At 58.9% G+C, this 52,295-nt stretch carries 49 protein-coding genes and 7 pseudogenes; 29 read left to right on the top strand and 27 right to left on the bottom strand.

Going from position 1 to position 52,295, the window contains the following annotated elements; genetic code table 11:
- Window positions 1-96, top strand: a 96-nt coding sequence (locus BCO18175_RS41085; RefSeq protein WP_368040727.1) for an IS3 family transposase, incomplete at its 5' end; no start/stop codon positions are given.
- Window positions 97-126: 30 nt separating this feature from the next.
- Here the strand turns inward: BCO18175_RS41085 and BCO18175_RS39655 are convergent.
- From BCO18175_RS39655 to BCO18175_RS39645, 3 genes and pseudogenes are all read right to left on the bottom strand, one after another.
- A pseudogene (locus tag BCO18175_RS39655) lies at window positions 127-812 on the bottom strand (transposase); the annotation flags it as partial.
- Between the two features lie 216 nt (window positions 813-1,028).
- Entirely contained in the window at window positions 1,029-1,577 is a 549-nt protein-coding gene (locus BCO18175_RS39650; RefSeq protein ID WP_174989170.1) for an ankyrin repeat domain-containing protein, read from the bottom strand.
- Between the two features lie 102 nt (window positions 1,578-1,679).
- A complete protein-coding gene (locus BCO18175_RS39645) occupies window positions 1,680-3,218 on the bottom strand; it encodes a catalase (RefSeq protein ID WP_174989168.1) in 1,539 nt (512 codons plus the stop codon).
- A gap of 265 nt (window positions 3,219-3,483) precedes the next feature.
- Here BCO18175_RS39645 and BCO18175_RS39640 point away from each other — a divergent pair.
- Window positions 3,484-3,681 (top strand): annotated as a pseudogene (locus BCO18175_RS39640) (IS3 family transposase); the annotation flags it as partial.
- A 37-nt stretch (window positions 3,682-3,718) separates the two neighbouring features.
- On the opposite strand, the gene BCO18175_RS39635 reads toward BCO18175_RS39640, so the two are convergent.
- Together BCO18175_RS39635 and BCO18175_RS39630 are read right to left on the bottom strand one after the other, a co-directional pair.
- Window positions 3,719-3,871: an integrase core domain-containing protein gene (locus tag BCO18175_RS39635; RefSeq protein WP_174989166.1), complete on the bottom strand. Its 153-nt coding sequence runs from the start codon at window positions 3,869-3,871 to the stop codon at window positions 3,719-3,721.
- A 22-nt stretch (window positions 3,872-3,893) separates the two neighbouring features.
- A complete protein-coding gene (locus BCO18175_RS39630; protein WP_254608247.1) occupies window positions 3,894-4,793 on the bottom strand; it encodes a reverse transcriptase domain-containing protein in 900 nt (299 codons plus the stop codon).
- A 300-nt stretch (window positions 4,794-5,093) separates the two neighbouring features.
- Between BCO18175_RS39630 and BCO18175_RS40770 the strand changes: the two genes are divergently transcribed.
- The gene (locus BCO18175_RS40770) at window positions 5,094-5,567 is read left to right on the top strand and encodes a hypothetical protein (RefSeq protein WP_254608246.1); all 474 of its coding nucleotides are present in this window, start codon (window positions 5,094-5,096) and stop codon (window positions 5,565-5,567) included.
- Window positions 5,568-5,685: 118 nt separating this feature from the next.
- Here the strand turns inward: BCO18175_RS40770 and BCO18175_RS40765 are convergent.
- Window positions 5,686-6,715, bottom strand: a pseudogene (locus tag BCO18175_RS40765) (IS3 family transposase); the annotation flags it as partial.
- A gap of 161 nt (window positions 6,716-6,876) precedes the next feature.
- On the opposite strand from BCO18175_RS40765, the pseudogene BCO18175_RS39615 reads away from it, so the two are divergent.
- Window positions 6,877-7,191 (top strand): annotated as a pseudogene (locus BCO18175_RS39615) (IS5/IS1182 family transposase); the annotation flags it as partial.
- A gap of 42 nt (window positions 7,192-7,233) precedes the next feature.
- On the opposite strand, the gene BCO18175_RS39610 reads toward BCO18175_RS39615, so the two are convergent.
- A complete protein-coding gene (locus BCO18175_RS39610) occupies window positions 7,234-8,490 on the bottom strand; it encodes a putative Na+/H+ antiporter (protein ID WP_174989158.1) in 1,257 nt (418 codons plus the stop codon).
- Window positions 8,491-8,883: 393 nt separating this feature from the next.
- On the opposite strand from BCO18175_RS39610, the gene gltS reads away from it, so the two are divergent.
- The 3 genes from gltS to BCO18175_RS39595 all read left to right on the top strand — a co-directional run bounded on the left by gltS (window position 8,884) and on the right by BCO18175_RS39595 (window position 13,983).
- Complete coding sequence (gltS, locus tag BCO18175_RS39605; RefSeq protein ID WP_174989175.1) at window positions 8,884-10,095, top strand: sodium/glutamate symporter; 1,212 nt, start codon at window positions 8,884-8,886, stop codon at window positions 10,093-10,095.
- A gap of 158 nt (window positions 10,096-10,253) precedes the next feature.
- Entirely contained in the window at window positions 10,254-10,484 is a 231-nt protein-coding gene (locus tag BCO18175_RS39600; RefSeq protein ID WP_174989156.1) for a hypothetical protein, read from the top strand.
- 187 nt (window positions 10,485-10,671) lie between these two features.
- Window positions 10,672-13,983, top strand: coding sequence for a hybrid sensor histidine kinase/response regulator (locus BCO18175_RS39595; RefSeq protein ID WP_174989154.1), 3,312 nt, complete (start codon window positions 10,672-10,674; stop codon window positions 13,981-13,983).
- A gap of 341 nt (window positions 13,984-14,324) precedes the next feature.
- On the opposite strand, the pseudogene BCO18175_RS39590 reads toward BCO18175_RS39595, so the two are convergent.
- A pseudogene (locus BCO18175_RS39590) lies at window positions 14,325-15,372 on the bottom strand (RNA-guided endonuclease InsQ/TnpB family protein).
- A gap of 253 nt (window positions 15,373-15,625) precedes the next feature.
- On the opposite strand from BCO18175_RS39590, the gene BCO18175_RS39585 reads away from it, so the two are divergent.
- Window positions 15,626-16,327, top strand: coding sequence for a response regulator transcription factor (locus BCO18175_RS39585; RefSeq protein ID WP_174989152.1), 702 nt, complete (start codon window positions 15,626-15,628; stop codon window positions 16,325-16,327).
- A gap of 225 nt (window positions 16,328-16,552) precedes the next feature.
- On the opposite strand, the gene BCO18175_RS39580 is transcribed toward BCO18175_RS39585, so the two are convergent.
- The 11 genes from BCO18175_RS39580 to BCO18175_RS39530 form a co-directional block, all read right to left on the bottom strand.
- Complete coding sequence (locus BCO18175_RS39580; protein ID WP_174989150.1) at window positions 16,553-16,744, bottom strand: hypothetical protein; 192 nt, start codon at window positions 16,742-16,744, stop codon at window positions 16,553-16,555.
- A 31-nt stretch (window positions 16,745-16,775) separates the two neighbouring features.
- A complete protein-coding gene (sctC, locus tag BCO18175_RS39575; RefSeq protein ID WP_174989174.1) occupies window positions 16,776-18,467 on the bottom strand; it encodes a type III secretion system outer membrane ring subunit SctC in 1,692 nt (563 codons plus the stop codon).
- Between the two features lie 113 nt (window positions 18,468-18,580).
- The gene (locus BCO18175_RS39570) at window positions 18,581-19,915 is read right to left on the bottom strand and encodes an AraC family transcriptional regulator (RefSeq protein ID WP_174989148.1); all 1,335 of its coding nucleotides are present in this window, start codon (window positions 19,913-19,915) and stop codon (window positions 18,581-18,583) included.
- A 207-nt stretch (window positions 19,916-20,122) separates the two neighbouring features.
- Window positions 20,123-20,935: a type III secretion system export apparatus subunit SctT gene (gene sctT / locus BCO18175_RS39565; RefSeq protein ID WP_174989146.1), complete on the bottom strand. Its 813-nt coding sequence runs from the start codon at window positions 20,933-20,935 to the stop codon at window positions 20,123-20,125.
- Window positions 20,928-21,440 carry a hypothetical protein gene (locus tag BCO18175_RS39560; protein ID WP_174989144.1) on the bottom strand — a complete coding sequence of 171 codons (513 nt, stop codon included), beginning with the start codon at window positions 21,438-21,440 and terminating at the stop codon, window positions 20,928-20,930. The genes sctT and BCO18175_RS39560 overlap by 8 nt, the downstream gene beginning before the upstream one ends.
- Window positions 21,437-22,792, bottom strand: a complete 1,356-nt coding sequence (gene sctN / locus BCO18175_RS39555) for a type III secretion system ATPase SctN (protein ID WP_174989143.1) — start codon at window positions 22,790-22,792, stop codon at window positions 21,437-21,439. The genes BCO18175_RS39560 and sctN overlap by 4 nt, the downstream gene beginning before the upstream one ends.
- Before the next feature lie 11 nt (window positions 22,793-22,803).
- Window positions 22,804-23,556: a type III secretion system stator protein SctL gene (gene sctL / locus BCO18175_RS39550; protein ID WP_174989141.1), complete on the bottom strand. Its 753-nt coding sequence runs from the start codon at window positions 23,554-23,556 to the stop codon at window positions 22,804-22,806.
- On the bottom strand, window positions 23,541-24,287 hold the full coding sequence (locus tag BCO18175_RS39545) for a type III secretion protein HrpB4 (protein WP_174989139.1): 747 nt from the start codon (window positions 24,285-24,287) through the stop codon (window positions 23,541-23,543). The genes sctL and BCO18175_RS39545 overlap by 16 nt, the downstream gene beginning before the upstream one ends.
- Window positions 24,287-25,078 (bottom strand): type III secretion system inner membrane ring lipoprotein SctJ, encoded by a 792-nt coding sequence (gene sctJ / locus BCO18175_RS39540; protein ID WP_174989137.1) that lies wholly within the window; start codon window positions 25,076-25,078, stop codon window positions 24,287-24,289. The genes BCO18175_RS39545 and sctJ overlap by 1 nt, the downstream gene beginning before the upstream one ends.
- Before the next feature lie 16 nt (window positions 25,079-25,094).
- Window positions 25,095-25,490 carry a type III secretion protein HrpB2 gene (locus tag BCO18175_RS39535; protein WP_174989135.1) on the bottom strand — a complete coding sequence of 132 codons (396 nt, stop codon included), beginning with the start codon at window positions 25,488-25,490 and terminating at the stop codon, window positions 25,095-25,097.
- Window positions 25,491-25,522: 32 nt separating this feature from the next.
- A complete protein-coding gene (locus tag BCO18175_RS39530; RefSeq protein ID WP_174989133.1) occupies window positions 25,523-26,083 on the bottom strand; it encodes an HrpB1 family type III secretion system apparatus protein in 561 nt (186 codons plus the stop codon).
- A 290-nt stretch (window positions 26,084-26,373) separates the two neighbouring features.
- Between BCO18175_RS39530 and sctU the strand changes: the two genes are divergently transcribed.
- The 15 genes and pseudogenes from sctU to BCO18175_RS39455 all read left to right on the top strand — a co-directional run bounded on the left by sctU (window position 26,374) and on the right by BCO18175_RS39455 (window position 38,207).
- Window positions 26,374-27,462 (top strand): type III secretion system export apparatus subunit SctU, encoded by a 1,089-nt coding sequence (gene sctU, locus BCO18175_RS39525; RefSeq protein WP_174989131.1) that lies wholly within the window; start codon window positions 26,374-26,376, stop codon window positions 27,460-27,462.
- Window positions 27,463-27,480: 18 nt separating this feature from the next.
- Window positions 27,481-29,529, top strand: a complete 2,049-nt coding sequence (gene sctV / locus BCO18175_RS39520) for a type III secretion system export apparatus subunit SctV (protein WP_174989129.1) — start codon at window positions 27,481-27,483, stop codon at window positions 29,527-29,529.
- A gap of 24 nt (window positions 29,530-29,553) precedes the next feature.
- The gene (gene sctP / locus BCO18175_RS39515) at window positions 29,554-30,132 is read left to right on the top strand and encodes a type III secretion system protein SctP (protein ID WP_174989127.1); all 579 of its coding nucleotides are present in this window, start codon (window positions 29,554-29,556) and stop codon (window positions 30,130-30,132) included.
- A gap of 57 nt (window positions 30,133-30,189) precedes the next feature.
- Window positions 30,190-31,350, top strand: a complete 1,161-nt coding sequence (gene sctQ / locus BCO18175_RS39510; protein ID WP_174989119.1) for a type III secretion system cytoplasmic ring protein SctQ — start codon at window positions 30,190-30,192, stop codon at window positions 31,348-31,350.
- A complete protein-coding gene (gene sctR, locus BCO18175_RS39505; protein WP_438820533.1) occupies window positions 31,271-31,984 on the top strand; it encodes a type III secretion system export apparatus subunit SctR in 714 nt (237 codons plus the stop codon). The genes sctQ and sctR overlap by 80 nt, the downstream gene beginning before the upstream one ends.
- Before the next feature lie 15 nt (window positions 31,985-31,999).
- Window positions 32,000-32,263, top strand: a complete 264-nt coding sequence (gene sctS / locus BCO18175_RS39500; RefSeq protein WP_174989116.1) for a type III secretion system export apparatus subunit SctS — start codon at window positions 32,000-32,002, stop codon at window positions 32,261-32,263.
- A gap of 179 nt (window positions 32,264-32,442) precedes the next feature.
- Window positions 32,443-33,162 carry a hypothetical protein gene (locus BCO18175_RS39495; protein ID WP_174989114.1) on the top strand — a complete coding sequence of 240 codons (720 nt, stop codon included), beginning with the start codon at window positions 32,443-32,445 and terminating at the stop codon, window positions 33,160-33,162.
- A gap of 33 nt (window positions 33,163-33,195) precedes the next feature.
- Window positions 33,196-34,245, top strand: a pseudogene (locus tag BCO18175_RS39490) (IS3 family transposase).
- Between the two features lie 62 nt (window positions 34,246-34,307).
- Window positions 34,308-34,703, top strand: a pseudogene (locus tag BCO18175_RS39485) (IS3 family transposase); the annotation flags it as partial.
- 387 nt (window positions 34,704-35,090) lie between these two features.
- Window positions 35,091-36,044: a hypothetical protein gene (locus BCO18175_RS39480; protein WP_174989112.1), complete on the top strand. Its 954-nt coding sequence runs from the start codon at window positions 35,091-35,093 to the stop codon at window positions 36,042-36,044.
- A gap of 20 nt (window positions 36,045-36,064) precedes the next feature.
- On the top strand, window positions 36,065-36,313 hold the full coding sequence (locus BCO18175_RS39475; RefSeq protein WP_174989110.1) for a type III secretion protein: 249 nt from the start codon (window positions 36,065-36,067) through the stop codon (window positions 36,311-36,313).
- Window positions 36,314-36,402: 89 nt separating this feature from the next.
- On the top strand, window positions 36,403-36,627 hold the full coding sequence (locus BCO18175_RS39470; protein WP_174989108.1) for a hypothetical protein: 225 nt from the start codon (window positions 36,403-36,405) through the stop codon (window positions 36,625-36,627).
- Window positions 36,628-36,711: 84 nt separating this feature from the next.
- Window positions 36,712-36,939 (top strand): hypothetical protein, encoded by a 228-nt coding sequence (locus tag BCO18175_RS39465; protein ID WP_174989106.1) that lies wholly within the window; start codon window positions 36,712-36,714, stop codon window positions 36,937-36,939.
- 79 nt (window positions 36,940-37,018) lie between these two features.
- The gene (locus tag BCO18175_RS39460; RefSeq protein WP_174989104.1) at window positions 37,019-37,474 is read left to right on the top strand and encodes a CesT family type III secretion system chaperone; all 456 of its coding nucleotides are present in this window, start codon (window positions 37,019-37,021) and stop codon (window positions 37,472-37,474) included.
- Window positions 37,475-37,643: 169 nt separating this feature from the next.
- A complete protein-coding gene (locus tag BCO18175_RS39455) occupies window positions 37,644-38,207 on the top strand; it encodes a GNAT family N-acetyltransferase (RefSeq protein ID WP_254608244.1) in 564 nt (187 codons plus the stop codon).
- Between the two features lie 277 nt (window positions 38,208-38,484).
- Here BCO18175_RS39455 and BCO18175_RS39450 read toward each other — a convergent pair whose 3' ends face one another.
- A complete protein-coding gene (locus BCO18175_RS39450) occupies window positions 38,485-38,916 on the bottom strand; it encodes a hypothetical protein (RefSeq protein ID WP_174989100.1) in 432 nt (143 codons plus the stop codon).
- 79 nt (window positions 38,917-38,995) lie between these two features.
- On the opposite strand from BCO18175_RS39450, the gene BCO18175_RS39445 reads away from it, so the two are divergent.
- Complete coding sequence (locus tag BCO18175_RS39445; RefSeq protein WP_174989098.1) at window positions 38,996-40,297, top strand: patatin-like phospholipase family protein; 1,302 nt, start codon at window positions 38,996-38,998, stop codon at window positions 40,295-40,297.
- Window positions 40,298-40,399: 102 nt separating this feature from the next.
- Here the strand turns inward: BCO18175_RS39445 and BCO18175_RS39440 are convergent, their stop codons facing one another.
- Complete coding sequence (locus BCO18175_RS39440) at window positions 40,400-41,191, bottom strand: response regulator transcription factor (RefSeq protein WP_174989097.1); 792 nt, start codon at window positions 41,189-41,191, stop codon at window positions 40,400-40,402.
- Window positions 41,192-42,114: 923 nt separating this feature from the next.
- On the opposite strand from BCO18175_RS39440, the gene BCO18175_RS39435 reads away from it, so the two are divergent.
- The 4 genes from BCO18175_RS39435 (at window position 42,115) to BCO18175_RS39420 (ending at window position 44,572) form a co-directional block, all read left to right on the top strand.
- Entirely contained in the window at window positions 42,115-42,429 is a 315-nt protein-coding gene (locus BCO18175_RS39435; protein WP_174989172.1) for an H-NS histone family protein, read from the top strand.
- A gap of 91 nt (window positions 42,430-42,520) precedes the next feature.
- Window positions 42,521-42,913, top strand: a complete 393-nt coding sequence (locus BCO18175_RS39430) for a DUF2471 family protein (RefSeq protein ID WP_174989095.1) — start codon at window positions 42,521-42,523, stop codon at window positions 42,911-42,913.
- A gap of 173 nt (window positions 42,914-43,086) precedes the next feature.
- Window positions 43,087-44,016 carry a tyrosine-type recombinase/integrase gene (locus tag BCO18175_RS39425; RefSeq protein WP_174989093.1) on the top strand — a complete coding sequence of 310 codons (930 nt, stop codon included), beginning with the start codon at window positions 43,087-43,089 and terminating at the stop codon, window positions 44,014-44,016.
- 70 nt (window positions 44,017-44,086) lie between these two features.
- Window positions 44,087-44,572, top strand: coding sequence for a hypothetical protein (locus tag BCO18175_RS39420; protein WP_174989091.1), 486 nt, complete (start codon window positions 44,087-44,089; stop codon window positions 44,570-44,572).
- 438 nt (window positions 44,573-45,010) lie between these two features.
- On the opposite strand, the gene BCO18175_RS39415 is transcribed toward BCO18175_RS39420, so the two are convergent.
- From BCO18175_RS39415 to BCO18175_RS39390, 6 genes are all read right to left on the bottom strand, one after another.
- Window positions 45,011-46,813: a phosphoadenosine phosphosulfate reductase domain-containing protein gene (locus BCO18175_RS39415; protein WP_174989089.1), complete on the bottom strand. Its 1,803-nt coding sequence runs from the start codon at window positions 46,811-46,813 to the stop codon at window positions 45,011-45,013.
- Between the two features lie 70 nt (window positions 46,814-46,883).
- Window positions 46,884-47,447 carry a phospholipase D family protein gene (locus BCO18175_RS39410; RefSeq protein WP_174989087.1) on the bottom strand — a complete coding sequence of 188 codons (564 nt, stop codon included), beginning with the start codon at window positions 47,445-47,447 and terminating at the stop codon, window positions 46,884-46,886.
- Between the two features lie 88 nt (window positions 47,448-47,535).
- Window positions 47,536-47,943, bottom strand: a complete 408-nt coding sequence (locus BCO18175_RS39405) for a hypothetical protein (RefSeq protein ID WP_174989085.1) — start codon at window positions 47,941-47,943, stop codon at window positions 47,536-47,538.
- 62 nt (window positions 47,944-48,005) lie between these two features.
- Window positions 48,006-48,203 (bottom strand): hypothetical protein, encoded by a 198-nt coding sequence (locus BCO18175_RS39400; RefSeq protein ID WP_174989084.1) that lies wholly within the window; start codon window positions 48,201-48,203, stop codon window positions 48,006-48,008.
- 22 nt (window positions 48,204-48,225) lie between these two features.
- A complete protein-coding gene (locus BCO18175_RS40760) occupies window positions 48,226-48,480 on the bottom strand; it encodes a hypothetical protein (RefSeq protein WP_254608243.1) in 255 nt (84 codons plus the stop codon).
- The gene (locus BCO18175_RS39390; protein WP_174989082.1) at window positions 48,477-49,193 is read right to left on the bottom strand and encodes a type IV secretion system protein; all 717 of its coding nucleotides are present in this window, start codon (window positions 49,191-49,193) and stop codon (window positions 48,477-48,479) included. Before BCO18175_RS39390 ends, BCO18175_RS40760 begins: the two co-directional genes overlap by 4 nt.
- Window positions 49,194-51,255: 2,062 nt before the next feature.
- On the opposite strand from BCO18175_RS39390, the gene BCO18175_RS39385 reads away from it, so the two are divergent.
- The gene (locus tag BCO18175_RS39385) at window positions 51,256-52,137 is read left to right on the top strand and encodes a replication initiation protein (protein WP_174989080.1); all 882 of its coding nucleotides are present in this window, start codon (window positions 51,256-51,258) and stop codon (window positions 52,135-52,137) included.
- The last annotated feature ends 158 nt before the right edge of the window (window positions 52,138-52,295 follow it).

Here is a 52,295-nt window from a genome sequence, read left to right as displayed (position 1 = left end):
GACTGGATCGAAGGCTATTACAATCGACAGCGCATGCACACGTCGATCGACTACTGCACTCCCGTCGAATACGAAACCCTACGCGCTGCTGCATGACATGCTGTACGTGAAAACGAGGCAGGGTCACTCGCGGGTGTATTCATCGATCACGCATAGCATCTTCAAGGCCCGGCCATCCACCAGTTGATCGTGCACGAAGTCATAGCTCCAAACCGAATTGGGCTGTGTGGCGCCTGGCAGGCGTATGTCGTCGCCGCAACGACGTCGGCGAGGACGTCGGCGCGGAATGTCGAGCTGAAGGGCTCGCCACATTCGCCGCACGCGCGATTCGCTCAACGCCAGCCAGGCCGACATCCGGCGATGGCCGAAGCGCGGCACCTCTTGCGCGGCCATCATCAGCCTCTCGCCCAAACTCCGATCCTTCTCCGGTTGCTTGAGCGTATAGGTCGCCACTCGGCGGCTCAGTCCCAGGTAGCGACATGCCTTGCGTTGCGAGAGCCCCCGCCGAGTCAGGACTTCCAGCGCTTCGCGCCGGCCCGTCGGGGTGATCATTTTTTTTGGCTGAACTCCTTCAGGCCGTCGATTACCAGCATCTGCTCGGCGATCAGGCGCTTGAGCCGATCGTTCTCCGATTCCAGCTCCTTGAGCCGACGGGCGTCAGCCACGTCCATCGCGCCGAACTTGTTGCGCCAACGATAGAACGTCTGTTCCGAAATGTTGTGGCGCTTGCATAGATCCTTCACCGGCTCATCCCGGCTCTCAGCCTCGCGCAAGATGCGGATGATCTGCTCGTCGGTAAATCGCTTCTTCATCGAGTCCTCCTTGTCCCTAGGATAAAAGAGAACTCACTTGCCGGATGGATACAAGAAACGTCTCAGGTCAACCTCACTATTGGGTATTTCTCTGCCCTTTCGGGAGGGGAGAATGTCGAATAGCTACTGCTGAACGCGAATTAACTTTGACCAATCCGCATTCACGCTTCCGAGGGCGGGTCGGTACGAGGCATTCGCTGCACCTGTCCACCTCGATTACCGGAGATTTCCCTGTCGCAGACTTTCCGGTGTATTCCCTGACGCATCCGACGCATGCAGATCGGCACCCCGTTCCTCAAGGGAATCCAATAACTGAATTCTCTGAAAAAGTGCCGCGTGCATGGCGGCAGTCTGGCCGGCATGATTGCGCTGGTCCAGATTGCATCGAGTCGCCATCAAGCGGCGCGCGATTGTCAATTCGCCTTTGAATATCGCACCCATCAGTGCGGTATTGCCGCGCTTGTCCTGTGCACAAGGATCTGCCCCAGCTGCAAGAAGCTGCTCGACCGCTTGTCGATGCCCATTATAAGCAGCCAGTATTAACCCAGTGTATCCCCTTTCGTCTCGCACATTCAAATCGTAGCGTGCGGCGATGAAATCACTCAAAATTTCCTGATTTCCTTGTCGAGCGGCGTCCAGAAAATACTTTCTAAGTTTTTCTCGAATCATTTCCGGACTTTCCGGCATGCCGTCCTGGACCATTTCCGCGGCAAAAGCATGCACAAACACAAAAGAAATAAAAAGAGAAATAAATATTCTTCGCATTTGTCACCTACCAGAGCGTATCTCACCACGATGGACCGTACATCAGCACGTGGTCGTGCTGATGTACGGGTTCCAGTGGGTACAGAATTTCGCGTTTTCCTGTCAGTTTCTCAGTTGCGCGGCAAGTGCTTGGACGCGCTTCAGATCACCATTAGCGACCTTCGTCAATCCAGTTCCGTAGTTGACATCTGCCTTATAGAAGTATGACAAGAGAATATGTCGGCTTTCGTCATCAGTTTTCGCGAGTTCACCTCCAAGCGTCTCGATCAGATCCGCTTTTTCCTTTTCGCTGAATGACCGAAACAGCTCACCTGCCTGCTTGAAGTTCTGTTCAGACTGGATCTTCGCCTGTTGGGTCGTGCCCTTCAGCGGCGTTGCCACGGCGCGCGCGGTTGGTTGCTCGTCCCGCTTCTGCAAACGGCTCGGTTGATAGTTCACACTGCCCGATTTCTTGCCGGCATTCATCAGGCCGTCCTGATTGACATTATTTACCACCGCGAGCGGCCGGTTTACCGGCAACTGCAACCCGTTCGCGCCGACGCGGTACATTTGCGTATCGGCGTAGGCAAACAAGCGGCCTTGCAGCAGTCGGTCTTCGGAAGGTTCGATGCCTGGTACCAGATTTGCCGGCGCCATGGCAACCTGCTCCGTTTCCTGGAAGATGTTCGCCGGATTCTTATTGAGTACCATCTGCCCGACCTTGCGCTCGGGGATATCCGGCCAGATCTTCGTTGCATCCAGCGGGTCGAAGTCGAATTTCGCCAACTGCTCAGGTTCCAGCACCTGGATATACAGATCCCACTTCGGGAAATCCCCCTTGTTGATGGATTCGATCAAATCCCGGCTCAAGAAATTGTAGTCCTTCCCTTGAATCTCCTGGACCTGATTCGGATCAAGATTCTTGATCCCTTGCAACGATTTCCAGTGAAATTTCACATAACGTGCCTCACCTTTCGCATTAACCATCTTATACGCATGGACACCGTTTCCGTCCATCATCCGGTAGCTGGCTGGCGTGCCCTGATTGGAGTAAAGCAGCGTAAGCGTGCGAGTCGACTCAGGCAAGTGCGAGAAGAAATCGAACCGGCGCGCATCGTCCGGCAGGTTCGTCGCGGGGTCGGGCTTGACCGAATGAACCATGTCTGGAAATTTGATCGCGTCCCGAATGAAGAACGTCGGAAAGTTGTTGCCGACCAGGTCCCAGTTACCGTCCGCCGTATAGAACTTGGTCGCGAAGCCACGTGGATCCCGAGCCGTCTCGGGAGAATACGCACCGTTGGCGACCGTCGAGAAACGCACGAACACCGGCGTTTTTTGACCGCGAACAAAGACTTTCGCCATCGTCAGGTCAGAGATATCGGCTAGCGCGGTAAATTCGCCGTGTGCGCCGGTGCCGCGCGCATGAACGACGCGCTCGGGAATACGTTCGCGGTCGAAACGCTGCAACTTCTGGAGCAGTTGCACGTCTTGCAGCAAGGTCGGTCCACTCGGGCCCGCGGTCTGGGAATTCTGATTGTCTCCGACAGGCGCACCGTTGTCGCGAGTGAGCGTCGATGCGACCACCGCTGGCGACAACGCACACATCGTCGTCAGCGCAATCAGCCATCGACCAGTGTTCAATTTACGGATCGACATTTTCATGTTACCTCATAGGTTATCGAACATTATTTAATAGTTCGTATCGTGTTAAACAGTGTCAAGATGGTATGCGCCACCATATGGCGACAGAATCCGTCCTTTCTGGATTCGGTAACCCGCATATCGAGACTAACGGCATAGATATACTGAAACAATAGGACGCAAGCTAGGGTGCCATAAGACATGTACAAAATCGTCGATTGCGCAAGCCTCTAGGGTGAACCGCACCGAATTGGGTGGAAGCTCGTATTCTTGGGAGAATCGAGCCATGAACAAGAAGGCAAGCAAGTTTTCCCCGGAAGTCCGAGAGCGTGCAGTGCGCCTGGTACGCGAGCAGCGTAGCGAACATCCGTCGATGTGGACGGCAGTCGAATCGATTGCACCGATGATCGGCTGCACGCCGCAGACGCTTCTGGATTGGGTCAAACGCGACGAGGTCGACAGAGATGGCCTCACTCCTTCGGACGGTTTTCTGAGATTTTTAAGTGGAACGTCCGTGGCAATCATGCTGCCGATTTGATCGCAGGCAGCGTCGCGAAGTATGCCTCGTCCGGCGTCTGATCCTTCAGGATCGAATGGGGCCGTTTCCAGTTGTACAGATCAATGTATTCGCCGATGGAGCGCCGGGCGTGGCTGACCGACTCGTACGCTTTCAAATAGTTGAGTAGCCCAACGGAATCACACCGCAAGGCCCTCCCAGAACTGTACGTGAGCCTCTCGACTCATACAGCTCCTATCGTCCAGCCGTGGCTCCGAGCGTCCAATGCGCGAACAGGGTCGGGCGCTGCGTTTTAAGACGCCGCAACCAATCCCATGCCCGCAGCGTGTGCGTGCGGAGTTTCTTGTATTTGCGCTGAGCCCAACGCACAATGAACGGATCCAGTGTACGTAAGGCCCGAGAAGTGCGGAAGGCCGGAACCGCCCGTAGTAGCGAACCCAGCCCAGAAGCACGGGCCGCGTCCATTGAGCGACTGCGACGAGTTCAAGGTCATTGCGACTGTGCAACCGCCACCGACGCATTCGCAACCGCATCGATTTGGCTGCCTTGTCGCTTACCGCAGGAGCGAAGCTAACGAACAGTGCTCCAGAGCGATTCATCGAACTCCGGGGCCGAAAGCAGTAGCCCAGGAAATCAAAGCGCTGCGCTGGATAGCTGCCGCGTCGGTTATCGTCCTTGCAGTAGACGATCTTGGTCTTCTCCGGGTGAAGCTGTAGTTTGCAAGCCGCAAGCCGGGCATCGAGCTCTGCTCGCAATTGTTCGGCCTGCGCCTCGCTCTTGCAATGGCAAATGACATCGTCGGCGTAACGCTCAAACAGGACGCCGGGATGGTTCCGCGACATCCATTGATCGAACGCGTAATGCAAGAACAGGTTAGCCAATATGGGACTGACAACTGCCCCTTGCGGCGTCCCCCGATCCCGCGATACCAAAGCGCCATCGGGCATACAAACCGGTGCGACCAGCCATCTCTCGACGTATAGAAGCACCCACCTGCAGTTCGTATGCCGACGTAGCGCGCGCATCAGAAGTTGATGGTCGATATTATCGAAGAAGCCTTTAATATCAAGATCCAGCATCCAGTCCGCGCGCCAGCAACGCTAACGCGCAACTGCAAGCGCCTGATGCGCTGAGCGGCCCGGTCGATAGCCATATGAATCGTCATGGAACACTGGTTCCAGAATCGGTTCGATATATCGCCGTACCACCACTTTTGCGATGCGATCCGACACAGTTTGCATTCCTAATGGACTTGTCTTGCCATCAGCCTTTGGAATATCCACGCGCCGCACGGGAGGCGGAACATAACTGCCCGAGGACAGCCGGTTCCAGAGTCGGTAAAGGTTATTACTCAGGTCCTCTTCAAACTCGGCAATCGATTGTCCATCGACGCCCGCCGCGCCGTGATTTGCCTTCACCCGCTTGAACGCTTCCCCACTTCGCGTTTGGAAATATCAAACGGCTTTGCCTTATTCATGCGAGTCCTCCCCTCGCGGGTTGCTCGCACGATCAAGCCAGACGACGGCGTTCCGTCGGTCCAGCCCCATTACAGAGCCTTCAACCCTACTACGAACGCCTCCGCCCCTGTGCCCCTCATCGGTACTCTCACCCTTGCGGAGGCTATCCGCTTGGATTTCTCCCTTGGCATCGGGACGACAGGTTCCTACGTTCCTTATCAAAGCCTGGATCAAGATCACGCCGCCTTCATGCCGGAAGCCAGTTGGGCAGCAAACAGGTTGGCCCCCAACCTTTGTCGCGGGATAGAAGTCAAGATCCCGGTTTCGACTTCAGTTAGTACGTTTCGACACGTCATCAGCGGTTCACTCACGTTCGTCTTCCTGACCCTCACCTGACGGAGTCCAGCTCCGCCTTTTCCATCAACGCTCACCACGCGAGCTCTTAACTCGCGCAGCTTGTGGTGATTTGAAGCCTGCTCCTGCAAGCCGACTCCGAGGGGCCCGCCCTCACTTTGATAAAGCATCGCAACGGCTCTACCGTCGAACCGTCGCGTTCGTAGCACACCACCTCTTCGTACTTGATGCTGCGCCACACGCGCTCGACGAACACGTTGTCGCGCCAGGCGCCCTTGCCGTCCATCGACAGACGGATGTTGCGGCTGAGCACCGCCTCTATGAACGCTCCCGCCGTGAACTGGCTACCCTGATCGGTGTTCACGATATCCGACAGCCCGTAACGGGCGAACGCTTCTTCCAGCGCTTCGACGGCGTGTACGGCTTCCAGCGTGATTGCGAGCCGGTGCGAGAGCACCTTGCGGCTTGCCCAGTCCACCACCGCCGTCAGATAGACGAAGCCGCGTGCCATCGGAATATACGTCGTGTCGAGCGCCCACACCTGGTTGGCCCGTTCAATCTCCAACCCGCGCAGCAGATACGGCCAGACCCTGTGCCGTGTGTTGCGGCGGCTCGTGTTCGGCCTGCAGTACAGCGCCTCGACACCATGCGCTTCATCAGCGTGCGCACGCGACGGCGACCCACCTCATGACCTTCCCGGCGCAACAGGCGCGCCAGCATCCGCGCCCCGGCGAACGGAAACTCCATGTGCAGCTCGTCGATTCATCGCATCAGCAACTCATCGGCCAGGCTGACCGGCTGCGCCCGGTAATACGCGCTCGATCTCGCGATGCCAACCAGCCGCGTCTGCCGGTAAACCGGTAGCGCATGCGTACGGTCGATCATCGCTTTGCGCTCAGCAGTCCGGCCTTGCCGAGCGCTCCTGACAAAAAATCGTTCTCCAGCGTCAACTGTCCGATTTTCGCGTGCAGCGTTTTCACGTCCACCGGCGGCTCGCTCGACGGCACACCTGTCGTACCAAACACGTCTGCCGCACGCTCCTGCAACTGTCGCTTCCATTCCGTGATCTGATTCGGATGCACTTCGAACTGCTGCGCCAGTTCGGCCAGCGTGCGCTCGCCCTTGACAGCCGCCAGAGCCACTTTCGCTTTGAACGCCCCTGAGTGCGTCCGCCGGGTTCTCTTCGTCATTTCCTCGGTTCCTTTACCAGCATTATCGCTGGCTCAGGCCTCGGCCAAACCACTTATCCGACTGTCCGAATTCGCGCGGCCACCTCTGAGAGCTAGGACGGGCCGGCATAGGAGCTGTGCAGGCATCACAAGCGCTCGGAACGGTCGAGCAACGTGGATTCAAGTATCCCGGGCGCAAGCGGGTACCGGATCGTACCGCGCTAATTAGAGATTCTGTTTGTGCTAAAGACTGGTATTCGCACGACCTTCCTGCGGAGATGGGAGGCGGGTCGGGCCTGAGTTGGTGGCGGGCGGCGGCGCGACTGGCAGCAGGCTGGCGTGTGAGACGCATTACGCGCGCTCCTGCTGGCGAAACTGCGGGCAGCCAACCAGATCGAATTCTCCCGTGTGGTGGTCGATTCTTCTTCGATTCGTGCGGTTGGGACGGGCGAAAAACTGGCCCGAACCCCACCGATCGAGTGCGCCCCGGTTCTAAATAATCAAACTTCTGAAGTACGTGGAATCGAGGCAGGAACACTTCAGAGCAGCAACAACGCGGCAGTCGCGACGCAGGTTGGTACGACGGCCGCAGCGAGAAGCCCGAGAACGCTTACCGATTCGTCCTGGAAACCGCTCCGAACGATTGCGAGACCAGCCGGGTTCGGCGCATTGGCGATCACGGTGAGTCCGCCGCCGGCCACCGCGCCGGCGACGAGCATATACTTCGCTTCATCGGGCATGTCCGCGATCAACGAGCCGAGATAGGTGATGGCCGCGTTGTCCATGATGGCGGTCAGGCCCAGCGCGCCCACATACAATGCGTAGGTATCCATCGAGCTGACGACCGGTTGCAACCACCACTGCTGCAATCCGCCGAGCACCACGAGCCCGCCGAGGAAGAACGCGACGAGCAAGCTCTCGCGCAGCATTAACGGTGACTGGTAACGCTCGTACGCGGCCGTGAAGCCGAGGAAGAACAGCAGCAAGCCGATGAACACGACCTGATGGTGAGCACCGAGCACGACACCAATCAGGAAGCCGAGATGGATCAGCGTCACGCCTGCCGGAACCCGCACCCCCTCCATGTCCGCAGCGGCGGTCGGAGTCTTCACCAGCGCGCCGCGCATCAACGCCGTCAGCACCGTCGCATTGACGAGTACCGCCACAACGGCTTTCCAGCCGAACTGCGTTGCCATAAACGTACTGTCCCAGCCCCACGCGGACGCGACCATCAGCACGGGAGGCGCCGCATAGGCTGTCAGCGTACCGCCGATCGACACGTTCACGAACAAAACGCCGAGTGCGAGGTACTTCCAGCGCTCCGCGATTGCTGTCCCGAACAGCCTGTCGCGCAAGATCAGCGCGGCGAGCGTCATCGCGGCCGGCTCAGTGATGAACGACCCGAGCAGCGGAATCATCGTCAGCGAAAGCCAAGCCACGGCCACGGTCCTATCGACAGGAATCACGCGGGCAATCCGCAGCACCAGGCTCGTGACCGCGTCAAGGATCGGCTTGCTCGCAGCAATCACCATGATCGTGAACACGAACAGCGGCTCGGTGAATTCACGCGACTCCGCATAGTCGAGCGCGAGTTTCGGGCCGGCGAGCACAGTCATCGTGATCAGCAGCACGAGCGCCCAGAAACCGAATACGACCTCGACCTCGCCGAGGAAGTGGAACAACCCCGCGTGGCGCGGGTGGCGATGCGCGAGCACTTCGAAGCGCTTCGCAAGGAACGTATGCAGCAGCGCGAGACCGAAGATGACCGCGCCAGCAATTTCAACGGTATGGGGCATGGCGGATTCCCATGAGTGAACCGGCGCGCCGGTGCGGCGCAGCGGTATGGTTAAGGAAACAAGCCCATGGGGCCGACCGTTGCACCGCAACGACAGGTTATTTCCAGCAGCCGTCTAGGGAGTCGTGTCGGCATGCGCCCACCTCCTTCGGAAGACTGGTGGAAATGGAAAGAAAGTGTCTTGGATAATCCGCGGACGATTGTAGACAGGAAAGCTTCTTCCGACAGTCATCCGTGTACGAAAGCATGTCGTTCCAGTACGAAAGCATTGCTTTTAATTTCGCAGCGCAGCATGAAAGGACCGGGAAAGCATTTATGAAGAATTGCATACCTCCACTTCATGGCGGTATCGTTCATGGATAATATCGCATCACTGAATGATTCGGATACGCACATGCAAATCGATACCTTCGGTACACTCGTCGCAGCGTCTCTGGTTCTGCTGCTGGGTCAATGGTTGGTGAAGCGCATTGGCCTGCTCCGTACTTTCACGATCCCCGAGCCGGTCGCGGGCGGGCTGATCGTCGCGTTGGCGCTCACCGCGCTGCGTGGTGTCGGTGGCGTCGAAGTGCGTTTCGACACAGCGATGCAAACACCGCTGATGCTCGCATTCTTCGCGTCGATCGGTCTCAACGCAAAATTGTCGAGCCTCAAGTCGGGTGGCCCAATGCTGGTGCGCTTCCTGCTGGTCGTGTTGGGCCTGCTGATCCTGCAGGACGCAATCGGCGTCGGGATCGCAAAGGCGATCGGCCTCGACCCACTGCTCGGGCTGCTAGCCGGGTCGGTCACATTGTCGGGCGGGCACGGCACCGGCGCCGCGTGGAGCAAGGTATTCAGCGAGCGCCATGGCTTGCAGTCGGCGACCGAGGTCGCGATCGCCTGTGCGACCTTCGGGCTTGTGCTGGGCGGTCTGCTTGGCGGCCCGATCGCGAAGCTGCTGGCGCGCAACTTGGCGACGCCCGGCACCACACCATCGGATGTGCCGCAAGCTGGCGCCAGCGACACGGGCGGCTTCGAGCATCCGAAGGAGCAGCAGTCGATGACACCGTCCGCGTTCATCAACACGCTCGCGCTGTTCGCGATCGCGTTGTCGGGCGGCACGGCAATCGAATCACTGATCCACGGCACCGCATTCGAACTGCCGACCTTTGTGTGCGTACTATTCGTCGGCGTGTTGTTGAGCAATGGTCTCGCGCTATCCGGCGGACGTGTCTCCGAACATGCCGTCGCGCTGCTCGGCAACGTCAGCCTATCGCTGTTCCTCGCGATGGCGCTGATGACGCTGCGACTCTGGGAGCTCGCGTCGCTCGCGCTGCCGATGCTCGCGCTGCTTTGCGCGCAAGTCGTATTGATGGTGGTCTATGCGATCTTCGTCACGTTTCGCTTGATGGGCCGAAACTACGACGCCGCTGTGCTCGCATCCGGCCATTGCGGCTTCGGGCTCGGCGCGACACCCACCGCGATCGCGAACATGCAGGCGGTCACCGCGCGCTTCGGGCCATCGCACATGGCGTTCCTCGTAGTGCCAATGGTTAGCGCATTCTTCATCGATATTGCGAATGCGATAGTGATCAAACTGTTTCTAGCGTTGCCGATCTATGGCTGATGGTGTACTTCGCATCGAATTCGTGGCAGTCTGGCAAATTATTTAGATGGGACCGATTCCATTGGAGCGAGTCGGCATTAGATTTTGACCTGTCAAATAGATTGAAACAAAGGGCTGTGGCAACCTTGCCATCTCGTTATCTTGAATAAAGGAGAATCATGGCAGCCCATTTTCAACCGGACGCACTTCATCTGATGCTTGAGTTTTCGAATATGACGGAGTCGAGCCAGCAGCAATTCATTTCAACGATGAACCGGTATCTATTTGCGTCACCGTCGCAACGCAAGGCAATGAAGGGCGAATGGAATGTCTATGCCGCCGTCCAACGTCCGCATCAGGCTACCAAGCGCCGACCGACCCAGCCCGACCCCATACCGGGCACCGCCTGATTGCCGACATCCCGATCAGGCATCTGGCTTTCCACTTCGGTTGACGCTCCATCGGCCATCTCCCCGAGCTAATTGATTGCGTTTCGAAGCCCCTGCTCCTACGCCATCGCCTCCGACTCATCACGTTGCGTTATCCGAACGACTTTCATCCTCTCGGTCCGTATATGTATGGCCACCAATTCCGTCAATGAAACCCGCCCCACCACCAGACACCTATCTGCAACGCTTTGCGCGTTATCAGCGTGCGTTGATCCATGGCGGTGGCGCCATCGTCACGCTCGCGATCCTAGCCGCACTTGCGTTCAGTACGGTCTCGATCGTCGATCGCTATATCGCGCGTGAGAGGCATGCGCTGGCGTTAGAACTCCGCGGTGTCGCGGACGAAACCGCCCGATTCGAAGCGTCCCTGCGCAATCTCGCGGTCAACGGCGAGCTGATGTGGCGGCATGGCTCGATCTCCGCCGATGCGGCCGTCGATCGGTTCTTCGAGCATCGGCGTATCCTTTCGCTACCGAGTCATCCCCGAATCCTGGTGATCGGCACCGATGACGGCGACCTCGACCACCGCAAGGTCGCGCGGACAATTGAACTGGCAACCCAACTGGCTCCGCTGTTCGACGCCATTTCCCACCGCGGTGCGATGTCATCGACGACTTATGCCGTTTCCGAAGACAGATCGCTAGCCGTGCTTTCATTCCACCGCCCGCCCCCGCCCGCCGATCTGGCGCGCGTCATCGGCGATCGGCAAGCATTGTTTCGCCGACTGAGCGATCAGTTTTCGACAGACGACGTCAAACCCTCCGCCATCGTGCAAACGGCATCGGGCCAGCGTCCGGTGCTGTGGCTCACGCCAATATCGGATCTTTTGACCGGGACACGAGTCATTCGCATCGCCACCGTGATCATGGATCATCAAGGCTCGCCGAGCTTCGATATCGTCTCCGAACGCCCGGCCGAGATCGTCGCGGCTTCACTGCCACACGCCCGATTCACCGGGGCTTTCGTGGTGGCGACGCAGGATGGACAGGTCATCGCGTCGGCGGCGTCGGACTCGACGGCGCGCTCCGCTCTCGAGCGCCGAATTCCAGCGCTATCCGCCGCCGCCTTGTCCAGTAAGGCCCAAGAATACTGGCCAGACGGCATGCTCGTATTTCGTGAGCGTTATGGGACGACGAACTGGGCTCTACTCTATGCGGTGCCTTGGCAGACCTTGCTCGGCGAGCTGGGCGCGCCCCTGGCGACCGGCTTGGGCATCATCGCGACGATCTGGATCCTGCTCGTGGTATTCGACTACAAGGTGTTTCGGCCGATGCTAGCCCATTCCTTGCGCGTGTCCGAAAACGAGCACCTATGTCGCACCCTCGTCGACATGCATACCGCCACGTCATTGCTGCGGAGCCCGAAGATGACCAAGCTCGAGTCGCCCGTCACCGCCGACGCACGCGGAATCGCAAGCGCCTTGCTGCATCGATACGCTCACGCGACCCGCGTATCGCCGTGCACCGGCGCGTCAGATCGACCGGGTACGATCTCCGACATCCTCGCGCTCGACCGTCTCGATGCAGCACCGATGCAAGTCGCGTTACGCCCCGCACCGGGTCGATTTCGGGGCCGCGACGTACTGGTCGCTGCGCTCACGAACATCACCGCGGAGCATGAACTGAAGGTCAGGAAGGCCGACGCGCTACGCGCCGCGGAGACGGCCAATGCCGCCAAATCCGCGCTCCTCGTGACGACCAGTCACGAGATCCGCACCCCGCTGCACGGGATGCTTGGCCACCTGGAACTGCTGGCCCGTTCGGACCTGGACACCGCTCAACGGAATCGCGTAACGACCATCCAGGAGGCGGGCCATCAACTCACTCGTATCGTCAGCGACGTTCTGGATTGGTCGAAGATCGAATCAGGCGAGATGCAGTATGAAAAGATCGCATTCGATATCGTCACGCTCGTCGAACAAGCGTCGATGCTATTCCTTCCGGGCGCCCGCGCAAAATCGCTCGAGCTCGTGCATGCATTCGGCACGATCGAGCCACGGTACTGGACAGGCGATCCGACACGCATCGGTCAGATCGTGCATAACCTGCTGTCGAACGCGATCAAATTCACTGAGCGTGGCAGGATCACCCTGACGCTCGACATTTTCCCGGGAAATCGCCCAACGGATCCGTCGACTCTCGCGCTGGACGTCGACGACACCGGAATCGGCATCGATCCGGATCACCGGACCGCGATCTTCGACGCATTCAGGCAGGCCGACGCAACCGTCACGCGACGCTTCGGCGGCACGGGTCTCGGTCTCTCGCTGTGCAAGCACTTCGTCGAAGACATGGGCGGGACGATCTCGACCGACAGCGCGCCGGGTCGCGGCAGTCGTTTCCAGGTGCGGATTCCCGTCACGGCCGCCACGCAACCTGTGGCCAACGCGCGCACCGGCGCACTGGTCGGCATGACCGCGATACTGGCCGTATCCTGTCCGGAATGGGCCGATCATGTAACGCGTCTACTGTTGCAATGGGGGCTGTCGATCTCCGCCAGCGGTCACCCGGCGGAGATCAGCACAGCGGCGGCCCGCGCGTCCGACTTGGTGATCCTGTGGGGTAACAGAAGCGACTGGCACGCCATCGACGAGGATCGCCTGCTCGAAGTCGCGCCGCGCGTCGTTATCGCTTCGCCGGACGGCCCGGGCCACCCGGCCAAGACTGGGCACGTGACGTCAGTTTCCTGTCACACAATCGACGGCTTTTATGCAGCGCTCGGCGGCTCCGGCGACACGATTCCCAAGCCGCGGCTTACCGATCGCCATGACGTCCCCAACGCACTCGGTCTCTCGATCCTGGTCGTCGACGACAATCCTGCGAACCGGTGCCTGATCACCGAACAACTGCACACGCTTGGCTGCGATGTCGACGCGGTCGAGAACGGCGAGCAAGTGCTGGCCCGCCTCGCGAAGCAACACTTCGATATGCTTATTACAGATCTCAACATGCCCGGCATGAGCGGCAGCGAACTCGCGCTTGAAACGCGGCGACGTGGCGAGACCTTGCCGATCCTGTCGATTTCCGGCAATCTGTCACCCGATATGCTGGCGAACGCTCGGGCGAGCGGCATCGAGCAAACCTTGGTTAAACCCGTGACGTTGAACATGTTGTTCGATGCGCTGCAATTTCATACCCGTTCTGATCGGCTCCCCCGCTCTTTGCCGGAGGGCGGCGCAAACGATATCTTCGTGCCAGTCGACATGCACGTAATCTTCGCCACGTCTGTGCTCGACGACCTCTCGCTCGTACGGCGTGCGTGTCTGGCAGCCGACTTCGACGGGTTGCGAGACAAGCTTCATTCGCTCAAGGGATGTCTCGGCGCATTCGGATTCGAGACGCAGGCAGTCCAGGCCCGCAACTTCGAATATCGGCTCGACGATGCGCCATCGCGCGATTTGCTTGCCGAGTTGTTGGAATGGGCCGGTACGATCGAACATCTGGCTGTGAAGCACGAATAGCATTTCCTGCGTTTCGACTCACCCACTCTCGAGCAAATCACTCTGCAGTGCGTCCGTGGCGAAGGAGTTCGCCAGATTGCGCGGCACGCCTGCCCAAACATGCCAATCTGACGACCAACGCTGCATTGCGTACCTGTGTCCAGGATCGGATCTGCGAACAGAAGCCGCGTTGCAGCGAGCTTGAATCCGGGTAGCTCTACTTCGCACTCCGGGAGTGGGGCATATGATGCCGTACTCTGTCCTGTTCGCCGCAGATAGGATGAATTCGATCTTCAACACTCATCTGTCATATTGCCCGACCCGGTTCGCGCGACTAGTCTCAATTTAACGTCGTCACCTCTCTAAAGGGAGGTGATTCCTACAACTAGCGATGCACGTCCGCATCGGAAATTGTTCGACGCAGCGTTGGCATCTCGACCATGCACGACACCACATCCATTGCCAGCCCGCTCTCTTATTCGCAGTCCTGTGACCGCTCTCGGCCGCGTCGTGCTTTCTTTCGACCCGCACGCCGAACAGGACTGGGTAGACCAGCTTTCGCCAACTTCCTCGGACGTGGTCCCATGCGTCGTCGCTTTGTAACAGATTCTGTTTCGAACAGACGATACGGATACCTAATAGATTCTCTGAGCCATCCTGGTTTTGGCGAGTTTCGCGGCCGACACATTGCCGGCCGCAATGTAATCGAAGCGTCACACCAGATCGAGTGCGAGCTTATGCTGGAAATCGGCGCAAGCATTCGCCACCTTGGCGTGCAACTTCGCGATATGCCGCTTGTGCTTTCGCGTTCGCTGGGCCTTCGCAGGCGTTTCAGCCGCGCACCGACCGAACCGGGCGCTGCGCAGCTTCTCGCTGGTCGAAAGTGTCGCGAAGTCTCTCAGGCCAAGATCGATACCGGAACGGATCGGGCGGGCCTGAACATTGGGGATCTCGATCACGATGTTCAGAAACCAGTCGCCGCGCCCATCCTGCGCAGGGCTGGTTCCGTCCTTGATCATGCCTTCGGGAAGCAGCCGGCTGAAAAAGACGTGGAAGATATTGTCGACGAAGCGAAATGCATCGGCATCGCGCTTCAGGTCACGGCCCTTCAATGGCACCCGGCCCAGCGATATTCTGCCGCGATAGCGCAGGCAAGCGCGTCGGTACAGGCTGCGCGATTTCGCGTATTGCTCGCACGTTGCGTTGACCGTGCCGGAGTCGATGGCAAGTTCCTTGCTGCTGCCAGTTGTCAGAACGTTCGGGTCAAATCCCGCCGGCCACTTCTTGCACCACTCTATCGCGTGCCTCTGCGTGTCGTTGCAGAAGTTCCTGACGGAGTCGACCGCTCGGCTCTGCTTGTTCAGCAGAGCCACCTGACCATTTCACTCGGTAGCGATAGACAAGGATCATGCCGATCATTCTAACGTTCGAATGCCGCTGTCAAACAACGGCGCTCCTTCCCTCTCCGTCCTGAAGGACGGGGTTTCTCTGAACATCTGATGAAATTGACATGGAAACGGCATCGATATGGATCGGTCCCGTGGTGAAGTCGTTCGGCCTGACGCGTCGCACTCGGATACGCGTGCGACGCCACCGACCATCGGAGACGGAATATGCATTCTTTGACGCTCTACATTTCCCTTGTTACACACCATACATCGCCATGAAAGTCCTCAATGTTGTCCTTGCCGATGATCATCCTGCCGTCATGGTCGGACTTCGCGTGCACGTCGGAAACTTTCCCGGTATTCGGATCGTCGGTGAGGTACGAAACTCCACCGAACTGGTCGACCTGCTCGACGACCGTCCTTGCGACGTAATCGTGACCGACTATGCAATGCCCGGCGGACGCTTTGGCGATGGCCTCGCACTGCTGGAATTCCTGCGTCGCCGCTACCCTTCTATCGCCGTGATCGTCTACACAGCGATTGAAACGCCCGCGTTGCTGGAGGCGATGCAACAGCGCGGCACGCGTGCCGTCCTCAGCAAGATCGAGCCACCGGAGAAAATCGCGGCCGCGCTTCGAAGCATGGCCGAGGGCTTCCTGCCTGCCGATACTCCCCCACGGGCGCCTGTCGCACGCCCCAAGAGCCCCCGCAAGCGCGCCGCCTCGGGCATCCCGAAGTTGACCCGACTCGAGGCCGAGATTGTGCGACTGTACGTCGCCGGCCTCACCATCGATGAGATTGCAAAGCAGCGCAATCGCACCAAGCAGACTATCAGCGCGCAAAAACAGAGCGCTAAGCGGAAACTGAACATTACGCGCGATTTCGACCTGATCCGCTACATGACGGAAAACGGCTTTTCAACACTCAGCGAAACGGCCGCGACCGCTGTTCGGACGAGCCGCGGCAAGTCGGCTTGACCCAGTATCGAGCGCTTGAATGGCGATAGATCGTCACTCAAACGAGGCCGCCGGAAAACGCTTCGAGGCACGCAACTGCGCGCGAACTCTCTTCTTGTTCAGCGTAATCTTGTCCACGTCAGCTTGTCTTCCTGTACAGAAATCCGGATCGCCAAGCTGACGGACTACGTTTCCGATGCACTGTCGAAGTTCGGCATCGAGCTCCCATAGCGGGCTTATGCTGCATCAGCTGCCAATGCGATCGGGAATCGAATCCACAACGTAACTGTTACCCAGCATCGCATTCACTAATCCATCGGTGCCTATCTCACGCTCGCCCAGAAGAGTCTTTACCTCATTCAATATCCACTCAACTTCCGATGCATTGATTCTCCCCAACGCCGGGTGAAATATGTTCAGTATCTTTTCCGATTTCATCGACGATACGCTCGATGTCACGATAAAAAATTCAGTATTCGATGATGCGCGGTGTCAGCAGGAACACGCGATCCATCTTACGGCTCGAATTCTCTTTCTGTCGGAACAATGCACCGAGAACGGGCACCTTCGAAAGTCCCGGAACGCCGGATGTAGCATCTGAACGACCTTCGATGCGATAGCCGGCGATCAACAGGCTCTCGTCCTTGCCGATCACTGCCTGCGTCCGGATCGAACTGTTGTTGACCACCGGAATACTGTCGACAGTTCGGCCGGTGATCTGGCCATCATCGATGTTGACGACGAGCTTGATGTGCTGCCTGCCGTTTTCCCTCACCACCATCGGCAAGACCCGCAGCGAAATCCCGGTCGACACACTATATAGCTGACCCGACGTATGGCCCGACACGCGGACAAAAAAACGCGTACGGTTGTCCATAACCGCTTCGACGTTGTCTAGCGTCGCGACCTTCGGGCTCGCGTCGAGCCGGGCCTTGTTGTCCAGTTGCAGCAGATTGATGCGCCCCATGAAATAGCGGCCGTTATCCCCGACCACGGCGGTCAGCGTGTTGCTCGCAGACGAGCCGGACGGCGCGAATCCACCGCTCTGCAGGCTCGCGTGTCTGCTGCGCGCGCCCCAGTTGACGCCTATCTGTCGCAAGGCCATTTCATCGATCTCGAGCACGTGCGCCTCGATCTCGATCAACTCGCGCCGTACATCCAGCTGACTGACAAGCGATGCGTACTGGTCGATACGTTCCGGCATGTCGCGAACGAGTACCGAATTCGTTCCCGGGTCTGCCTGGATGACCGGCAGCCGCTCAACCGTCGGCGTCAATGCCGGTTGAGCAGCTGCCATCGACTGCTGGCTCCCCTGCACACCCGGGCGCCACGCGTTCCCGACCGGCAGCCCCAGCAGCGCGAGCTGGGCACCTGCGCCGACAGTGCCCCCGGAAGGCAGAGGAGGAAGATTGACTGCCGGATGGTTCTGCCCACCATCCGGCAGCGGTACGAAACTGATTTCCGGCGGCGATCGCCCATCGATATCCGACATTGCCGTCTGGCGCTGAACACCGTCGTATTGCCCGCCGCCGCCCGGATAGCCGGCGCTCACCGTCTGACCGTAAAGGCTCGCCAGCACTGAAGCCACGCCCGCGACGGTGACGGTTTTCCCGTCGATTTCCACCTGGCGATCCGCTGCCCATGCGTTCTTCAGCGCGAACATCCTCACGACCGCACTGCCCTTGCGTTCCGAACCTGCGTCGACCCGCTGCGCAATGTCCGTGATCATCTTCACATACTGCGACGGCCCGCTGACGAGCAGCGTTCGGGAGGCGTCGTCGGAGCTGACCAGAAAGCGCGAATCGGTCACGTTCATGCGACCCAGTGTCGCCCGCAGATTGGCGGGGGACGTATGGTAGAGTTGGATCACGTTGCGCGCCACATCGCTCGCAGGAGTGATGGTCAACACTGAACCGTCGTAAAACCAGATGAAGCCGAACGTCGACGCGAGCGTATCGAGGAAGCGTTGCGGCGCCATCTCGAAGGTACCGCTCACGACACCTTGTACATCGTTTGAAATGGCGGCGCTGACACCCATGCTGGCCGTGAAGTCGCGCAACACGTCCTTCAGCTCTTTCTTCTGCACGGCGATGTGAATCTTCGACTCTCGCCAGCGCACCTGGGCGGCGTGCGACGAAAACGGCGCCAATGCGACCGCCATCGCGAATGCCAGCACGAGCAGCCACACGACTCGCCAGATGCCGGCCTTCGCCTTGTTCACGACATGTTGCTTGTTGCGTTCCACATGCAAATCCTCACCGAGTATCCGTCGTCTCAGGCATCGTCCAGCGCGGACAACCGTGCTTTCTCAGGCCGGGGGACAGCCGCATCGCTGCGCGTGTTTCGATTCATCAGGCCGGCCTTGCGATGTTCCGTTCGACAGCGACGAATCAGCTCGATCGGCGACATGCCCAGACAACTCTTGAAGGTACTCTGCAGTGCGCGCTCGCTGACCCCGATCTCGGCTGCCATGGTCCGCACCGAAAGATTGCGACTATTGATGTTTTCGAGCAGGAAAAGATAAGCCCTCAGATACTTGGGCGGCAATCGTGCACCAACATCGTCGCGCTGCGGCATATGAATCGCAGTTCGATTCACAAACCGTGCCAGCATGTGCGATTCCACGCGCAGACAATGCATCGCCGTCACCGCGTAGTCGGAATACAGCGGCAGCCACTCGTGCGTTCGACCTTGCAACTGCCGAATCTTCGCCAAGCAATAGAGGTAGTCCAGGTCTCGACAACCCGCCCCGATGGCACGGGCCGCATCCTGCAGCGGATCGAGCACCCCTTCCGCCACCTGGGGCAAGCCGGCGATCAGCGCGGAAAGCGCGGTCTCGAGCCTCACCGTGCGCTCGTAACCCACCATGTTGTTGCGCTGCGCCCAGCGCAAATGCATCCCCAGATCGCCCGTGGCACTCCGATCGCCACGAGCAAGGGCACGCAATTGCGTCAGGAAAATCATGCGTTGACGCAACAAGGGTACACGCAAGCTGCCCGCCAGCATGACCAGCTTCGCATGATCGAATGCATCGTTCTGCCAGCGATATCCGCCAAGCGACGTGCTGTCCGCCTGCAAACCAGACTGCCAAAATGCGTGGTCGCCGATCTGTGTCGCGAGTCGAAGCTCGTTCTGAATTCCGATATCGGTGCGCAGCGTGACGACCAAATCGTGCCAGATTTCGTGCATCGGACCAATCCCCGCGACTTCCGTGGTGAGCACGTCGAGCGCATGGCCAGTATCGGCTGCGCGCCCCAGATGGTGGAGCGCGCAGACGATTCCTAGTCGAGCGAATGCGCGCTCCGGCGGTGTCGCATATGGCTCGTCAATGACGCGTGCAAAGCACGACACTGCCGCGTCGAAACGATACCTGAACAAGGATTGCCAACCAGAGTTGCAACACGACGCGACACGCAGCACGTGACGTGTATTGCGCATCAGTTTTTGCGCGAGCCGATATCGCTCCTCCGCTTCCGCCACCACTCCCATGACAAGATCCATGTCCGCATGCATCTGCAGGCTGTCACTGTCCGACAATACGGCACCGGCCTCTCGTCCATTGACCAGTCCGACAGCCGAATGCAGATCGCCGTCGGCGATTCGATCCACCCAGTCTTTCGTAGTCGGCTTGAAACGAAGTGCCGATGCGAGCGAGAAATAAAACATAGAAAACATAGGCCCCTCATTCTGACTGGTCAGTATCCTGCGGCAAGCTTCAGCCACGAAGCTCACCGTCAATCTATCAACATTGACACTGCCAATATTCAAACTTATTCACAGCAATTCGCATTCTGACCAGTCAGATTCCGTTCGCTATCAATCCGCCCGCAACGCAATCTCGCGAAGTCGCTCCGACAACCCCGCAAGCGTCAGTGGCCCGTGCACCTGGTCGATGAACAGGCCGGCAAACAATGCCAGGATCATGATGGCCAGCAGCGCTTTCGCTGGTTGGCTCAGATTCATCAGATCAAGCTTTGGCGCCGACTTCGCCGCGAATGCAAAGCCGAAATCGACCAGCAGGAGCATGAAGGCCATCGGCGCGGCAAGCTTGGCGATTGTCTGCATCAGCGTATCAGTCTGCTTCAGCAGGAAGCCGGAAAGAATTCCCGGCGAAGACGGCCAACCCGACGAAATCGGCCACCATCCATAAGACTCGTACAGAATGCCGAGCAGGACGACTCCGCCGCCCAGGGCCCAGAATGCCGTATTCGCAATCTGGCCGAACACCGTGGAGATCGGTGTCGATTGTTCGGAACGGACAGGATTGATGATCTGAATGTTGTTGTACCCCGTGAGGGCGTCGATATAGACTCCGGCGCTTTGCACCGCCCAAAACACCGTCGAAGCAGCGAAAGCAAGCAGAAAGCCGATTGCGGCTTCACGAACGATCGTCTGAACAATCAATGCCCCGTGCAGCGCCTCCATGAATTCGACGGGTTGCCCGTAGGCAATGTACGCGCTGAACAACAGAACGAGGCCGTTTCGCACCGTACCTTGCAGCGCGCCATCGCCTGCCGGCGGAAAGATAATCATTATTATCGCCAGCCGCAGCGAACAAACGCCGAGCAGGGACAGGTACTCCAGAATGCCCCGCCCGTTCAACGGCAACGCACTGAGCAGCTCATTCATCGGTTTGGACGGCTGCCACGCGACGAATCGATGCGATCTCCTCAGCCTCTTCGTCGTCGCGTCTCTCGCGATGCACGGACACCTCGCTCCGGATCACCTCGGTGCGTTCCGCGACTATCCTGTCACGAAACTGATTCATCGCCGCCTCCCGCCGCACCTGCATAATTTCAATGTCCTTCGCCATCGATTCCTCGATCAGGCGATCCAGCTTTTCCGCCAGTCCCGTGCGTTTTTGAATGAAAGCGTCGATACACCGATCGGTCTGCATCAACACCTCAATCGAGAAAGGCTGACCATTCGTGGTCAACGCGCCGACTCGCGATCGCTCGCGAACGATAGCCTCGTCGACTTCGTGTACGCGCGCGCGCTGCGCACCGCACGCTTGCTCGATCGCCGCCTTTTCCTCTGTCAGCGCAACGAGCTGCCGTCGCAGCCGGTCGTCGTGCCGGGCCAGCCGCTGCCGGACACACTCGAGCGCGGCGATGCGCCGATTTGCGTCGTTCACGCGCCGGGCTCCGCCAGCTGCAAGAGCGCGTCGCGCGACTCGCCGAAACTTTCAAGCCCGTCGACGTTCTGCGAAAAAAACCCCCGGATGGCGTCGATCTTCGCGATCGCCTCGTCGGCGAGCGGATTCGTGCCACTCCGATACTCGCCGATCTGCAACAACGCTTCGACTTCTGCGTATTGCGCCAGCAACCGGCGCACGCGTCCTGCGGCTTCGACATGTTCCGGCGACACGATCTGGACCATAACGCGTGACAAGCTCGCGAGGATGTCGATGGCAGGATACTGGTTCTTCGCGGCGATCGCACGCGAGAGAACCAAGTGTCCGTCGACGATGCCGCGGACTTCCTCACTGATCGGATCGCTGCCGGACTCATCCTCTTCCAGCACCGTGTAAAGCGCTGTAATCGAGCCACGCTCGCCCATTCCGGCGCGCTCGAGCAAGCGCGGTAGTTCCGCGAAAACCGACGGCGGGAACCCGCGCCGCACCGGCGATTCGCCGGCCGCAAGCCCGACTTCCCGAAGCGCACGCGCGAAGCGCGTGAGCGAGTCCATCATGAGCAGCACCCGCCGCCCTTCATCACGGAAAGACTCGGCGATCGCGGTCGCGACATAGGCTGCTTTCGCACGTTCGATCGCCGAGCGGTCCGACGTCGCGCACACGACGACCGAGCGCGCCATGCCTTCCCTTCCGAGTATCGACTCGATGAACTCCCGCACCTCCCGACCGCGTTCGCCGATGAGCGCGATCACGTTCACGTCGCATTGCGCACCGCGCGCGAACATGCCGAGCAACGTGCTCTTCCCCACCCCGGCCGGCGCGAAAATCCCCATGCGCTGCCCCTCAGCGAGCGTGATCATCGTGTCGACTGCGCGAACACCGGTTTCGAGCGGCGCGACGATCATGCGCCGCTGCATCGGCGCGGGCGGCTCGGCGAAGACGGATTTCAGCGTGCCCGCCAGAACAGGCTTGCCTCCGTCCATAGGTTGACCGAAACTGTTCACCACTCTTCCGAGCAACGTCTGCCCCACCGGTACCGACAGCGGACGCCCCAGCGCAACCACCCGCGTTGTCCGAGATACGCAATCCACCCTGGAAAAGGGCGAGAGAAGTGCAACGTTTCGCGTAAAGCCGATCACCTCCGCATGCTGAAGCAGCACCCCGTTCGGCGTACGCAATTCGCACAACTCTCCGAGGGATACATCCACGCCCCCCACCTTGATGAGCGTACCGATGACTTCCAGCACCTTCCCTGTCCTGACGATATCCGGGTTCGCGAGGAACTCGTCCGCCAATACGGTCGCGAAGCACTCGTGGTCGGACACGAGTTCCGGCAACAGCGCGTCGGACATGCATGCTTTCCTCAAAGCACGCCTCCATCACTACCCGTTCCGCTGGCGTCTACGTGCGGCCGGTTCAGTGCTCGCTCGGCCGCCATCCGCATCGCTTGCAACTGGGTACCGGCACCCACGTCGACGACAACTGAATCCGATTCGCACTGGCAACTGCCACGCGCGAGCCGCTGGTCTTTCACAATCTGCAGCGGAAGCGAGCGACCCGCCTTGCGCCAGCGCGCCGCGAGCGCTCCGAAGATTTTCCTTGCTTCGGCGTAGTCCTCCGGATGCACGGCAATGCGCAAGTAGGCCGCGCCATCGATGATTTGCTCGACCTTGCCCAGCGCACGGGCAAACAGTGCCCGGCTACCCTCCGCACGGACAATCTGCTCGACCGCGAGCATTACGATCTCCGCTAGGCGCTCGCGCATGCCGAGATGTACACGGCGGCGCAAGTCGCCCACCTCCGCAAGACGCCCCATCCATTCGGACAATGCGCGCTGCCGCCCTTCGCGATATCCGTGCTCCGCCGCTTCGTCATATCGCCTGTGTGCTTCGGTGACGATTGCCGCCGCGTCCGCCTCGGCCACCGCCAGGATCTCGGCCGCTTCGCGCCGGGCCTGTTCGAGCAGGTCCAATCGCCTTTTTTGAACCTCCACACAGGCCTCGTCCAGGTCCAGAAGCGCGCCAAGCGTGTCGCGCCTGATCACGTCTGAGTCCAACCCAATCCCCGGCTCGATATCGCCGTATGCCTCGCCTGCGCGCCTCAGCCAAATACCCATCCCCACTCCCGCACCCATTCAGGTAATTCCGCCATCACCCGCGCCGAACCCTGCGCGTCAAGCGCCCGGTCGACCCGTCGAGGCCACTCCGGCAATTCGATATCCCGCGAGAACAGGAGCCGCAGCAATGCGAACGGCGGCCGATCCACGCACAGGTCACGTAAAAGCAACGCCAATCCCTCGCACGACAACGCATGCGCGTCGAGCGAGTGTAAGGGTGGGACATGTAGCGTTCGTGCCAGCAACGCGATGTCCGGTGCACCGGAATGCTCGCGAACAAGCGATTCGATCGGCATGCCCGCCCATTCCGACAACGCCACCCTCGACTTTCTGTCGATGAGGCGACGAACTTCCATTCGTCGAAAAATCAACGCTCTCATTCGCAGCACGCGTGCACCGACCTCGACAGGCATCGCATCGAGCGATGACCACTGCGGCCCCACGAGCGCGCTCAACTTAGGAGGTTCGAAGTCGAGCGCATCCAGCAATGCGTGCGAAACTGCCGCGATACGCCGCTCGTCCAGCATCGATGCAGCGGCCCGGAGTGATGACAATCCCAAGACATCGACATCACCGATGGCCGTACTCATCCAGGACGAATCAGCCCAAACCGCCGCAGTCCGCACATTGCGCTGATAGACTGCCAACGCACTCAAATAGCGTTCGATTGAAGCATCGATAACTTGTCTCCCCGACCCGGGATTTTGTTCTTGGCACGACGAGATAAGCATCAGCCCGATGAGCCAGACGAGCCGCGCAAGCGGCCAAGTTGCGACCTGACCCAGTCAAGCAGGCGAGCCCCCTTTCCGGATCCAATCAACATGTACAACGCGCCGCCCGCCAACCCGAACGCCGCCAGCCCAACGGCAAACCACTGCAACGGCAAACGATCCGGTGCCACTGGTCGCCGCGCGCCGGGTTCCGCTACCACAGCAGTCACGCTGATGCGCTCGTAAGCCAGACCTTCGACGCTGTTGACCACCAGCGTCTTGATCTGCGGCACGATCTTGCCTACGCTGGAATCGGCACGATACTTGATGAAGACCGACGCAGACGACGGCTTGATCTCCTGAGCCAGTGGATCGTTGTTGGGCAACACGATCTGTACGCGCGCAACCACTACGCCATCGATCGCGGAGATCGTGGATGACAGTTCTTGCGACAAGCCGTACAGGAATCGCACCCGCTCTTCCGTGGGAGTCGAGACGAGACCGTCTTTCCGGAACAGGGACCCGAGATCGTCATGCTTTTCCCGTGGCAGCCCGCGGTCGCGCAGGATTTCGATCGCCCCGGCGAACTGGCTGCCCTGGATCGTGACCATCCAGCTCTTGCCATTACCACTACGCTGCTTTGACGCATCAAGTCCTTCTTCGAACAGCGCCGCGACTATTTCGTTGGCATCCTGCTCGCTCAGACTTTCATACAAGTTCTTGCTGCATGCGGCCAGCACAGCACACGTCAGCGCCGCACCGATCAATCGGGCCGCGCGCGACCCGGCCCTTCGAGTATCTTTCGATGCCATCGCCAGCCTGACTACGTTACTGATTCTTCATCAGCGTTTCGATTGCGGACTTCGACGCGCTCACCACGCCCATTTTTGCAGCCATATCAAGCTGCATGCCTGCGAGTTCGACCGACATCAGCATAGATTGGGCATGAATCTCCCGCATCTCGAGCGTCTTCGACGCAGCAAGAGTTTCCATCATGCTGCGGCTTACGTTGACGAACTGGGTATTCTGCTCACGAATCAGTTTTGCCGCCGCTGCACTCGCGTCGAACGGCACCGCAACCGGCGCAACCATATCCGGCTGCTCCATCAATGCCCGAAAACTCTCCGCCAAATACCCTTCACCCGCCGACAATCCGAGGTCACCGCCGCCCCGTTCGTCGAGATACCCCGATGCGACGCGATTGAAGCTCACCGAATCGATCATTGCAACATCCCCTCATCGAAATCGCGATTCGCCTAGATACGCAAATAGCCAGCCGAATCCGGCGCGCTGCCGGCCCGCGCCTCGCTCGCGCCGGAAGCGGCTTTTTGCTCCGCGACCAACGCAGCATATGACTCTGGAATCCTAAATTCTCCACCACCTTGATATACCTGAATCGCGCCCAGCAGGTCCTCGCGTGCCTTCATCACCTTCACCAGCGCCTCGGCATGTGGGTTTGCCCCAAACTCCAGAGCCTCCGCCGCTACACGATGCCAACTCGCATCTCCGTGCGCCGACAGGCAAACGGCCAAAAGCGTCCGCGCATAGGCGAACTCCGGCGCACGCTCGCAGACGGAACGAAGCACGCGCATCCCGTCCTCCCAGTTCCCCCGGAACATATGCAGCAACCCGGTCAACGTCTCAATCTCCACGACATTGGGCCGCAGCACCGTGAGCGCCGCGACGACTTTCTCAACATCATCCAAGTCGACCCCGACGTTCGGGAAATCGCGGAACAATGCTGTCGAGACAGTTTCAATCAGTCCACCGACAATCTCGTTGCTGCAGTTCAGGTATTCGGGTTGATCCACAACCATTGCAAGCCGCTCCTTATTAATGAAATCGCTCCAATTTCTTCCGCCGCGATTCCCGCGCTCCATTTATTTCGGAATATTAGCCAATTACTTTTCATGCGCCAGAATTCCGGAGCGCACGATATCCCGCAAACACGAATCAGATCCGATTCCGAACTGATCAACCCGCACGACCCGCCCAGCGCCTCGCGCTCACGCTTCGCCATTCACCGAGATACATCGCACCGAGCGCCATCGGGCCATGCGCCATGCCCGTACGATGCAGTCGATTCTCATCCATCCAGCGTCGAGCCATGAGTGGCGAAAAAACCGAACTCCCGACACCCAAGCGCCTGCGTGACGCACGCAAGGACGGCCAGACCTCGAAAAGCGTCGATGTCAGTGACGCGCTGGCCATGTCGTGTGTCGCAGCACTGCTGTGGTTCGCGGGGCATCGGTTCGGGGACATGGTTCGCGGCATTGTCGCCGTTGCGCTCGATTTTTCCCAGAGCGACGCAGAACCGGACGCACTCACTGATTCGCTTTACAAAATTGGCATGCATGCACTTTCCGTCGTTGTGCCCTGCATCTTGGCAAGTGCGCTAGCCGCCACCGTCACTTCGTTTGCCCAGGTCGGCGTGGTCATTGCGATGAAGCCCGTCATGCCGAAGCTCGACAACGTCAATCCGGCGGCGGGTCTCAAGCGGGTTTTTTCGCTTCGGACCGTGATCGAATTGATCAAGGCCATCGTCAAGGCGCTCCTCGTCGGTGGAGTTATGTGGTACACACTGTCCGGCCTCTTCCCGCTCATCGTCGGTTCGCTCCATCAACCGCTGACCGGGTTGTCGACAATGTTCTGGACCCTGTCGCTGAAATTAATCGTGATCGCCTGCCTTGTATTCGTTATCGTAGGCGCGGTGGACCTAAAGCTTCAGAAAATCATGTTCATTCGTCAAATGAGGATGAGCAAGGACGATATCAAGCGCGAGTACAAGCAACAGGAAGGCGATCCGTTGATCAAGGGCGAACGTCTGCGTCTAGCTCGTGAGCTCGCCACCTCGGCGCCTGAGAAGAAGCGGGCGGTCGGGCTCGCTAACGTAGTTCTCGTCAATCCAACCCATTTCGCCGTTGCGGTGCGTTATGCCCCGCACGAACATCCATTGCCGCGCGTGATCGAGAAAGGCACGGACGATGCCGCTGCGTTGATCCGCCGCTACGCGGAAGAAACGGGTACACCCGTCGTCGGCAATCCGCCGGTCGCTCGCGCGCTCTACAAGATCGATCTTGGTGGGCCGATACCGATGGAACTGCATGAAACCGTCGCCGCGATCCTGCGCTGGGTCGACGCCCTGGGCGCAAGAGGCGAGCGGGACGACGTACCGTCGGTCGCCTCCGCGAATTGATTCCCGGACGGAACAGCCATGTGGAAATCTCTCAAGTTACCGGCCGGCGGCGAGATCGGCATCGCGGCGCTCCTAATCGCGATCATCGCGCTGATGATCCTGCCGCTGCCGACGACATGGATCGATATCCTGCTGGCCATCAACATCGCGATCAGCGTCACATTGCTGATGGTCTCGATGTACATGCCGAACGTGATCGCACTGTCATCGTTTCCGTCGCTGCTGCTGTTCACCACACTGTTCCGGCTGTCGCTCAACATCGCATCGACCAAATCGATCCTCCTGCACGCCGATGCCGGTCACATCATCGAAAGCTTCGGCATGCTGGTGGTGGGCGGAAATCTCGTCGTCGGCCTCGTCGTATTCGTGATCATCGCCACGGTGCAGTTCATAGTCATCGCAAAGGGCTCAGAGCGTGTCGCCGAAGTCAGCGCACGCTTCACGCTCGATGCGATGCCCGGCAAGCAGATGAGTATCGACGCCGACCTCCGCGCCGGTCTGATCACGCCGGACGAAGCGCGCAGCAAGCGCGCGACGCTTGCGACCGAGAGTCAGCTTTACGGCAGCATGGACGGTGCGATGAAGTTCGTGAAAGGCGACGCGATTGCCGGGTTAGTCATCACACTCATCAATATAGTGGCCGGCGTCGCCGTGGGCATCGCCTATCACGACATGTCCGCCGGCGAGGCGGCCGACCGATTCTCGATCCTGTCGATCGGCGACGCGATGGTCTCGCAAATCCCGTCACTATTGCTATCGGTCGCCGCAGGTGTCATGACCACACGCGTTTCCGACGAGCGCGAATCGAAGCCCGTTTCGCTCGGCGCGCAAATCGGGCACCAACTGAGCGGTAACGCCCGCGCACTCGCCGTTTCGGGTGCGATGATCCTCGGCTTCGCCGCGGTTCCCGGCTTTCCGTCGCTGATGTTCATCTGCCTCGCAATCGTTCTATTCATCTTCAGCAGGCATCTCGCCAAACGGGGTGGCGTTGCACAATCCCGCACCGGCGGTTCGACGCAACGCGCCGGCCCGAGCGTCGAGATTCAGGAGATCATGCCGCGCGCGCCACAATTCACCTGCCCGGTCGGCGTACGCGTCTCCAGCGATCTCGTCTCACGCCTTTCCCCGGACGCACTTTCGGCGGCATTCGACAAGCAGCGCGCGTCGCTGGAAGAGGAGCTCGGACTGCCTTTCCCGGGGATCGTGTTCTGGACCAGCGACGCGCTGCCCGCATCCACCTGCGAATTGATGCTCTTCGACGTGCCGCACTGGGAGATCGAGCTGCCGCCCCACATGGTGATGATTGCCCCACGTGATTCAACGGACCGCGAGATCGCCGATGCCGAGATCCGTTCGCCCATCCATCCAGGAGGCCCCGATACATGCTGGCTGAAGGAAGAACGCTCATCGGCAGGAGTAACAGTCTGGCAAAGTGAACAAGTCCTCGCACACGCATGCGCGGAGCTGTTGCGACAGCACGCGGCGCTCTTCGTCGGCATTCAGGAAACGCAGCGGATACTCGCGCAGGCGAGCGTCGAGTATCCGGGACTGGTCGCCGAAGTGCACAAGGGGCTACCGGTCCAGCGTATCGCCGACGTACTGCGTCGCCTGCTCGAGGAGCAGGTCTCGATCCGGAACATGCGCAATATCCTCGAGAGTCTGGTCGTGTGGGGTCCAAGAGAGAAAGACGTCCTGATGCTGACAGAATACGTTCGCGGTGATCTCGCGCACTTCCTCGCGCATCGCGCAACGCAAGGGGGGCGGCATCTGTCGGCGATCCTGCTCGATCCCGAACTCGAACAGCATATCCGGCATGCGATCAAACAGACGCCAACCGGCAACTTTCTCGCGTTGTCGCCAGACGAGATTCACCTTCTCACCGACAGGATCCAGTCGCTGGCGAGCGAAGCATCCGATGAAAAAGTTGCCGTCGTCACGTCGATGGATATTCGTCGCTACGTGAGACGCATGATCGAAGAGCGCCTGAACTGGCTTCCGGTTTATTCATACCAAGAACTCAACAAACATGTCGAGCTGAGGTCACTCGGCCACGTAAGCGCGTTGTGATAGCCACTCAAGGATTGTCGATCAATGACCACCCCCTCTGTCTCAAACCTGCCAGTCACGACCGATGCGCGTCGCCGGCCACTCACATACCCGTCATCGCGCGACGCGACCGTAAAACGGTCGTACGACGATGCGGCTCCCTCTAGCGCCGCTGAACCATTGGCCTGGACGGTTGAACCACCAGCAGGGCCTTCGGCGTGGACGCATCCCGTTCCACCGGAACGGCAAGGGACGTCGCATAACATTCCCGATGAAATGGCGGCCGGGGCGTTCGCGACCGGGGCACGGGCCTTCGTGCCAGAACGTGATCGCTTTCGTGAATCGATGACGCCCTTCGTTCATCAGATGGCGCAATTTTGCAGCAGCGATGCGATACGGCTTGCCGGGAACTGGAACGCAAGACTGGTGCTTGACGAACGCATTCTGGCCTCGACAACGCTGAATCTATCGCTGTCGCACTTCGACCTCTCGTTGGCCTTCGAAACCCGCGATCCGGCTACGCGGCAATTCCTCACCGCTCATCTGGACGAACTCGAGCAAGCACTACGCGTATCGCTGCACGCACTGGGACGATCAAAGGACGTGTTCCTGACTATTCGTTGATCCCATGTCTAGTCAAGACGCTCACCAACGGCTCACGCTCTTCCGACACCACGATCCATGACCTGGGCACGCATGACCCCTCACTCTCCCGTCGCGCATGTGCTGTCGAATCCGGACGACGCGTCGCCTCTGGCCGCGTCGCTGCGACTTGCGGACATCGCCCACGACGACGCCCGTGCCGCGCGGTCGATTTTCGACGCCCGGTGGGACGCACTGATGGGCCGGCTGCCCGGCTTGACCGATTGGCGCGTGTCGATCGGCGACGCTAGCCACAGCTCCGAGTCGGCAACGCCATTTTCTGACCGCGGCTTGATCACGCTGGTCCGCCAGACGGAAACGCTGTCGATCGAATTCGATCTCGCCGCTCATCCTCCGCTGTCGGTCGTGGCACATCCCGTCGATTCGGCGGATGCCGACGAACGCGGGTTGCGCGATGCGCTCGCGCGCGCACTGCTCGAGCCGTTGACAGCCAACCTGGAGCGAGTCGGGTTCGCCGGCTGGCAGGTCGCGTCGATCACGCGGGAGCACGGCGATGCCCAATCGGATCGGCATGGCGCAGCATCGTTCGCGTCGCTCACGTTTCTGTTGAACGGAGAACGGCACCGAGCCAGAGTCGCGCTGAATCACGCCTTCGTCAACGAAGCGGAACAGCTGTTGCGCGCCATCTCACCCCGGCACGCTGCTCCCGTGGCATCCGTTCCAGTTCCTGGCCAATTGCGTATCGGTGCGAAATCTTTTCGAACCGCGGTCCTGCGCAGCCTAGTACCCGGCGACGTACTACTGGGCGCGATCGAACCCGCCCTTCGTGTTGCCGGCGTGCCGTTCCGCACAGTTGCAACCTGGGGTACGCCACGCCGAACGCGACTCCTCGCATCGGTGAAATTCGACGGTCGAACCGCCATCCTTCTCAAGGATCCTTTCATGGAACAAGAATCCGACCACACCTGCATTGACGTACCGGATCGTACCGATCCCGTCGACGTCGGCGCACTCGAACTGCCGGTCAACTTCGAGATCGACACGATTGCGCTTCCCATTGACCAGTTGGCGGCATTGCGCGCGGGTTACGTGATCGAACTATTGCGCTCCCCGTCCGAGATGCAGGTTCGTCTGATTGCATACGGTCAATTAATCGGCCATGGTGAGCTCGTTACCGTTGGCGAGCATCTCGGCGTCCGTATTCTCCAGATGGCCCAGCGCGATGATTCAGGCCGGTGACATTACCGGGCTGCTGGTCGCCGTCGTACTGATCAGCCTGGTGCCGTTCGTCGCGATGGTCGTAACGTCCTACGCAAAGATCGTGGTCGTGCTCGGCCTGCTGCGAAATGCACTGGGCGTTCAGCAGGTTCCGCCCAACATGGTGATTAATGGCATCGCGATACTAGTTTCCATCTACGTGATGGCACCTGTCGGCATGTCGGCACTACGGGATTTTGACGACAAACGCTCAGTGAGCACCTCTTCCGAGGTGATGATCCGGTTTCTCGAAAACGCACGCGAACCGTTTCGTGAGTTCCTCGACAAGCATGCCGCCACACGGGAGAAGCGTTTCTTCCTTCGCTCGGCGTCGGTCGTGTGGCCGAAGGAGGCTGCTGCCGCGTTGCAAGAGAATGACCTGATCGTTCTCGCGCCTGCATTCGCGCTGGCGCAGCTCACCGAGGCGTTCAAAATCGGCTTCCTACTCTACATCGCCTTCATCGTGATTGATCTCGTGATCGCCAATGTCCTACTTGCGATGGGGCTGAACCAGGTGAACCCAACCAACGTTGCAATTCCCTTCAAGCTTCTGCTTTTCGTCGTCATGGATGGGTGGTCGACCTTGATTCACGGATTGATCGTCAGCTTCCGCTGATTGCGAGGACACGTCATGGACATGAATACGCTAGTTGACTATACGACACGAGGCATGCTGCTGTGCATGTACGTTTCGCTACCGATCGTCGCCGTGGCTGCGCTGGTCGGCCTGGCCATCTCCTTTCTGCAGGCGGTGACCTCGATTCAGGACCAGACCCTATCTCACGCAGTCAAGCTCATCGCAGCGATGATAGCCGTGATGGTCACGGCGCCAACATCGGGTTCCGCCATCCTGCGCCTCGCAACGGAAATCATGCAAATGGCGGTGCCAAGTTGAAGATCCCGACCAGTCGAAGCCCACGTCCTCCGGCCCCCTCCATCACGGACAACGACGACAGTAGCCTGACTTCGGGCTGTAGCACACCATCCGCGGTGCTGTACCAGGGCCTCGTGAAATTTGGCCACGCGAGCGGACGGTGCAATGCGACGGCCACGAGTGCAGCCCGCGCCCGACAGATGAGAGTTGCGCTCGCACGCACCCGCATGGTCCCGAAAAACACTAATCATCTTGATGCCGAGTACGCGTGCAACATCACGGATGATATCGACGACCACCTGGGTGAGTTCCCGTGCACAATCGATTCCGACGATCACCGCGACGGTCAAAGGCGATCGCACCAGCTTCTCGCGCCTCTCGACATCGATTCCGAATCGACGGGTCAGCGCGAGCCAGCCTTTACGTCTCGCAAAGCAGAACATCGGCTCGAACGGAAGCGCACCGCTTTAGCCATCGCTCACCCCTCGGGACAAAGGAACGACGCGCTGCTCGAAACATCGATCAGCGAGCTTCTCGAAATACGGGATTCACTCGCAGCGAATCCGCGCCGCTCTATCAGAATAGACATATACACGTTCCTGATCGATCTGATTGCGGCGAATCGACGCTCGGATGTGCCTTCCGTAGACTCAGTATCGACACTGAACGATATGTTTCGCCGTATCGTCGCAGAGCGTGCATCATCCGCCACACACAGTGGAAACCGGGATTCGCCACATGAACGCGTTCAACATCTCAACGCGCTCGTGGGACTTTTGGTGCTGAATATCTGTCGACCAACGCCCCCAATGCAACGCGAGAATGCGCTTGCGCGCCTGCTCGCGTTGCGGCGCGCAGCATCAGTGAGAGGTGGCCGCGCAAATTCGGACAATCGGATAAGTGGATCGGCCGGGGCCTGAGCCAGCGATAATGCAGGCAAAGGAACCGAGGAAATGACGAAACGAACCCGACGCACGCACTCAGCGGCGTTCAAAGCGAAAGTGGCTCTGGCGGCAGTCAAGGGCGAGCGCACACTGGCCGAACTGGCGCAGCAGTTCGATGTGCATCCGAACCAGATCACGGAATGGAAACGGCAGTTGCAGGAGCGTGCGGCCGATGTGTTCGGTACGGCTGGGTCGCCGTCAACTGAGCCGCCCGTGGACGTAAAGACGCTGCATGCGAAGATCGGCCAGTTGACGCTGGAGAATGATTTTTTGTCCGGAGCGCTCGGCAAGGCCGGACTGCTGAGCGTAAAGCGATGATCGACCGTGCGCATGCGCTGCCGGTTTCGCGACAGACGAAACTCGTCGACATCGCGAGATCGAGCGCGTATTACCAATCTCAGTCGGTCAGCCAGGCCGATCAACTGCTGATGCGCCGCATCGACGAACTGCACATGGAGTTTCCATTTGCCGGGGCGCGGATGCTGGCGCGCCTGTTGCGTCGGGAAAGTCATGAAGTGGGTCGCCGCCGCGTGCGCACGCTGATGAAGCGCATGGGCGTGGAGGCGCTGTACTGCAGGCCAAACACGAGCCGGCGCAACGCGCAGCACAAGATCTGGCCGTACCTGCTGCGCGGCATGAAGATCCAGCGCGCCAACCAGGTGTTCGCGCTCGACACGACCTACATTCCGATGGCGCGGGGCTTCGTCTATCTGACGGCCGTGGTGGACTGGGCGAGCCGCAAGATTCTCGCGCATCGGGTTGCCATCACGCTGGAAGCCTCGCACGCCGTCGAGGCACTCCGTGCTGGGCCGTGGCGTGCGGCTGTCGATGGACGGCAAAGGGGCCTGGCGCGACAACGTGTTCGTCGAGCGGGTCTGGCGCAGCATCAAGTACGAAGAAGTCTATTTGAAAGCGTACGAGTCGGTCAGCCACGCCCGGCGCTCCATCGGCGAATACATCGATCTGTACAACCGGAAACGGCCCCATTCGAGCCAGAAGGATCAGACGCCGGACGAGGCATACTTCGCGACGCTGCCTGCGATCAAATCGGCAGCATGATTGCCTCGGACGTTCCACTTAAAAATCTCAGAATACTGTCCGAACGAGCAGACCCACCTCTCATCGTCGGCTGGTCGATGTCCGAGCGGATCAACGCGGATCTAGTCTGCCAAGCGTTGCGCAGCGCATGCTAGCAACGCAAACCGCCATCGGGATTGCTGCTGCATTCCGATCGCGAAGCCCAATATGCCAGTCGCGCGTACCGGAAATTGACCACCGCGTTCAAGATAAACGTCTCGATGAGCCGCCGTGCCAACGCCTGGGATAACGCCCCGATGGAGAGCTTCTTCAAGACGCTGAAGGTCGAAAGAATCTACCAGACTCACTACGAAACGCGTGCCCACGCCCACCTGGATATCGTCGATTGGATCGAGGGCTATTACAATCGGCAACGCCTGCATACCTCGATCGACTTCCTCACCCCCGTCGACTACGAGGCCAGCTTGATCGCCGCATGAGTCGCTGTACGTGAAAACGAGGCAGGGTCATGGCCTTCGTGTCCGCTCGGACACATCACGCCGAATTTCTCCACTTTTAAACCGGACTATTTCTTGGGTCAGGGTCGAAAATTCCCCTTTCCACGCAGCGGTGACCGATGGTCCAGGGGGAGGTGGATGTCAACTCCAGAGCACCGAGACGTGCCACGAAAGTCTTGCCACGCACGCGGCCTCTGCACAAATGCCGTCGATCTCGGGCCCGCTGTCTCTCGCCTATGGGTTCGCATTCCTCCAACAAGTGGCGCACCACGGCGAACAAAAAATCCGGCGCTTGACTACAGTGAATGCAAGACGCAGCGCGTCAGGAATCTTGCCTGATGTCCCAACTTCTCATTCGTCGCAAACACAATGAAATCACTGCGCGTAGTCACCGGATTTCATTCCGGTGCCCAACTCGACTTGCCGCCCGGCATCCACGTGATCGGCTCGGGATGCGATGACGACATTCGGATCACGGATTGGACGGACTCGACCGTCGAACTCATCGTTGCCGACAACGAATCTGTTCAAATCCGCAAGAACAAGCACATTGCAGGTAATGACCCGACCGTCGACATCAGCCATCGCACGACGCTCGACGACTTCGTCCCCGTGCAGTTCGACGATATCGTGATTTGCATCGGACCGGCGAATGTCAGTTGGCCCAGCGATCTGGAATTGCTGTCGGCCATGTTCGCCGCGCCAGCCGCAAAGAGTCAGCCATCCGAGCGACACCACTATCGACGATGGTCAGCGATCGTCGGCGTCACAACCTGTTGTGCGGTCCTGCTAGCTTCCTTGTCATTGTGGCCGGCTCATCCCGCCAAAGCATCCGCTCCCGTGGACGTCACGGCACGCATTCGCAGCGCAGTGGTACATGCAGACGTGCGAGGTCTCGCCGTCGAACGCATGGGCGACGATACTTCCATCACCGGCATGGTCGCGAGCTATGCGGAAGATGCACGTGTTCGCAAAGCGCTTGCCGATATCGACCCTTCACGCGTCAAGCGTCGATACAGTATCGCCGAGAACGACGTCCAGAATATTCAGGATGCACTGGGCATCGCCGGCGCCAAAGTGGCATATCGCGGCGACGGGACATTCGAGATTGGCGGAACCGTTGCAAGCCTTCAGGCACTCGAAGCCGCCGTGACGCGGGTCCGCGGCGATCTGACTACAAATGTAAAAGACATCGTCGTCCGTGCTACCGAGCCTCCAAAACCAGAAGTCCGTCAACCCATCTCTCAGTTGATCTCGGCGAACGGCGTGAGATATACGGAAACCCCCGATGGTGTAAAGCATATCTACGTTTCAGGCAGCTAACCACGATATCAGGAGCACATATGTACGAGAAACTCGAAGCCATCTCGGCCCAATTCAATGACTTGCCAAGCTATCTCGACCACTCATCGGGTTCGGTTCGCGATGATCTCCTGTGCAAAGCGCTCGATTCAACTGCGCACGAATGTCTGGCTGCGAACGCTCAGACGGATCTGGATCGCCAGAATCTCGCCAACCTTCATCACGGATTCATGGCAGCAAACCGAATCGTCCAGCACTTGCTGGAAACGGTGGCCATAGAGCGTACGTAACTCACACGCCTGGATCATCCGATACAGGCAGCCTGCCATGCATCACCCCAGCATGCCGGGCAACGAACTGACCTCGGTCATCAGGAAAGTTGACCGAATGGGAAGTGGTAGTAGTTTCTTTCACTGGAGGTTTTATGTCAATTGGTAGCGCCGGCAACGCAGCACAAATCGCGCAAATGCAGCAGATGCATCAGGAATCGATGATGATGCAAATGGCATCTGCACAAATGAACTCGGAACAATCGAAGACAGGAGCCTTTACTGCTTTCTGGAAAACTGCTTCGGAAAACATCAAGACTGCTGCAAGCAGGTAATAAACCACAAAATCAACCATTATCCAGAGTCAATCCGGAAATTTATATCGGATCGACATTCTCAATTTTCAGAAGGAGGTTCTCATGGGAGTCGCAGCAGCAGTGATTGGCATCGGCGGCCAATTGGCAGGTCAGGTTCTCGGCCAGGTCATGCAAATGGCACAGATGGACAAATTGCAAAAAATGCAGGAAAGTCAAAACAGGGCAACCACGGAGCAGCTCAAGGTAATGGGGGAAAGCATGGAAAGCAATTTTAATAAGACAATGCAGGCATTCAAACCATCGCCCTCAATCAAGGAAGCAATCGGGTAAAATAATTTCACATTAAAACCTATGGCCGCGGCGCACAAACGCCTGCGGTCATAGCCTTAATCGACTTTCTCATAAAATCTTGACCCGCGATCTCTTTGACGACCTCATTCGCGATCTATGCTCAACCGTCGGATTAGGCGATTCAGATCACGTCTTAAAAACGAAGGCAATCGAGGTCGAGGGATTTGACGTGCTATTCGATCACTTAGATTCTGATGCGAATGCAATTTATCTGAATTTTCACTTCGGAACCGTTACAGCCGGCCGCACATTAACTATCTTCCGATTAATGCTTGAAGCAAACCTGATCATCTACGCACAAGATCAGGCCCAGCTTGGCATCGATATTGATACTGGAGGCATCGTCCTGATCGTGCGTGTACCCATGACAACCGACCTCAATGGCACGATTCTCGCGGACCTGCTGTCCCACTATGCCGAACACGGGCGGTATTGGCGGCAGAATATCATCGAATCTACTGATGAAATGTTCAAAGGCATCATGACTGGAGATCATCTGTGGTTGAGGGTGTAACGTGTGGCTTGCAGCAATGCCGGCATACCCTTGGCTTGTCGTGATCGTTGAACCGAGAACTCGCACGAGTGATTTATCTTTCACCTATTCGACATGGTACAAGTAATCAAACGTTATGACTTTAATCCCCCCATTCAGGCCACCTAGACTGATCGAAACAGATACACTCTTGCTACGCCCTCTTGAATTCGGAGATGCGGAAGAGCTATTCGATTGCATCTTCAGCGATTTCGAGACCATGCGCGATCTTGCGTGGCGTATTCATACGCGTATCGAGGAGACGCGGTGCTTCATTAATTTTTCCAAAGCCGGCTGGGAAGCCGGGACATTCGTACATTGGGCGCTGAAATGCAAACAAACCCATCGCATCACGGCGCTCATCGAGTTACGTATCGAGGCACCGCGAATTGAGCTGGGCTATGTCATCTGCCGACGCGGAGCCACCCGGCGGCGGCGATCCGGCATTCTCGCGATCCGGAAACTCACGGCGTGGTTAATCAATCAGCCGGGTATCTATCGCGTGTTTGCCCATTGCTCTGTCGATGGTCGGAGTCACACCATGATGGAGCGGATGGGATTCCAGCTGGAAGGCGTGGTGAGAAATCACGAAGCTCGGCCGAATATCGGTGTTTTGGCGGGTGACAGCTATCTATACGCAATGACACGCGCCGCGCCGCCACCCATGACATCGAATGCCCCAGGCAATTTGCTCGGCGATTTGTTCCGATTCTGAACATCTCATTTCTAAACCCTTCGGGATCGAGAAATCATCACGCAGGACTAGTCATGCCAACTATCAGATGTTCATCGAATTCGCACGTAGCCGAAGCAAGCAGTTGCCGATCGTCACCGAGCGAAATGTCCAACAAAGCGAGTAAGGCCCCTTCCGTCAAGGCAACGGCCCATCCATTGCTGGATGGATTGGAATCCGCGCACATGAATACCCGATCGATAGTCGACACCGATCACGCGCCTGCATCGACTCGGAGCCGCCCGCCTCGCCTGTTGGCTCACGCAGTCGGCCCACGAGAGCTCACGCTTGAGCAACGTCCTAACGGACAAACGCCGATCACGATGAAGTATCCGCCGATCGAGCAACTGGTTTTGAGTGGCGGCGGCGCAAAAGGCGCCGCATATCCGGGCGCGATTCTCGCGCTGGAAGACGGCGGCATCATGCCGGCATCAAGAGCATATCGGGCTCCTCCGCCGGCGCAATCACAGCCGCCCTGCTCTCGGCAGGTGTCACGGGCAGTCAGTTCAGGGACTTGTCCAACCGGATGAATTTCCTCGACTTGATCCGTCAACGCGTCGGGCCGCCGCTGCTCCAGGCGATCCGCCACGTCAACGAAGACATGTTGACGGACATTTTCGTGACGATTGGCCGGCGTGCGCCGTTCGCCAGGAACATCGGCTTCAACCTGGTTCTTCTTTTCAATATGCAAACCGAAGCGCCGGAGCTTGAGAAGAGCCTAAAAGACGAGACGCGGGCCAGTATTTTTGCGGCACATTGCCGCTCAGACGGTGACGGCAGATCATCGCTCCCATATCGACGAGATACGAAGCAAACTGGAAGCAGGTGGCGACGTGACCTTTGACGATCTTCGTCGTTTGAACCAATGCATTCCGGCAATCAAAGACCTGCGGTGTACGGGAACCCTAATGGAAGCACAGCGGCCGCAGTTGATGGTGTTCGGTGCCGACACGACGCCTAACCTGAGCATTGCGCGCGCCGCCTGCATCTCCAGTGCATTCCCATTCGTTTTTGCCCAGCCGAAGAAGACCACTTCCTTCGGGACCGCACACTATCAGGACGGCGGCGTCATGCTCAACGTTCCCGCTCCCGATATATTCGAGCCGAAATCGGTCAGTCGGACGTTACCCAATCCGGAAAGTCTCATTCTGATGTTCACGCATGCTACGGAGAAAGGTTCGTCACCGGGCCAGGGCGTATTGGGTGCACTCAAGGACTCACTTGTCGGTGCACCGGTTGGTGCCCAGCATGCGCTGCAAACGAACACGCTCCGTAAGTTGAGAGACGAAGTTGTCAAGGTGCCACTGAAAAACGAACGGGGCGATTTCTCCGGAACCATGAGCGGCACCCTGAACTTCGGCATGTCGCTCGATGACAAGCTCGCATTGCAGCGCGACCTGAAGCACGAAGTAGAAAATCATCTTGCGGCCCGGCGAGCGAAGGAGATTTCGATCGAGTTCCCGTCGACGGAGGCGGCCCTGCTGGCACTGGACGAAACGGAGTTCAACGCGTTGCGAGCCGCACACCCCGATTTGACGGCCGCATCGCACGTATTTCGAACAGAAGTCCGCAATGCCATCGACCGACTGTCGATGATTCTACAGGCGTTGGATAACGTCACACCCGACAGCATCGCTAATTTGGTCAGCCCGCTTGATCAGCTTTGCCACCACAACACAAGCAGGCTGGATTATGTCGCACGTCAATTCGTCGATCCGGCGCGCCCGAAAGCGCTCGCTCTCATCGTCGACATACAGCGCCATGCCAGCGCGGATTCTCCAGTGCTCCAGACGTTGAACGACCTGAGCGAGGAGCAAGATGTTGCCAACGCCGCCCATAACGCGATTCGCGACATCATTTACCCGGCACGCTTCAAGCTGGGGCAATCCGCTCGCAATCATTCGGTCCTGAATCTGGTCGAGAACCGGCTGGCTTCGGCCTCGACGCGTGTCGAATACAACGCCGCACTGGAAACGCTGGCCCGGAACTATAAGGCCCGCCTGAGCCTGTGGTCGACACCATTGACTTCGACCACGATTGAGTTAGCGAAGGCCTATAGGATTCCGGTATAGCGACCTAGATTACGTCAACCCGAACCGCCGCAACCTGCAGGCTGCGGCAATGTGAGACCGCGACAGCCTGGCTTCGCCAACTAGTCCGGCGAGTTGTTCACGCTACTCTGCTCGACAGCGCGCCGTCGTTGTCGGCGTGTCGTGCGTCGCTGTCGACTCTACAATCCGGTATCCGCGCGCATACAACGTCTGCAGGCGGACACCAAAAGCACCATTCAAATCGAGCTTGCTGCGCAGCCTGTAAATATATTGCTCGAGCGAGCGCCCCGCGATGTCTTCCGATTTCCCCCATACCATCATGGAAATCTGCTTCCGACTGATATCCTCGTTCTTGTGCAGGAACAGGAACCAGACGATTTCCAGCTCCTTCTCGGTCAACGTGACACTCCGATTCCCTACCATGACCGATCTCGATTTTCTATCGACCCGGTATTGTCCCAACTCGATCGAACTTCTTTTGATCATCCTCTCTGACGCGGAACGTATACCCCGCAGTGCAATCACGGCTCTCGCATAAAGTTCGCCGGCGGTTGCGGGTGCAAGCACGACATCATTGGCGCCGGCCTCGAACGCGTTCACAATGCTTGACTTATCTCGCTGCACGTTCAATACGATCACCGGAACCTTCGCCCCCAATCGAGACATCAAGTAGGGGAGCAATAACTGGTTCGAATCTCCGTCTCCTCTTGCATCGACAAAAACGACGGAAAACTCAACACGCCTTATGGCCGTTGCCATTCTTAGCTGATCGTCGAATTTCGAACAAAAAATTCCGTCTCCGTCGAAACACTCGCAAATCGTATCAAACAAATATGAACTGCTTGTCAATACAGCGATGTTCATGGTGGCGGAAGTGAAAATGAAATGGATCGACACCCCGATGCGGTTGCGCAACTGCAAACGTCGGAGCCAGCACGCCGAGACTAATGCCAAGGATATTCAAGATCAATAGGACACACCGGCGCGAGAAATAGAAAATGTACGAATTCGACACCACTCGTGTTCGGTTGCGGCGATGTATTGACTCAGCGAAACTCGCACGGGTTAATCAGCCAAGGTGAACGCCACTGCCGGGGCTTTCATCTTCAGAGTCTGGTAGTCGCCGGCGATGGTCGACCCTGCTTCGATTCCACGTACAGCAAGAAGTTTGATAACTTTTTAATGTATGGAGGGAAGGACGCCTGGGTCACAACTCACGACAGGATAGTTAATCGTTGGACAAAAGATGGGGCTAAATTAATCGGGTCTATACAAACATCGAAGGCACGATTACCCAAAGAACGAAAGGACCGGTTGGGAAGTGACTGATTGAATTCGTTATTGCTTGGGGGACGGACCGCCAACCCCTATCGCATCTGGATCGGCCCAGGATTCCTAAAGCGGATCAAGTTCGTTTCACTAGGCCCGCGATTGAGGTCGTCACGGTCGGGCGTGTAGAGGGGCCCGCCCGGTCGTTCTCCTCTCGGATGCCGGTGCCCCGACGACGTCCAGCTCGAGAAAAGAAAAACGGACCTGACGGTCCGTTTTCCGATTAGTGCTCTAGCCACCACTCCGGCAACTCTGGAAATGTGCTTCGCGTCGATGTTTTAGCACGCTTGCGCAACTGGGTCTTCATCTCGGGGGGGGGACGACGACCTTCTACTTGCTGGAGCGCGCGAGACGCACCACGACGGACGGCGTCGTCGACGCCTTCGGCCTATGCTTCTTTAGGGTTTCGCTCATATCAACTCCTTTTCACGAAGATAGTCTAGCAGCTTTGTCCAGGCCGGGCTGTCCGCTGCGAGGGATGGCCGAAATACTCAGCCCTTGCCGATGCAATTCCAGAATCGTCATCACTTACTTACCAAACGCTGCTTGCACAACGCGCCGTCCTCGAGGCCGAAATCGAGAATGCCAAGGCCGCAGCACGCCAAACCGTGCTGGCTGAAGTGAAGCGCATGGTGGTGGAATTTGATCTTTCCGCCCGAGAGATTTTCGGCGACAGCAAAGCGCGCAAACACCAATCCACGCGAGCACGCTATCGAGATCCCGAATCCGGCGCAACATGGAGCGGTCGTGGCCGTCCGCCGGCCTGGATCGATGGCAAGGACCGCGCACCATTCGAGATCGCGCACCAGCCCTCCAATTCTTGAACTGGGTCTCGACACTGGATATATTTACAGTGCAACGCAACACGGCGGCCGGCTTCGACACAACCGGCCGCCGCATCACCTCGACGCCCCTATGGAAAGCTCAGAAACCGTTACGCCGCCCGGTCCGCAACCCGACCCAGTGCGCTTCGAGCACGCGCACGCGCACGCCACGGAAGACCTGCGCCGCATCGCCACGTCACTCGCGGATCGCCATCTGAAGGCAGGACTGACGCACGCCTGGAGCTGGCCCGTCCTGCTCGAAATCGAAGAGCAAACCTTTTCGGATCTCGCATTCCAGAGCCGGAATGAAGCGGCGGTCGTCGATGCCCTTCCGCGGATAGGCCCAGCGACCTTTGCGGGTGTCGATCTGAGCGGCCTGATCGACTGGACGTTGGCGGACTCATCACTTCCGATCGTCTATCTCAGCGTTCGGGAACGGTTGTCGGCGGTCGATCTCGCCAACCGAGCCAAAGCAGCGGCATGAGCGGTCGGTCGGCACATTGCTTGGCGGGCGGAAAACCGGCTGGAGCGCAGGTTGTGCGCGCGAGCGATAACCGAGTGACGGGACCGGGTCACCCCTCCCGTCTGCTGGCAAAGGACGCGAATCGTAGATTCGCGTTATGCTTGAAGTAGGCAATATTCAGTATATAAGATCGAATGGACGATCCGACTCTCTGGCTGTCGGCACCAACCGAGGCCTATCAGCAGTGGCAGCGCACCGAAGCCGCCGGCGCCGATCGGCGCGCGTTCTCGCCCCGGTCGATCGTCCAACACGAAGCCATGTTCGAGCGCTTCATGCGCCACCTCGCGGCCGCGCAGCGGTCGCTGGCCACCTTCGGCCCAGATCACCTCGAATCGTTCTTAGCCGACGTGGACCGCCGGTGCAAACCAGGCACCACGACGCGGCTTCGCTACCAGAAGCTCCTCGACCGGCTCGGCCGACACCTCGTCGACGTCGGCGTGCGCAAGACCAATCCCGCGGCCGCCTATACGCTGACGCAGACGTGGCCGGAGGATGAGCCCGTCCCGGTGTACTTGCCGGAAGCTGACGATCGCCGGCTGCAGGACTCGGTTGCCGCGCTCGACGGCCTCGACGAGCGTGCGGTCCGCAATCGCGCAATCGTCGCGCTGCTGCTTTCGACGGGCATCACCGCCCAGGAAATTCGACAGGCGGCGATCGGCGACCTCGACCTTTCGCCGGCGCGGCCGCACATCCTGATCCCCAAGCGAGGCCCGCGCGAGGCGCGTCGCATCAACCTTGAAGACTTCGCACGGCCGGTTCTTGAGAGATGGATGAGCCACACAGCAGCGGCCGCCAGTGCGCTGCTGTTTCCGTCGCCCCGGGCCGGCGGCCCGATGACGGACGAGATGCTCGGCCGGATCGTGCGCGACGAACTGCTCGCGGTCGACATCCGCGTGCCCGACATGAGCCCGCGCACCCTTCGCAACACCTTCGCACGCCGCCTCCTGCTCGCTGGCCGGAGCAACGATGACGTCATGGACGCGCTGGGCCTCACAAGCCAACGGACCGTGATCCGAATTCGCGCCACCCTCCAACCCGCTCCGCAAGCCAACGGCGCAACTTGACTTCTTGGCCACGTCGATAGCCTGAATAAGCCAGCACTTTCGCTGGCTTCTTTGTTATCGGAGGGTTCCTATGGACTACATAACGCGCTACACAGACCTCATTTATTTCGCGAGCGGCGATTTCGTGATCTGTCGATACAGGCTCATTGCCCGCCGTTCCGAGGCCAAACAAATCGTCGTTCAGATCGATAATCACAAGGGCTCGCAGGGCATCTTGAGAGCAGATCACCAAGCGCGTGACGCTGTCCTCAATCGAATCGCCGATCGGGAGCTGGCTGGAATCCCGTTCGCAATGCTCTGCGTCGCGCTGACCGAGAACGACACGCACCAGGTCGTGTTAGGCGAACCGGACCTCGAAGACTACATCCATCGTGGCCACCCGTTTCAGCAAACCCCTGAGCGCGCTACGCGCGGCCGCCTTATCGAGCGCATCTCGATCGACTCTCGAAACCTCGTAATCGGCCGCGCACGAATTCTGACGGCGCACTCCACACCGACGTCGCCAGACGCTGACCTCGCGGCGCTGCTGAACGGCCCCGATACCAGCACGGCATAGGGAGCCTTGTCGGTATACCACTGCGACACCTCGTGGACGCGTCGCCACTTCGATCGAACGCACACGGCGGACCCGACCAACATCGGGTTGGTGTCCGTCGATATTTATTTCGAAAGGGGGGGTGAAACATTTGGGGGCATTGCCGTATAGGTTCATTGAGAGGGCGCACTTCGTGCCCGATACCTGGCGAGGAACCACATAATGAAGTCCATACTTGACCTAATACGCGCGGCGATTGAAGCAATGGTGTTCATCAGCAGTCAATCATCGGCCCGTCCAAGCCACCGGAAAATGACCACCGCAATGGTGTTGGCCTGCGTGTATCACATTTGCTCGATCATCCACGCCTACACACTCGCGATGTAGGCCCTGAGCCGAGGGCAGCTGACGAAAAAAAAAGCCCGACACGTGCCGGGCTTCTTGCAATATTGCTTTTCGTCAAGCGGCCGGCGAAAACAGGTCCACCGGCGCCAGGTTCAGCATCGTACGGTGCTCGGAGTCCGAGATCGCATTGTCGACGAGAAATCGGTCCAGCTCCACCGGCGTCAGGTTGTGTCGCTCGGCGAGGTGCGAGAAATATTGCCCACGCTTCGCCATCTCCTGATACCGGCCGGCCATACCGGTCGGCAGCCGCACGATCCCTTCGTTCAACCAGAAACGGGCCGACTCCATCCCCGAATGAAGCTGCGCCTTCACCGACCAGCCAGCATCGAAGCTGCAGGTCACGAATGCACACGCGGCCTCGGTGTCCACCTCGAACTGGTCGCTCTCTTCGAAATAGACGATCTGCTCGCCAGACTTCGTTCGCGCATACCGGCTCGGCCGCCCCGAATGGGTATAGCGATTCCACTGCTCCGCGGCATAGTCGCGAAGCCCATCCGTGGGTACCTCCGCATCGTACGCGCCAACAAAGAACCAACCGTGGTGCGGGATGTCGATCTTCGGCAGCGGGTCAAGGACTGGGACATGGTACCGCCGCCCGAGCCGATGCACGTCGAACCAGACCGAAAGCGCTGGAAAGGCGTGCGGCGCATAGTGGTGCATCGAGAGGTAGAAGTCGATCGCCACCAGCTGCGCCGGCGTGACCATTTCGAACTGTACGTCACAAAGCGCCCGGTTCTCCGGCGTGTCAGGGATCTCGCCCGCAGCCAACGCTCCCTCATGCCGCTCGGCCCGTTCGACTTCAAGCACGTCGAGCGTGAGCAGGTACTGCAGCAGTCGGACGCGTTCCATATACGACAGGACGTCCGGCTTTACCGCCAGGTACCCGGCATCGCTCAGCTTTCGACCAACGAGCTCGCGACGACGGAGATCCCACTGCACCGCGACCAGGTAGTTCCGGAAGCGATTCAGGCCCTCCAGATGCTGGTGATCAACTTCCTTCACCATTGACTCCATCGAGCGATCGCGTTCGCCAGTCACGCAACAAAATGCGCAACCAAACCGGCTCCCGCACGGCGACCGCGCACCGCCCTCGCCGAGGATCACGCCGCACGTTCCCTCGTTTCCGGCGCGGTACAGCTCCGACAGGCGCCGTACCGACTCGCCGGACACCGGCGACGGGAAAGGTCTGTCGGCATCCTCCGCGAAGAGCGCTAGCATCGACCACACGCAGTCGGTCGACCATTCCGCGATCGGCGAGAGCGTCAGATAACCGTCCGCGTTACGAACGGGCTTCAGTGCGCTCTCACAGCGACTGGCCATCGCTACCGACCGACTGCCGCTTTCGCTGAACCGATTGCCAAGCACGGTGACCACTTCGCGACCGCCTCCGGCGGCCGCCGATCGCTCGAGCGAGACACGCATTCGGTTTTGCGGGTCGACCTTCCAATCAGCGGCGCACGCACGTATTCGCTTCCCGTTTTTCACCCCGTTCTCCGGAGTGCGGGGAAGCGTGCCACGGCCGATCGTCGCGACGACAAACTGCGACGACAGGGACGGCTTCGCGACGTGCACCGATATAGGCGCACCAGCGGCCGCATAGGCATCCCGGATCTCGTCAAGCATCGCCTGCAAGTGCCAGTGCATGCTTGGATTTTCGATCGTCGTGTCCGCACTCGTCACGAAATGCTCGCGCGACACCTCGGCGCCGGCGCGTCGCACCGCCTCCAGCATGAGAATCGCCGTACAGGTCGAGTCCTTGCCGCCGCTCAACGCATTCGAAAGTGTGTACCCCTGCCGAATCAGCCCGACGAGCGCCTCGATAGCGGATTCCATCTTCAACAGAATTTCAGAAAACATGTGCTGCTCCAGAAGGGCAGGAGCAGCCCCACACGGGAGCTGTTCCCGCGTGGGTTAAGAGAAGAAACAATTAGGGCGCGCGATACACTTCGCCGCGCGCCGACACCGCCTCCCAGTTCTTCAGGTACGCATCTGCGACGCGTGTATCGCCCCGCACCACAACAACGTTCTCGGCGTTGTACCGCGCCGCCTGCTGCGAGTAGTTATAGCTTCCGGTCTCAACCGTAGCGCCGTCGACGACGACGTACTTCGAGTGCTGAGCCGGAAAGACGCTCACGACGCGAACCGGAATACCCGCGTATGCGAGCGAGCCCAGAGCAGCGCGAGCGCGGCCACTACGGTCCTCGTCGAAGTTGCTGCGCGCGTCTACAGTGACGGCAACGTCAATGCCGCGACGCTTCGCGGTGATGAGCGCGCGCGTTACTGCGGGGGCGGTGAACGAGTAGGCCAGCACTCGAATCGACTGACGGGCAGACCCAATGGTCCGAAGCACGAGACTCTCCGCCCCGCCGTCCGGCGAAAACGCAACTTCGATCTGCGGCACGGGTTGCGCGTGCGCACGCCCGGTAAGGGCGATCAATACACAACAGCACAACCACGCCACCAGAACCGCCCAACCGACCTGCTTCTTCATGATGATCTCCATATGTAAAGGAACGGCCTCGCTCACATTCCGTGGGCGTGACCTTCAGATGCGTCATCGACGCGAACTGGCGAGTGAGCTAGCGGCTCGCCAGTGCTTTCGCCACATCACGTGCGGTTACGGTCAGGAGCCAGCGATCGCACTCCTTCCGCGGCCACTTGGTGTACTCGGCAAATCCTTCCTTCTGCGGGACAGTCGAACTGGCGACTGCGACGAGAAAGCCGAAGCGATCGACGGGACTCCGCAGAAGCGCGCTGCTGCATTGAAGCGCAGTCCGGATCGCCGAAATTCCCACGTACGCGGGCATGTCAATCACCGACAGCGAATGCAGCGCAACATCGCGCACCGACGTGTTACTCGCCCCGTCGGAAGCAATGGCAAGGGTGGCCAAACGCGCTCGAACTGACATCGCGTGGAACGAATCTCGAGCACCTTCCGGCAAGACCTCCGACGCGAGATGCGCCAGATCAATATTCAAAAGTGGCATTCAGGGGTCTCAAAAAAAAGCGGCCCCGCTCTCTTTCGAGAATGGGGCCGACGTTCAAGGGTTCAGATACAGGGCTTCGGTTGCCCTGCCGGAAAGGTGTGGACTTGGCCATCCTTGCAGATGACCGCGTCCGTTCTCACAACCTGCCGCCTTTCGACGGCGGCCTGCGCGACCACTGCGTAGCGGTAAGCAGATGCCGGCGGCTGGCCGCCGCCATGAAACGCAATCAACAGCATCACCAGATTCGTCATATCGTTCATCGAGCGCTCCTCCCTCGACGGTTCAGGATGCGACGACGGCCGTAGCCGCCACCGTTACCCAGCGCCCATTGACGAGCACGTCACGCAGGCGCGAGCCGTTCAGCTCGTAGACATGCTCCGTGCCCACCGGACTCATTGCGTCGCCGATGATGCTGCCGACATCGAAGTTCGGGATCGGCGCGATAGGGTTCGCGGCGTTCTTCGCGGCGAACACATTGGCCGACGCTGCGATCGACGCGAGCGCGACCCAGGTCAGAAAGAAGCGTGGTCGTTTCATGCGCCGGTTTTTTGCAGAGTGAAGAACGGGTAATAGAGGCCATACGGGTTCGTGCCCAGCACGTCTTCCGCCGTCGGGGGAATGATCTGGTAGCGAACCGTCAAGGCGAAGCGGATGTCTGCTGACTTGTCGCCCGGCGATTGCCGCGTCGAGGTCGTGAACTCGACGACCGCCGTCGAGTCGTCAAGCAGTGACACATTTGTGACCTTAGGCTCGCGGACCAGCTTCGGGTTGGTGGTGATCTGGTCGAATGGCTTGTCGTCGCTGATCCACGCCGCGAATTGGTTTTTCGCGTTGCCCACCATCTTGGCCTTGACCGAGTTGATGTTCTTGGCGAGCCGGGAGGTGCGGATGTCATCGGTCAGGACGGGTTCGATCGTGAACCAGTGTTCAACGTCCTCTTTGATCGCGGTGCGCTTCGCCTGATCATCCGGGTTGTAGGCGGCAAGTTGCTTGACCAGCGGGTTACCGCCGGCGTCCGATGAAACACCATAGGCCTTCACCACCGAGGGTGCCGGCTGCCGGGTGTACACCGCACCACCGGCGACGATCGCGAGGATGAAGCAGAAGGTCTTCCAGTGATTGGCTTCGACGCGCAGACGCGTCCCCTGATCGAAGATGATCTTTTCGGGATCGTCGTTCGAGTAGTGGCCGGGCGCCGGCGACAGGGCGACCTGCTTCTTGTTGCGGGGGAAGAGTCTGGAAAATCGCATCACGGAGTTCCAATTGGGACGGATCAATTGGAACAGCCGAGGTGACAACGACACGTGGGAAAAGAGCCGTCATTTCGGGGCCCTTTTCGCGACACTAGGAGATGCAGACCATCGGTGCCATTGCGCTCAACCGGTTGAGAGGGGTACGGCAAAAAGCCCTATGAAAATCGTGAGCTTTTCGGTCTTGCGTTTACAACCAGATCGCTAGAATCGGTGCGTCGTTGTTGCACGCGTTGCACGCAACGCTATGCGTGTGACGGGACAACGGTCGCTCGCAAATCATTGTTTTCGCACGATTCTTGAACCGGTCCTCGTTCGACGGATACCGATGCCCCCCTCAACCGGTTGAGCGGCATTTTTCAAAGACAGCAACAATTGACGATCACCGATCGTCGGCTCCCATGACCTCTTCAAATTCGTGTAATAGTTCGGCCGTTGAGAAAGCAGACATCCCTCGGCACCGCTGGGCCGCGGTCGAACGACATGAGGTTCTCCGCCGGGCTGGCTCTCCGCCCGTTGTGTTGGGCGAGTTTTATCGGCAGCAGTTAGATCGGCAGGTTTGGCCGAGTCAAGCAAAGCTTGCCGCAGACCTCAACGTGTCAAAGGCCATCGTCACACGGTCGATCCAAGCATCTATGCTACCGCCCGAAGTGATCGCCTCGTTCGGGGGACCATGTCATGTCTCATATCGGACTGCAGAAATCGCTACGAAATTGATCCGGGAGGTTGGCAAGGACCTTATTGCGCGAAGAGCGCTAACAGTGCCGGCCAACACGGCACTATCGAAAGTGATATCGATACTGTCTACGGGCGTAGTCCAAGCCGAGGATGGTATGGAACTTCGATTGTCGTTAGGAGCGAGCGGCAGACATCTTAGGATCGACACGCCTCATATCGACCTCGTGGTTCCCCATCTTTCCTTGCTGCAAGATCTGCCGAACGCTCTCCTTCCGTCGGTCCTTCCGCGCAGACGCTAACGGTGTTCGGCAAAAGGGGTGACAAATTCCGACCCGGAAGGAGTGGCCAGAGGATCGGTGACATTTTCCGACCCAGGGCATTCGGCAGACAGATGGCACGAAATGGGACTTCCAGCGCTAAGGTGACGGTTTCCGACCCAAGACATCTGGATGGGTGACATTTTCCGACCCGCTGAGACGCGCCTCAAAGGTGACGAATTCCGACCCAATGACTCCAAGGAGAATGGTGACAAATTCCGACCCGCCGATTAACAGCCTCAAAAGTGACGTTTTCCGACCCGCTGCGCCATTCTAAAAAGTGACACGATCCGACCTGCACGCGGAACTGATGATGACAAATTCCGACCCGTTTAGTGTTTCGAGAAGTGACATATTCCGACCTCAAGCCGAAGCCTGCTCCTCTCTCGCACGCTAGCATTCACACTAACAGTGACGTTTTCCGACCCAAGGCCTCGTTCGTTTTATGACCTTTCCCGACCCGCCGCGTCGGTTTCTCCTGCGATGAACTGCCCGGGATCATAGGACTGTCAGTGGCAACTTGCGCCAAAGGTGACGTTTTCCGACCCTACAGTTCGATCCGTCGTTGACGCAGGGGCCTTCTGGGTCAAAGGTGAGTGAGTACTTAGTATCTATTGGCCCGTGAGGTCGGAAAGCGTCACCTTTTGTGCTGGGAAACCCGTCTTTGCGACCAATCGGGAATGGATCGGAGGCCCTACAAGCGTCTTGAGGTCGGAAAATGTCACTTTTCAGCCTTGAGGTGTGCGCTGGAAGTGGGTGTGGGGGTAGATTTTGTTGTATCAAAGCAACTTTCTAACGGTGCTCTTTGTAAGAGAGTTTGTAGAACCGTTTGTAAAACCTTTTGTAAACGCTGTGCCCAGCCCCGCACAGGCTTGTCAGTTAAGGCTTTGCGAGACGTCACAGTCGAGAAACTGTGACGTTTTCCGACCTGGGGGTGACGTAATCCGACCCTAAGTAGACACAAAGCGGGCCGGCGGTGACAAATTTCGACCGTTATCCACAACGGTGACTTGCACCCTGAGCATGTCACCTTATAATTGTGACACTTCCCGCTGAAGGTCACCTTTGTGAACAAAAAGGCAAAAAACCAGCCCGAGCCCGCTCAGGTCGAGATCGTTGAGATCGAACCTCTCCAGATCGAGCCGTTGGACGAACCCCCTCTGGACGGTGATGGCCGAGTGCGGGGCACTGTCGCCATGAGCCGAGCGTTGGTCAATGCCCAACAAGGTCTTACCCTCAACGAGAAGCGAGTCATGATGGCGGCGCTGCGATGCATAGACAGCAAGAAGTCACCGTACTTGCATGGTAAGGGTAACGGCTATGTGAGTGTTCGGGTTCGAGCCGACGAGTTCGCCGCCCTTGCAGCACTTGCTCCGCGGTCTGGCGAGAAGCAGGCAACTGCTGCGTATGAGGGGCTGAAGGAAGGCTGTGCGAGTCTTCAAAAGCGCCAGTTGACGTATATGGATGGCCCGAGGAAGGTGGTACTGAATTGGGTGTGGAAGGCGGTCTACCACGAACGAGAAGGATGGGCAGAAGTTTCCTTCTCTCCGGATTTAACGCCCCATATCTTCATGTTGCAGCGGCGTTTCGTCTCGTATCAGCTTGAGTTTGCCCGGGGGCTACAGTCACTCTACTCATGGCGGCTCCTCGAACTGTTGATGCGGGAGCGGGATCGGGGCCGACTCCTGATCACATTGGAAGATTTCCGGCGCGTGCTTGAAATTCCGGCGACGTACCGCTTTGCCGACATCAAGCGTCGGGTGATTGAAACCGCTGTGAACGAGTTGAACGCAAAGGCGGATCTTGTAATTTCTTGGACGCCGGTGAAACTCGGGCGAGCTGTGAATTCGCTCGATTTCAAGTTTATCCAGAATCCGCAAAGCCGGCTGGCGCTGGACGGCGACTTGCCCTTTGAGGAATCAAGTGCAGCGGCAACTGCAGGAGGCTGACGCGCGACGGTCTCAGAGTAGTTCCGTCGCGCTGCATTGCTTGTAGTACGGCATGGGATTGACGCCACCCAAGCCGTGATGCCGAACCTGTCCGGATTTTTGTGGGCGAGGCGGTTGAACAGCGCGTTATCCGCGCGCCTGCATAAATCGGTCGCCGA

It is taken from the genome of Burkholderia lata, assembly GCF_902499335.1.
In the GTDB taxonomy this organism is placed as follows: Bacteria; Pseudomonadota; Gammaproteobacteria; order Burkholderiales; family Burkholderiaceae; genus Burkholderia; species Burkholderia lata_B.
The sequence above is the reverse complement of the archived record's forward strand: the minus strand, read 5'-3'. Positions and strand labels throughout refer to the sequence as shown.

Bases quoted from the DNA above. Each gene is read 5' to 3' on its own strand.
- BCO18175_RS39650 (WP_174989170.1), bottom strand. From the start codon at position 1,577: ATGCGAAGAATATTTATTTCTCTTTTTATTTCTTTTGTGTTTGTGCAT.
- BCO18175_RS39645 (WP_174989168.1), bottom strand. From the start codon at position 3,218: ATGAAAATGTCGATCCGTAAATTGAACACTGGTCGATGGCTGATTGCG.
- BCO18175_RS39630 (WP_254608247.1), bottom strand. From the start codon at position 4,793: ATGCTGGATCTTGATATTAAAGGCTTCTTCGATAATATCGACCATCAA.
- BCO18175_RS39610 (WP_174989158.1), bottom strand. From the start codon at position 8,490: ATGCCCCATACCGTTGAAATTGCTGGCGCGGTCATCTTCGGTCTCGCG.
- gltS (WP_174989175.1), top strand. From the start codon at position 8,884: ATGCAAATCGATACCTTCGGTACACTCGTCGCAGCGTCTCTGGTTCTG.
- BCO18175_RS39600 (WP_174989156.1), top strand. From the start codon at position 10,254: ATGGCAGCCCATTTTCAACCGGACGCACTTCATCTGATGCTTGAGTTT.
- BCO18175_RS39595 (WP_174989154.1), top strand. From the start codon at position 10,672: ATGAAACCCGCCCCACCACCAGACACCTATCTGCAACGCTTTGCGCGT.
- BCO18175_RS39585 (WP_174989152.1), top strand. From the start codon at position 15,626: ATGAAAGTCCTCAATGTTGTCCTTGCCGATGATCATCCTGCCGTCATG.
- BCO18175_RS39580 (WP_174989150.1), bottom strand. From the start codon at position 16,744: ATGAAATCGGAAAAGATACTGAACATATTTCACCCGGCGTTGGGGAGA.
- sctC (WP_174989174.1), bottom strand. From the start codon at position 18,467: ATGGCGGTCGCATTGGCGCCGTTTTCGTCGCACGCCGCCCAGGTGCGC.
- sctT (WP_174989146.1), bottom strand. From the start codon at position 20,935: ATGAATGAGCTGCTCAGTGCGTTGCCGTTGAACGGGCGGGGCATTCTG.
- sctN (WP_174989143.1), bottom strand. From the start codon at position 22,792: ATGTCCGACGCGCTGTTGCCGGAACTCGTGTCCGACCACGAGTGCTTC.
- sctL (WP_174989141.1), bottom strand. From the start codon at position 23,556: ATGGGTATTTGGCTGAGGCGCGCAGGCGAGGCATACGGCGATATCGAG.
- BCO18175_RS39545 (WP_174989139.1), bottom strand. From the start codon at position 24,287: ATGCTTATCTCGTCGTGCCAAGAACAAAATCCCGGGTCGGGGAGACAA.
- sctJ (WP_174989137.1), bottom strand. From the start codon at position 25,078: ATGGCATCGAAAGATACTCGAAGGGCCGGGTCGCGCGCGGCCCGATTG.
- BCO18175_RS39535 (WP_174989135.1), bottom strand. From the start codon at position 25,490: ATGATCGATTCGGTGAGCTTCAATCGCGTCGCATCGGGGTATCTCGAC.
- BCO18175_RS39530 (WP_174989133.1), bottom strand. From the start codon at position 26,083: ATGGTTGTGGATCAACCCGAATACCTGAACTGCAGCAACGAGATTGTC.
- sctU (WP_174989131.1), top strand. From the start codon at position 26,374: ATGAGTGGCGAAAAAACCGAACTCCCGACACCCAAGCGCCTGCGTGAC.
- sctV (WP_174989129.1), top strand. From the start codon at position 27,481: ATGTGGAAATCTCTCAAGTTACCGGCCGGCGGCGAGATCGGCATCGCG.
- sctP (WP_174989127.1), top strand. From the start codon at position 29,554: ATGACCACCCCCTCTGTCTCAAACCTGCCAGTCACGACCGATGCGCGT.
- sctQ (WP_174989119.1), top strand. From the start codon at position 30,190: ATGACCTGGGCACGCATGACCCCTCACTCTCCCGTCGCGCATGTGCTG.
- sctR (WP_438820533.1), top strand. From the start codon at position 31,271: ATGGTGAGCTCGTTACCGTTGGCGAGCATCTCGGCGTCCGTATTCTCC.
- sctS (WP_174989116.1), top strand. From the start codon at position 32,000: ATGGACATGAATACGCTAGTTGACTATACGACACGAGGCATGCTGCTG.
- BCO18175_RS39495 (WP_174989114.1), top strand. From the start codon at position 32,443: ATGAGAGTTGCGCTCGCACGCACCCGCATGGTCCCGAAAAACACTAAT.
- BCO18175_RS39480 (WP_174989112.1), top strand. From the start codon at position 35,091: ATGAAATCACTGCGCGTAGTCACCGGATTTCATTCCGGTGCCCAACTC.
- BCO18175_RS39475 (WP_174989110.1), top strand. From the start codon at position 36,065: ATGTACGAGAAACTCGAAGCCATCTCGGCCCAATTCAATGACTTGCCA.
- BCO18175_RS39465 (WP_174989106.1), top strand. From the start codon at position 36,712: ATGGGAGTCGCAGCAGCAGTGATTGGCATCGGCGGCCAATTGGCAGGT.
- BCO18175_RS39430 (WP_174989095.1), top strand. From the start codon at position 42,521: ATGGAAAGCTCAGAAACCGTTACGCCGCCCGGTCCGCAACCCGACCCA.
- BCO18175_RS39425 (WP_174989093.1), top strand. From the start codon at position 43,087: ATGGACGATCCGACTCTCTGGCTGTCGGCACCAACCGAGGCCTATCAG.
- BCO18175_RS39420 (WP_174989091.1), top strand. From the start codon at position 44,087: ATGGACTACATAACGCGCTACACAGACCTCATTTATTTCGCGAGCGGC.
- BCO18175_RS39415 (WP_174989089.1), bottom strand. From the start codon at position 46,813: ATGTTTTCTGAAATTCTGTTGAAGATGGAATCCGCTATCGAGGCGCTC.
- BCO18175_RS39410 (WP_174989087.1), bottom strand. From the start codon at position 47,447: ATGAAGAAGCAGGTCGGTTGGGCGGTTCTGGTGGCGTGGTTGTGCTGT.
- BCO18175_RS39405 (WP_174989085.1), bottom strand. From the start codon at position 47,943: ATGCCACTTTTGAATATTGATCTGGCGCATCTCGCGTCGGAGGTCTTG.
- BCO18175_RS39400 (WP_174989084.1), bottom strand. From the start codon at position 48,203: ATGAACGATATGACGAATCTGGTGATGCTGTTGATTGCGTTTCATGGC.
- BCO18175_RS40760 (WP_254608243.1), bottom strand. From the start codon at position 48,480: ATGAAACGACCACGCTTCTTTCTGACCTGGGTCGCGCTCGCGTCGATC.
- BCO18175_RS39390 (WP_174989082.1), bottom strand. From the start codon at position 49,193: ATGCGATTTTCCAGACTCTTCCCCCGCAACAAGAAGCAGGTCGCCCTG.